The organism is Streptomyces sp. IBSBF 2435 (assembly GCF_036815005.1).
GTDB lineage: Bacteria > Actinomycetota > Actinomycetes > Streptomycetales > Streptomycetaceae > Actinacidiphila.
Map to the genome: position 1 here is coordinate 4233 of NZ_JAJSYW010000017.1, position 45125 is coordinate 49357.

At 74.0% G+C, this 45125-nt stretch carries 30 protein-coding genes; 8 read left to right on the forward strand and 22 right to left on the reverse strand.

What is annotated here, in order from left to right:
- Positions 1-62: 62 nt before the first annotated feature.
- The gene (gene glgX / locus V7E46_RS05470; RefSeq protein WP_333767342.1) at positions 63-2231 is read right to left on the reverse strand and encodes a glycogen debranching protein GlgX; all 2169 of its coding nucleotides are present in this window, start codon (positions 2229-2231) and stop codon (positions 63-65) included.
- Positions 2232-2376: 145 nt separating this feature from the next.
- Between glgX and V7E46_RS05475 the strand changes: the two genes are divergently transcribed.
- Positions 2377-3300 carry a hypothetical protein gene (locus V7E46_RS05475; protein WP_333767343.1) on the forward strand — a complete coding sequence of 308 codons (924 nt, stop codon included), beginning with the start codon at positions 2377-2379 and terminating at the stop codon, positions 3298-3300.
- A 127-nt stretch (positions 3301-3427) separates the two neighbouring features.
- Positions 3428-4432, forward strand: a complete 1005-nt coding sequence (locus tag V7E46_RS05480) for an ABC transporter ATP-binding protein (RefSeq protein WP_443053997.1) — start codon at positions 3428-3430, stop codon at positions 4430-4432.
- A 14-nt stretch (positions 4433-4446) separates the two neighbouring features.
- On the opposite strand, the gene V7E46_RS05485 is transcribed toward V7E46_RS05480, so the two are convergent.
- The 8 genes from V7E46_RS05485 to V7E46_RS05520 all read right to left on the reverse strand — a co-directional run bounded on the left by V7E46_RS05485 (position 4447) and on the right by V7E46_RS05520 (position 16656).
- Complete coding sequence (locus tag V7E46_RS05485; protein ID WP_333767344.1) at positions 4447-7287, reverse strand: hypothetical protein; 2841 nt, start codon at positions 7285-7287, stop codon at positions 4447-4449.
- A 268-nt stretch (positions 7288-7555) separates the two neighbouring features.
- Entirely contained in the window at positions 7556-10945 is a 3390-nt protein-coding gene (locus V7E46_RS05490; RefSeq protein ID WP_333767345.1) for an ABC transporter permease, read from the reverse strand.
- 120 nt (positions 10946-11065) lie between these two features.
- Positions 11066-11506: a PPOX class F420-dependent oxidoreductase gene (locus V7E46_RS05495; protein WP_333767346.1), complete on the reverse strand. Its 441-nt coding sequence runs from the start codon at positions 11504-11506 to the stop codon at positions 11066-11068.
- Positions 11507-11609: 103 nt separating this feature from the next.
- Positions 11610-12962 (reverse strand): condensation domain-containing protein, encoded by a 1353-nt coding sequence (locus tag V7E46_RS05500; RefSeq protein WP_333767347.1) that lies wholly within the window; start codon positions 12960-12962, stop codon positions 11610-11612.
- 99 nt (positions 12963-13061) lie between these two features.
- Positions 13062-14375, reverse strand: a complete 1314-nt coding sequence (locus V7E46_RS05505; RefSeq protein WP_333767348.1) for an NtaA/DmoA family FMN-dependent monooxygenase — start codon at positions 14373-14375, stop codon at positions 13062-13064.
- A complete protein-coding gene (locus tag V7E46_RS05510) occupies positions 14372-15187 on the reverse strand; it encodes a creatininase family protein (protein WP_333767349.1) in 816 nt (271 codons plus the stop codon). Before V7E46_RS05510 ends, V7E46_RS05505 begins: the two co-directional genes overlap by 4 nt.
- On the reverse strand, positions 15187-16071 hold the full coding sequence (locus tag V7E46_RS05515) for a dihydroorotate dehydrogenase (RefSeq protein WP_333767350.1): 885 nt from the start codon (positions 16069-16071) through the stop codon (positions 15187-15189). Before V7E46_RS05515 ends, V7E46_RS05510 begins: the two co-directional genes overlap by 1 nt.
- A gap of 51 nt (positions 16072-16122) precedes the next feature.
- Entirely contained in the window at positions 16123-16656 is a 534-nt protein-coding gene (locus V7E46_RS05520; RefSeq protein ID WP_333767351.1) for a nucleoside 2-deoxyribosyltransferase, read from the reverse strand.
- Positions 16657-17318: 662 nt separating this feature from the next.
- Here V7E46_RS05520 and V7E46_RS05525 point away from each other — a divergent pair.
- Positions 17319-18260, forward strand: coding sequence for a LysR family transcriptional regulator (locus tag V7E46_RS05525; RefSeq protein ID WP_333767352.1), 942 nt, complete (start codon positions 17319-17321; stop codon positions 18258-18260).
- 85 nt (positions 18261-18345) lie between these two features.
- Here V7E46_RS05525 and V7E46_RS05530 read toward each other — a convergent pair whose 3' ends face one another.
- Complete coding sequence (locus V7E46_RS05530) at positions 18346-19104, reverse strand: DeoR/GlpR family DNA-binding transcription regulator (RefSeq protein WP_333767353.1); 759 nt, start codon at positions 19102-19104, stop codon at positions 18346-18348.
- Positions 19105-19153: 49 nt separating this feature from the next.
- Here V7E46_RS05530 and V7E46_RS05535 point away from each other — a divergent pair, with 49 nt between their 5' ends.
- Positions 19154-19864 (forward strand): NUDIX domain-containing protein, encoded by a 711-nt coding sequence (locus V7E46_RS05535; protein WP_333767354.1) that lies wholly within the window; start codon positions 19154-19156, stop codon positions 19862-19864.
- A 43-nt stretch (positions 19865-19907) separates the two neighbouring features.
- Here V7E46_RS05535 and V7E46_RS05540 read toward each other — a convergent pair whose 3' ends face one another.
- The 9 genes from V7E46_RS05540 to V7E46_RS05580 form a co-directional block, all read right to left on the reverse strand.
- Positions 19908-21038 carry an AfsR/SARP family transcriptional regulator gene (locus tag V7E46_RS05540; RefSeq protein ID WP_333767355.1) on the reverse strand — a complete coding sequence of 377 codons (1131 nt, stop codon included), beginning with the start codon at positions 21036-21038 and terminating at the stop codon, positions 19908-19910.
- A 47-nt stretch (positions 21039-21085) separates the two neighbouring features.
- On the reverse strand, positions 21086-23203 hold the full coding sequence (locus tag V7E46_RS05545) for an MMPL family transporter (RefSeq protein ID WP_333767356.1): 2118 nt from the start codon (positions 23201-23203) through the stop codon (positions 21086-21088).
- A gap of 101 nt (positions 23204-23304) precedes the next feature.
- Complete coding sequence (locus V7E46_RS05550; RefSeq protein ID WP_333767357.1) at positions 23305-24942, reverse strand: prenyltransferase/squalene oxidase repeat-containing protein; 1638 nt, start codon at positions 24940-24942, stop codon at positions 23305-23307.
- A 106-nt stretch (positions 24943-25048) separates the two neighbouring features.
- Entirely contained in the window at positions 25049-26566 is a 1518-nt protein-coding gene (locus V7E46_RS05555) for an FAD-binding oxidoreductase (protein ID WP_333767358.1), read from the reverse strand.
- An 82-nt stretch (positions 26567-26648) separates the two neighbouring features.
- The gene (locus V7E46_RS05560) at positions 26649-28421 is read right to left on the reverse strand and encodes an FAD-dependent monooxygenase (protein WP_333767359.1); all 1773 of its coding nucleotides are present in this window, start codon (positions 28419-28421) and stop codon (positions 26649-26651) included.
- A 118-nt stretch (positions 28422-28539) separates the two neighbouring features.
- Positions 28540-29472 (reverse strand): aromatic prenyltransferase, encoded by a 933-nt coding sequence (locus tag V7E46_RS05565; protein WP_333767360.1) that lies wholly within the window; start codon positions 29470-29472, stop codon positions 28540-28542.
- Between the two features lie 114 nt (positions 29473-29586).
- Positions 29587-31359 carry an AfsR/SARP family transcriptional regulator gene (locus tag V7E46_RS05570; RefSeq protein ID WP_333767361.1) on the reverse strand — a complete coding sequence of 591 codons (1773 nt, stop codon included), beginning with the start codon at positions 31357-31359 and terminating at the stop codon, positions 29587-29589.
- Positions 31360-31770: 411 nt separating this feature from the next.
- Positions 31771-34728, reverse strand: coding sequence for an AfsR/SARP family transcriptional regulator (locus tag V7E46_RS05575; protein WP_333767362.1), 2958 nt, complete (start codon positions 34726-34728; stop codon positions 31771-31773).
- A 222-nt stretch (positions 34729-34950) separates the two neighbouring features.
- A complete protein-coding gene (locus V7E46_RS05580) occupies positions 34951-37602 on the reverse strand; it encodes an AMP-binding protein (RefSeq protein ID WP_333767363.1) in 2652 nt (883 codons plus the stop codon).
- 530 nt (positions 37603-38132) lie between these two features.
- Here V7E46_RS05580 and V7E46_RS05585 point away from each other — a divergent pair.
- Together V7E46_RS05585 and V7E46_RS05590 are read left to right on the forward strand one after the other, a co-directional pair.
- Positions 38133-38489, forward strand: a complete 357-nt coding sequence (locus tag V7E46_RS05585) for a DoxX family protein (RefSeq protein ID WP_329172706.1) — start codon at positions 38133-38135, stop codon at positions 38487-38489.
- Positions 38490-38698: 209 nt separating this feature from the next.
- Positions 38699-39106 (forward strand): acyl-CoA dehydrogenase family protein, encoded by a 408-nt coding sequence (locus tag V7E46_RS05590; RefSeq protein ID WP_333767364.1) that lies wholly within the window; start codon positions 38699-38701, stop codon positions 39104-39106.
- A gap of 9 nt (positions 39107-39115) precedes the next feature.
- Here V7E46_RS05590 and V7E46_RS05595 read toward each other — a convergent pair whose 3' ends face one another.
- The 3 genes from V7E46_RS05595 to V7E46_RS05600 form a co-directional block, all read right to left on the reverse strand.
- Complete coding sequence (locus tag V7E46_RS05595) at positions 39116-39958, reverse strand: undecaprenyl-diphosphate phosphatase (protein WP_333767365.1); 843 nt, start codon at positions 39956-39958, stop codon at positions 39116-39118.
- Positions 39958-40242: a PAS domain-containing protein gene (locus tag V7E46_RS33825; RefSeq protein ID WP_443054000.1), complete on the reverse strand. Its 285-nt coding sequence runs from the start codon at positions 40240-40242 to the stop codon at positions 39958-39960. Before V7E46_RS33825 ends, V7E46_RS05595 begins: the two co-directional genes overlap by 1 nt.
- Before the next feature lie 322 nt (positions 40243-40564).
- On the reverse strand, positions 40565-42268 hold the full coding sequence (locus V7E46_RS05600; protein WP_333767366.1) for an nSTAND1 domain-containing NTPase: 1704 nt from the start codon (positions 42266-42268) through the stop codon (positions 40565-40567).
- 372 nt (positions 42269-42640) lie between these two features.
- On the opposite strand from V7E46_RS05600, the gene V7E46_RS05605 reads away from it, so the two are divergent.
- Positions 42641-43474, forward strand: a complete 834-nt coding sequence (locus V7E46_RS05605) for an HpcH/HpaI aldolase/citrate lyase family protein (RefSeq protein WP_329172744.1) — start codon at positions 42641-42643, stop codon at positions 43472-43474.
- 264 nt (positions 43475-43738) lie between these two features.
- Complete coding sequence (locus tag V7E46_RS05610; RefSeq protein ID WP_333767367.1) at positions 43739-44974, forward strand: aminotransferase class I/II-fold pyridoxal phosphate-dependent enzyme; 1236 nt, start codon at positions 43739-43741, stop codon at positions 44972-44974.
- Positions 44975-45125 lie beyond the last annotated feature (151 nt).

Genomic DNA, 45125 nt, shown 5'->3' on the forward strand with positions numbered 1-45125 from the left:
GGGGGGGGGGGGGCCGGGCGCGGGGGGGGGGGGGGGGGGGGGGGCGCCCCCCGGGCGGGTGGTCAGCGGGGCGTGCGCGGGCGGCGGGCCGCGTCCAGGGCGCGGCGGACCCGGCCGCGGGCCTGGCGGCGCGGGCTGATGAGGATCAGGGTGGCGCGGGGCGCGACGGCCAGGGTGCCGCCCGCCTTGACCTCGGTCTCGTCGGCGGTCTCGGCACCTGCGGCGGTGTCCACGGCGACCTGCCACGCTTCCCCGAAGGCCCGGTCGGGGAGGGTGAACTCGACCGGCTCGTGGTGGCTGTTGAGCAGGACGAGGAAGGAGTCGTCCACGATCCGGCCGCCGCGCGGGTCGGGTTCGCTGATGGCCTCGCCGTTGAGGAAGAGGGCGACCGCGTGGGCGTCGTCGCGGTGCCAGTCGACCTCCGCCATGGTGCGGCCGCCCGGCGTGAACCACACCGCGTCCCCGAGCCCGGGTCCCGGGGTGTCGCCGCGCAGGAAGCGGCGGCGCCGGAAGACCGGGTGGTCGCGCCGCAGGGTGATCAGCCGCCTGGTGAAGTCCAGCAGTTCGCTCTGCGCGGCGTCGAAGTCCCAGTGGGTCCAGGACAGTTCGTTGTCCTGGCAGTAGGCGTTGTTGTTGCCGTGCTGCGTACGGCCGAATTCGTCGCCGTGGCTGATCATCGGGACGCCCTGCGATATCAGCAGGGTGGTGAGCAGATTGCGCTGCTGGCGGGCCCGCAGGTCCAGCACGTCCTGGTCGTCGGTCTCGCCCTCGGCGCCGCAGTTCCAGGACCGGTTGTGGCTCTCCCCGTCGCGGTTGTCCTCGCCGTTGGCCTCGTTGTGCTTGTCGTTGTACGACACCAGGTCGCGCAGGGTGAAACCGTCGTGGCAGGTCACGAAGTTGACGCCGGCCCGGGGCCGGCGGCTGTCGTCCTGGTAGAGGTCGGAGGAACCGGTCAGCCGGGAGGCCAGGTCGGGCAGCGTGGAATTCTCGCCGCGCCAGAAGTCGCGCACGGTGTCCCGGTAGCGGCCGTTCCACTCGCTCCACAGCGGCGGGAAGTTGCCCACCTGGTAGCCGCCCTCGCCGACGTCCCACGGCTCGGCGATCAGCTTGACCCGGCTGACCACCGGGTCCTGCTGGACCAGGTCGAAGAACGCCGACAGCCGGTCCACCTCGTGGAACTGCCGGGCCAGCGTGGCCGCCAGGTCGAAGCGGAAGCCGTCCACGTGCATCTCGGTGACCCAGTAGCGCAGGCTGTCCATGATCAGCTGCAGCGCGTGCGGGCTGCGCATCAGCAGCGAGTTGCCGGTGCCCGTGGTGTCGAAGTAGTGCGCCGGGTCGTCGTCCACCAGCCGGTAGTAGGAGGCGTTGTCGATGCCGCGCATCGACAGGGTCGGACCGAGGTGGTTGCCCTCCGCGGTGTGGTTGTAGACCACGTCGAGGATCACTTCGACGCCGGCCGCGTGCAGGGCCTTGACCATCGACTTGAACTCGGTGACCTGCCCGCCCCGGCCGCCGGCCGAGGAGTAGCCGTTGTGCGGGGCGAAGAAGCCGATGGTGTTGTAGCCCCAGTAGTTGCGCAGCCCGCGGTCCAGCAGGTGGCCGTCCTGGACGAACTGGTGCACCGGCATCAGCTCGACCGTGGTCACGCCGAGCCCGGTCAGGTGGTCGAGCACCGCCGGGTGTGCCAGGCCCGCGTAGCTGCCGCGCAGGTGCCGCGGCAACAGCGGGTGCAGCTGGGTCAGGCCTTTGACGTGCGCCTCGTAGATCACCGACTCGTGGTAGGAGTGGCCCGGCGGCCGGTCGTCACCCCAGTCGAAGGCCGGGTCGGTCACCACGGACAGCATCGTGTGGCGCAGGCTGTCCGCGGTGTTCTGGCCCTCCGGGTCGCCGAAGGGGTAGCCGAACAGCGACTCGTGGCCGTCGGCCTGGCCGTCGATGGCCTTCGCGTACGGGTCGAGCAGCAGCTTGGCCGGGTTGCAGCGGTGCCCGTGCCACGGCTCGTAGGGGCCGTGCACCCGGTAGCCGTACCGCTGCCCGGGGCCGACCCCGGGCAGGTAGGCGTGCCAGATGAAGCCGTCGACCTCCGTCAGCTGCACGCGCCGCTCGCGCCGGCCGTGGTCGATCAGGCACAGCTCGACCTTGTCCGCTGCTTCCGAGAACAGCGCGAAATTCGTTCCCGAGCCGTCATACGTCGCCCCCAGCGGATACGCGCGACCGGTCCACTTCTGCATTCCTGCCCCCCTTCACCGGCCACCCACCGCGGCCCCAGCGCCGTCTACCCCGTGCCCCGCCGGCTAGCCCCGCCGGCGGCCATGCGCTGCGCCCGGCTCCGGAATCCGCGTGGCAGGCGGCGGGCGCGCCATAGACTTCGCTGCCATGCGCATAGCACGTACATCTCCTGGCGGCTCCGTTCCTGTCCGCGTCACCGCGATGGGCGCCGCCACGGCCGCCGCGCTCCTCGTCGCGGGCTGCTCGTCGGGCTCCGGGGGCGGCGGGTCGACGTCGTTGAAGGCACTGGGGCATCTGCGGGCCGACGCCAACGCCTCGAAGACGGTGACGTACCTCGACAGCGCCCGGGTACGGAAGCTGGGCGCGGCCGACCCGAAGCGCTTCAGCAGCGTCGGGCAGCCGGGCAGCGGGCTGCTGGGCGGCTACGAGCCCGCGCCGTGGGGGCCGAGCGTGACGGCGGCCCGGATCGACACCGCGGTCGATTCCAACGTCTCGGGCCACTGGGACGGTTCGTTCGACACGGCGGCCATCACCGCGTCGCTGAAGAAGAACGGCTACACCTCGCTCGACCAGGACGGCGAGCAGGTCTGGAAGCCGGCGGACGGCGATTCGGGGCCGAGGTTCGTGTTCTCCAGGAGCGAGATCCGGTACGCCACGGGGTCCACGCCGTTCTCCGCGGTCGACCCCGGCCACGACGACTCGCTGGCCGGCCAGCAGGACTACCGCGTCGTCGCGGACTGCCTCGGCGACGTGTACCGCGCCGACTTCAACGCCCTGACCGCCGCCAAGCCGGTCCGGCTGTCCGCCCTGGGCCAGCAGGCGGACGACGCGGGCAAGAACACCGAGGTGCTGTGCGTGGCGGTCAAGGACCGGGCGACCGCCGACCGCCTGGCGGACACGCTCCGCACGGTCGTCAAGGACCAGGCACCGAGGTTCGCCGGCACGGCGGTGACCGTGGACAAGGGCGACCACCCCGTGGTGCGCGCGAGCGTCCCCGACACCTCGGCCCAGCGCCCTGGCCGGCTGTTCCTGACCGACATGCAGCTGTGGCTGGCCGTCGGCAGGATGTGACACCGCCGACGCGGAGCGGACTGTCCGCACGGGTCCCCCGGCGCCCGCGCTTCGGGCCGGCTTTCGCATTACCCTGGCGGCTGTCCGACGATGTTATCCGCAGACCTTCACACCGCCAGGGGACCGCGTGGCCGTTCACGGACAGACAGCCGGGGCACCGGACCTGGACGAGCTGCGCCGGCGGGCCGCCGCGGCCGGCGTACCGCAGCGCGACGAGGGGCTGGTCGTCTGCGAGAACCTGGTGCGGATCTTCCAGACCGGGGGCGTCGAGGTACAGGCCCTGCAAGGGCTTGACCTGGCCGTCTCCCAGGGCGAGATGATCGCGGTGATCGGCGCCTCGGGCTCCGGGAAATCCACCCTGCTGGGCATACTCTCCGGGCAGGACGTGCCCACCGCGGGATCCGCCGAGGTCGCGGGACACGACCTGCTGGCGATGAAGCGCCGCGACCGGCTGGACTACCGGCGCTCCACCGTGGGCTTCGTCTGGCAGCAGACCGCCCGCAACCTGCTGCCCTACCTCACCGCGGCCGAGAACGTGATGCTGCCGATGACCTACACCGGGATCAGGCGCTCCCGGCGCCGCGCCCGCGCCGGGGAACTGCTCGACCTGCTCGGCGTCGGCCACTGCGCGGACCGCGACCCCGACCAGCTCTCCGGCGGCGAGCAGCAGCGGGTCGCGATCGCCGTGGCCAACGCCAACGAGCCCAAGGTGCTGTTCGCCGACGAGCCCACCGGCGAACTCGACACCGCCACCAGCGACGAGATCTTCGCCGCGCTGCGCCAGGCCAACGGGGAGCTGGGCGTCACCGTGATCGTGGTCACCCACGACGCGCTGGTCTCCGAGCAGGTCCAGCGCACCGTGCGGATCCGCAACGGCCGCACTTCGACCGAGGTGCTGCGCCGGGTCGCCACCGACGAGGACGGCGTCGAGGCCCTCACGGCCGAGGAGTACGCGGTGCTGGACCGCAACGGGCGGCTTCAGCTGCCGGGCGAGTTCACCGCGCAGCTGCACATGCGCAAGCGGGTGCGGCTGGCCCTGGAGGCCGACCACATCGGCGTATGGCCCGACGCCGCCGCGCGGCAGGCGAAGTCCGACGCGGAGGGCGCCGCAGCGGACAGCGACGACACGTAGCCGTACCGGCGCCTTCACCCGAGGCGCAGGACGGCTCCCAGGCGGCGCCTGCGGGCGAGGACGGTTTCCGTTGCCGCGGCGGCGAGCACCAGCAGGACCACGCCGATGACGAGGGCGAGCGTGAGGCCGTAGTCGGTCCGCAGCGCCGGCTGGGCCGGGCCGCCGGTGAACTGGCGCAGATTCAGCGTCCCGGCCATGAGCCGCGGTTCGAGCAGGCCGAGCAGGGTGCCGCCGACCGCTGCGGCCCCGGCGAGCGGGAGCAGTTGCAGGAAGTGCACCGCCCCGGCCTCTGTGCCGCCCAGTCCCAGCGTGCGCAGGAACGAGGTCGTACGGCTGCGTTCGTGAGAGGTGAGGACGAGTTCCAGGGCGACGGCCAGCAGGCCCGACAGGGCGGCCAGCAGCGAACAGACGGCGTAGACGGTGTCGATGCCCCGGGTCAGGCCGTCCTCGCGCAGGGCGCTCAGCGTCTGGGAGCGGGTCCGGACCTGCGCCAGCGGCCCGAGCGCCCTGGCCGCCGCCGACCGGAGCGCCGCGGCCCTGCTGGTGGCGGGGCCTTCGCCCCGGAGCAGCAGGACGGTGCTTCCCGCGGACTGCCGCGGCATCAGGTGCTCTGCGGCGGCGGCGGTGATCAGGATCGGCGTCCCTGCGGGGATCCGCGCCGTGACCGGCCCGAGCAGCGGGTCCCGCAGCTCCGCCGCGGTGAGGGTGCCGACAGGTTTGAGGGTCAGGTGCACGAGGGGACCGCCGCGGTCCTGAACGGTGGAGGTGAAGCCGCCGGTGTGCTCGCGGGCGCGCAGGCCGGGCGATATGACGGACGGGAGGGGGGCGTCCGCGGCGGCCGGTGCCGGCGGCGGGGTGCCCAGTGCGGACAGCAGTGCGCCGGCCAGCGGCGACGCCGGGGCGATGGCGGCCAGTTGCCGGGGGTCCACGGTGATCACCGCGACCGGGGAGATCACCGCGCCGTCGGACTGTCCCACCAGGTCCAGCGTGTGCAGCTGCTGGAGGGCGGTGCGGATCCCGGTCGTGCCGGTCAGCGCGCCCGGTGCCGGCGTCGTGGTCTCGGCGGTGGTCGCGCCCGCGTCGGCGCCGGTGCTCCAGGCCGCGCCCGCGGCCAGGCCGTCATCGATCGTACGCTGCACGAGGCCGCCGAAGACGGCCGTGCCCAGTGTCAGGACCAGGACGAACAGGGCCAGTCCGGTCGCCGGGGCGTCGTGCGCGGCCCGGGCCGCTCCGATGAAGCCCACCGCCCCCCTGCCGCGACGGGCCCGGCGCAGCAGGAGCCGCAGGAGCAGCGGGTAGATCCGCAGCGCGAGCAGCACGACGGCCAGCGCCACCACGGCCGGCACCGTGCCCAGTATCCAGTCGGGTCCCTGCGAGCGCAGCGCGGCCACACCCGCGACCGCCGCCAGCAGCACCGTCGCCTCCAGGACCACCCGCCGGCCGACGAGGGTCCGGCGCGAGCGCCGGAGCCGTCCTGGCCTGGCCGGCTCGCGGACCGCGAGCCAGGTCATCAGCGGCACCGTCAGCGCCACCGTCGCGGCGGCGAGGACGGCGACCAGCGGCTGCGGCGACCCGGAGGTCCCGGTGGGAGCGAGGTGCAGGCCGCCCGCCCAGCCCAGCTGGGCTGCGACCAGCACTACCGGCCATGCCATGGCGCTGCGCAGCAGGACCAGCCGCACCGTGGACGCGCCCCGCGCGCGCTGCAGCCGCAGGTGCCTCCTTCTGCGGCGCAGCAGCAGCCGCACCGCGACCGCGGTGGTGGCCAGCGCCACGGCGGCCAGCGAGTCGACGGCGAAGGCCGCGAGCCCGCGGGCCTGCCGGTCCTGCGCGGTGAAGGTGTCGAGGAGCGGCGTCAGCGAGTCGGTCACCACGAGGGGGCCGGTGGCCTGGCTGCCGACCCGGCAGCTGACGTCGCCGGTATAGACGTCGGCTCCTTGGCACAGGTCCGCGTTCAGGTCCGCGCCGAAGTGGGACAGGGACCCGGTCAGCGCGCGGGCCTCGTCCAGCGCCGCCTGGCGCAGGTCGGCCCGCAGCTGCCAGGTCACCAGCGGACCCGGCACCCCGGCGTGGGCCAGCAGGTCGGCGGCGTCGGTGCCGACCAGGCCGCGTGCGGCGAGAACGGTGCCGGCGGATCGCTGCTCCGGATAGCGCGACGGCTGGGCCAGCGTCGGCTGGCCGCTCCAGAAGTCGTCGGTCCCGGTCACCTCGCTGAACACCCCGCTCACCACGAGCACCGCCCGGGGAGGCGCCTGCTGCATGCCGGGCACCGGGTCGAATTCGAGGGTGAGCCGGCTGCCGTCCCGCACTCCCAGCGCCTGCGCGGTGGTCTGCGACAGCCCGATCTGCGGCGCCGTGCCCGGCGGCGTACGGTCGGCCGGCGCGTGGCCGCTGGCGTAGCGCAGATGGGCCTGCGCGCTCGGCAGGTGGCTGAGCGACAGCTTGGTGCTGGTGATCCCGCGCCCCGGCGGGAGCGGCGAGGCCAGTGACGCCTTGTTGTAGTCGTAGCCGCCGCTGCCGGCGAAGGTGAGGTGCCGCGCCGCGGAGCCGCCGAGCCGGTCGTCGAGACCGCGGCCGTCGCTGAGCAGGGTGGCCATGGCCACGCTGGGCGATTCGGTGTCGAAGACCTCGGGCACGGTACTCAGGGTGACCAGGGGGACCTGGCTCTGCGCGGCGGCGACCCGTTGCCGCAGCGCCCGGTCCTCCTGGCGGCCCGCGACCGCGGGGGCCCAGGCGCACAGTCCCGCCAGTATCAGGGCCAGCGCCGCCAGGCAGACGAGCAGCGGCAGATCGCCCCGGGCCTCTTTGCGTATCAGACGCAGCGTCATCGCCGCGCCCGTCCCGGAAGGTCGTGTCACCGTCCGCCCCTTCCGGTCGTGTGCGGATGCGCGGCCGTCTCCGGGTGCCCGGTCCTGTCCGGGTGCCCGGCCGTGTCCGGGTGCCCGGCCGTGTCCGGGTGCCCGGCCGTCTCCGGGTGCCCGGCCGTCTCCGGGTGGGCGGTCGTGTCCGGCTGCCGGTCCTGTCCGAGAGCGCGGTCACGTCCGGGCGCGCGGTCCTGTCCGGGTGCCCGGTCCTGTCCGGGTGCCCGGTCCTGTCCGGGTGCCCGGTCGCGTCCGGGTGTGCGCCTCAACGGTCTTCCCCCGCTCGCAGGACGCGTACGAGGTCCACCCGGGCCAGCAGCCGGGCCAGCGCCAGCACGACCGCGCTGATGGCGAGCGCGGTCGCCACCGCGGTCACCGCCACGGTGCCCCACGGCACGACCACGGGCAGCGGCGGATACGGGGCCTTCCCGCTGTCGTCCACGGTGACCAGTGGCAGCACCGCCGACGCCAGGGCCATGCCCATCAGCGCTCCCGGGACCACCGCGAACAGGGCCAGGCTCAGTTGCTCCGCGCCCAGCAGCGCGGACAGTCGCCGGGAGCGGACGCCGATCGCCCGCAGCAGGGCGAATTCCTTGCGGCGCTGCCGGGTGGAGATCACCGCGTGGACGGTGAAGGCGATGACCGCGAAGCAGGGGGCCAGATACCGGACCAGTTCCAGCACCCGGCGCAGCCCGCTGCGGAACGGGTCGGACTGAAGTGCCTCGGCGGTGCCCGCCGTGCTGGTCACCCGGCCGAGCGCGGGCTGCGCCCGGGCGGCGGCAGCGGTGCGCGCGCTGTCGGCGCTGCTGATCCACCAGAAGTCGGGATCCTGCTGGAGGGCGCCGGCAAGGGTCACCGCGCTGGCGAGCTGGCGCTGGTCGGCGATCAAGTGCCCCTGCCCGTGCCCCAGTCCGCGCAGCGAGTCGACCAGGCCGACGATCCTGGCGGGCACCGGGTCGCCGGGGCCGAGGTCCAAGGTGGTGGTGCTGCCCACGGCGAGGTGGGCGTCGCGCAGCACCTGGGCGTCGGCGCGCACCGGGAGCGGGGCCGGCCCGCCGACCGGGCTCGCCGCGAACCGCACCTGGCCGCCGGGCTGGGTTTCGGCGGCCTCGGTGTCGGCGGGGTCGCCGTCGACCGGCTGGGGGTCCCGCAGGCCGGTGCTGATGGTGGCCCTCAGCACATCGGGGCCGCCGGGGCGAACCGCGCACACGCCCGGGACGCCGAGACCGTAGTTGTATCCGCTGGAGGTGTCGCCCTTGCAGGCCTGCGCGGTGGCGTCCGCGGCGTGGTCGGTGCGGTCGGCCCACACCTGCCCGCCGGGCAGGCCGGCGGCCCAGCTGTCCGCGGTGCCGCGTGAGCCGACCCGGATCAGGTCCAGGTCCAGAAGGGCGGGACGCACGTTCGGCTGCGGCACGACGTTGAGGGCGGTCACCGTCAGCGGGTACGCGCGCGGGTGGCCGCCGCTCAGCGCGACGTCCAGGGGGACCACGACCGTGTGCCTGGCTCCGTCTGCGGCGGGCAGGACGGCGGTCACGGTGCTGTCCAGGCCGGCGGCGTCCTGCACGGTCAGTTGCAGCCGCGGTGCCGCGGTGCTGCCGTCGCTGCGCAGCCTCTCGTCCAGCAGCAGCGCGGTCGGACGTCCGGGGAAGGTGATCCCGAAGGGAGCCGGCGCGGGTGTGCGGGGGGCGGGACCGGCGATGGTGCCGACCAGGTTCTCGGTGGCCCCGCCGGGCAGGTTCGCCGTCGTCCCGGTCACCGGCGCCACGGCCGTCACCGCGGGCAGCGCGCGATAGGCGGCGATCAGCACCGCCGTGGGGTAGCTGTCCTGCTTGCCCGGGTCGATCCTGACGTCCGCGCCGACCGTGAAGGCGGCCTGCACGGAGGCGAGGCCGCCGAGGCAGGCCAGCGCGGTGGTGGCGAAGGCGCTCACGGACACGGCCAGGCACATCAGCACCACCGGGCCGGCGTTGCGCGCGGCACGCCGGCTCAGCTGCCACCCGGCCAGCGCGACGACCAGGCCTCTGCTGCGGCGGCCGACCGCGTCCAGCAGCCGGGAGGTCAGCGGCAGCAGCCGCAGCAGCAGGAGCGCGGCGGCCCCGCTCGCCAGGGCCGGGACGAAGACCAGCACCGGGTCCACGGACACCGCGCCGCCGAGCCCGCCGCCCGCGAGCCGGCCGGCGATCAGCGAGTGGTGCCGCCGCAGCTCCAGATACCCCAGCACCGCGACGGCCAGCAGCGCCAGATCGGCGCCGAGCCGCTGCGCGGCGGCGGCCCGCGCGCCCCGGACCGCCTGTACCCGCGGCGTCGGCAGCACGGGCAGCAGCACCGCCCCGGCGTGCACCAGCAGGGTCAGGCCCACCGCCGCCCAGGCGTCACGGCCGGGGCCGCCGGGATGCAGCAGCCGGGCCACGTACGGTGCGGCGAGGGCGGCGGGCACGCCGGTGAGTGCCCATTCGACCGTCGCGCCGCGCAGCAGCCGCGGGGTGCCGGAGCCCCTGGCCTGCTGCAGGGCGAAGTCACCGCGCCGCCGCTCGGTCATCTGACGGGCGGCCAGTACCAGGGCGGCGAGGGCGAGGGCGGCCAGCATCACGCTCGGCAGGTACAGCGCGGACCGGGCCGCCACGGTCGGCACCGCCAGGGCGTCGATCGCGCCCGGGAGTCCTGAGGTCGCGGCCAGGTCGTCCAGCGACGGCTGCCGCCCGCGGAAGACCGACACGGCGGTCCGGCTGCCGGTGAAGTTGCGGACCCGGTCGCGCAGGCCCGGCAGGCTCCCCGCGTCGAGCCGGTCGAAGTCGGGCAGCACGCTCCAGCGGGCCGTCAGCTGGCCGTTGAGGACAGCGCTTCCGTTCAGGGCCGCGGGTGAGACCACCAGCAGTTCCTGGCTGGCGGTCTCACCGTCGGTCAGGTCCCCGGCCATGGCGGACCAGAAGCCGACGGCGCCGGCCGCGCGGAAGACGCCGGTGATCCGGACGGTCATGCCGCGGCTGAAGGCGTCCTGCACCTGGAGGCGGGACCCGGGCGCGAGCCCGAGGCGCTGGGCCAGTTGCTGCGGTACCGCGGCATCCACCGGGGCGGTGGAACCGGTGGCGACGCGGACAGCGGGCAGGGAGGTGAAGGCACCGGCAGGGGCGTCCGCCGTACGGTCGGGCCAGTGTCCGGCGACCAACTGCCCGAATCCGCCCGCGTCCTGCACGGCGACCGGGTGCAGCCCGCTGCCGCCGGGACCGCGCGGCGCGCCCGCGGCTCCGTCGATGCTCGTCACCGAGACCGGCGAGGTGCCCAGCAGTCCCACGTAGGTGCGCTGCGGCACCCCGGCGAAGACCTCGGCGCCGGCGGCCCGGACGCCCTGATCGGCCGCCGCCATTCCCCCGGCCCGGTAGGAGGCGTTGACCGACACCTGCGTGTCGAGGTCGGCCGCCAGCCGCCGTACGGTCTCGGACTGGACCGAACCGCCCGCCAGCGCGGCCAGGGCGGACAGCGCCGTCGCGCACAGCAGTACGGTCGCCGCGACGGCGGCCAGGACCAGGCCGTGCTGGGTCGAGCGTCTGGCGACGGCGGGAAGGCGCCGCCGGGGCCGGTGCGGAACCCCCGGCCGACGCCGCGCCGAAGACCGAAAAGCCGTGGCGACCACATGAACCCCCGCGATATCGAACATGTGACGGCACGGCGCGTCACAGTCCTACCAGGGGTGGAGCGGGCGGCGCAAGAAACCCGGTCACGCACCGGTCGCAGCCGGCGCCGGCACGGCCAGGACCGGCCGGCAGCCGCGCCGCGCTCAGCCGGTGAGTTCGGCGTACGCGGTGACCTTGTCGATCCGGCCGCGCACCAGCAACTCCCCCTCCACCGCGTTGCGCTCGCCGAACTCCGCCGCCCGGTCCTCACCCATGTAGCGCGCGCCGATCCGGGTCGCCCAGGTCCGCAGTTCCGCCAGGTCCTCGATCAGCTCGGCCGTGCACTCCAGCAGCACGAAGGAGTACGGGGGCTCCTGGTCGTCCACGCACAGCGCGAAATGCGGGTCGCGGCTCAGCGCCCGGCCCTTGACCGAGGTCGCGCCGGTGTTGAGGACCACGTGCACGTCGTCCGGGTCGCTGTCGTCCACCAGGAACCAGACGGGCGTCACATGCGGACGGCCGTCCTTGCGCTGGACGGCGAGCTTGCCGGTGCGGGTGCCGGTCGACGCGAAAGTACGCCACTGGGTGGCGGTCATCTGTTCCATGACCGCCAGATTAGGGGCTTTCCGGGCGCCTGCCGTGGATCGGCGTGCCGCGTCGGACCGGCATGGCGCGCCGGACCGGTGCCGGATCGGACCGGTGCGTCGGTCACGGCGGCACCGCTCCCAGCACGTCGCCCAGGCCCGCCGACGGCCCGGCGCTCACGAACGCGTCGAGGAAGGCGGTGAGGCGGTCCCGGTGGCCGTCGATCTCGTCCCGCGCGTACACCGCGGGGTTCGCGTCGATGTCGACGACGAGGGTCGCCTCCCCGGACTCCCCCGCTTCCCCCGACGCTCCCCGGGCCTCGTAGACCGCCAGGGACAGGTCGTCGATCGGGCCGGTGCTGAGGTTCCTGGCGAAACCGCGCACCCCGGCGAAGTCGAACTCCCGGGCGAACGGCATGAGGTTGACCAGCGGCCCGTACAGAGGGCCGGGCCTCCCGGTCGCACGCAGGTGCCGGCGCATGTCCTCCTGGCGGAAGCGCTGGTGCCGCAGCACCCGGCTCATGGCGTCGCCCACCTGCTCGGCGTAGTTCCCGACGGTCCCGGAAGGGCGGACGTCCAGACGCAGCGGAAGGATGTTGGAGATCATGCCGGGGACGCCGGCCGCGCCGATCCCGGAGCGGCCCGAGGAGAAGAGGCCGAGGACGACCTCCTCGGCCTCGCGGACCGCGCCGAGGTAGGCGGCGGCGCAGGCGGTGACGAGGACCGGCCAGCTCGTCCCCAGGTCCAGCTCCGCCCGGGTGATCCGGCGGAACAGGCCGGGCGGCAGCACCGCGGACGAGCGCAGGAAGGTCTCCGACGCCGGGGCCGGCGGCGCGGCGGACAGCAGGACAGGGCGGGGCTGCGCGGCCAGCTGCCCGGTCCAGAAGGCCCGGTCCGCGCGGAAGCGGTCGGAGCGGCGGTAGGCCGCCTCGTCCGCGACCAGTTCCGCCAGCGGCGGGAAGGCGGGGCCGCGGCCGGCGCCCGCGGTGGTCAGCGCCGTGTAGAGGGCGGCGGTCCTGCGGGTCAGCAGGGCGAGGCTGAAGGCGTCCACGAGGAGCGTGTGCACGCGCTGGTACCAGATGTGGTGCCGGTCCCCCAGCCGCAGGAGCAGGTGGCCGGCCAGCGGGCCGGCGGCGATGTCGACCTTCCGTCCGAGGTCGTCCCGCATCCGGTCCAGGGCCTCGCGCCGCGGATCGGCGTGGGAGCGGAGGTCCGCCGTCCGCAGCGGCGCGCCCGCCTGCGCCCTGACGACCTGGCGCGGCCCGTCCGGCGTTTCCGCGAACCCGGCCCTGAGCGCCTCCGCCTCCTCGGCCACCTGGCGCAGGGCCAGCGAGAACGCGGGGACGTCCAGGTCGCCGAACAGCTCCAGGTACTCCGCGGAGTTGAACGACGGGCTGCCGGGTTCTGCCGCCATGTCCGCCCAGATGCCGCGCTGGGCGCCGGTCAGCCCCAGGGTCTCCGCCGGCCTGCCCCGCACTGCGCCCCCTCGTTGCCGCTCGTCGCCGGTTGTCGCCGCGGGGCCGGACACGACACGTACGTCCCCGGCCCCGCGGAAGGATGGGAGGACCGCCGGGCGTCAGAACTCCAGCAGGTTCTCGCGCAGCGTCGCCCCGGGCGTGTACGCCGACCGGGTCAGGCCGCGGCGCTGCAAGGCCGGGACGAGTCCGTCGGTGACCTCGGCGACGTAGCGGCGGTTCATCCGCAGCAGGGGCGTCGTGAGGATGAACCCGTCGCCGCCGACCTCGTCCATCACCTCGCCCATGCGGTCCGCGACCTGGTCGGGGGTGCCGACCAGCTCCACGGAGGACACCAGCCCGCCGGCGCCGTCCATCACCAGCTCGCGCAGCGTCTTGTCGGTCCCCCACTGCTGGAATTTGTCCAGGGTGCCCTGCTCGCCGTTGGTCTCCAGCCTGTACGGCAGCGGCTTGTCGACGTCGAACTGCGCGAAGTCGATCTCGGTGAGGGCGGACATCTGGGCGAGGATGTCCCTGATGAACTGGGGCGAGGAGACGGTCCTGGCCTGCTTCTGGCGGGCGTCCTCCTCCGTGTCGCCCAGGGTCGGGGTCACGCAGAACAGCACCCTGATTCCGGCGGGGTCGCGGCCCAGCCTCCTGGCCCGGTCGTGGATGTCGTCGCGGAAGGCCTTCATGCTCTCCGGGCCGTTGGCGATGGCGATGATCGAGTCGGCGTTGCGGGCGGCGAAGTCCCGGCCCGCGGGAGAGGCGCCGGCCTGGACGAACGCGGGGCGGTGCTGGGGCGAGGGCACGGTGTTCAGCGGGCCGCGCACCTGGAAGTACTCGCCCTTGAAGTTGATCGGGCGGACCTTGGTGTGGTCGGCGTAGACCCCCTTGTCCCGGTCGAGCACGACCGCGTCCTTGTCCCAGGAGGCGAACAGCTGCTTGACCACCTCGACGTACTCGTCCGCCATCGCGTAGCGGACGTCGCGCGGCGGCAGCTTGTCCATGCCGAAGTTCTGGGCGGCCAGGTCCTCGGCGCTGGTGACGATGTTCCAGCCGTAGCGCCCGCCGAGCATGCTGTCCATGGTGGAGGCCAGGCGCGCGGTCATGAACGGCGGATAGGCCAGCGTGGACAGCGTGGTGACGATGCCGAGGTGCGAGGTGGCCAGCCCCATGGCGACGGCGAGCGGGACGGGGTCGTGCTTGGGCACGATCATCGCCTGCGTGAGCGCCGCCTCCCGCGAACCGCCGTAGCTCTCGGGCACCATGAGCTTGTCCTCGACGATGACGAAGTCGAAACAGGCCCGCTCCAGCGCCTGGGCCACACCGGTGTGGAACGCGCCGTCCCAGGGCGAGCCGCCGGTGCCGAACGGGCCGCGCCACTCGTCCGCGGCGAAGTCGAAGATGAAGGCCAGATGGAATTTACGCGTCACGGCTGCGTCCCTTCTGTAGTGGCGGCCGCCCGGCGGGTCCCGTCCCGTCCGCCGCGCGCCCGCAGGAGCCCGGCGCCTTCGCGCACCATGGCCACCGCCTCGTCGGTCACATGGCGGAAGAGCTTCTCGCCCAGCTCGGCGCTCGATCCCGAGGTCGGCGACAGGACGCCGTCGGTGCTGATCAGGTCCACGTCGACGGGGTGGAGGTACACCCCGGCGCGCGGCGGGGTGTCGTGGTCCGGCCGCAGGTCGGTGACCAGGTCCGGCCGCAGATGGAGCATCAGGCTCGTCTCGGTCACCCCCGCGTGCTCCGCGTGCCAGCCGGGGAAGGCGTCGGTCTCGGCGGCGATCCAGGACTCCTGCACCAGGCTCCACCAGCTGAAGGCGAAGACCTCCTTGCCGTCGAGCAGGCCCTCCTGGCGCACCTGGTCGAGCGCCTCGAAGATGTACGGCTCGTTCTCGAAGTGCCCGTTCACCACGACCAGCCGGGCCATCGGCAGGCCCAGCAGCGACCGCAGCGCCTCGCGCAGGAACCGGACCAGGGTGTCCCCGCCGACGTACACGGTGCCGGGGAAGGACAGTCCACCGCCGCTCTGCGGCAGCGACCGCGCGGCGATCGACTGCACCGGCAGGGTGAACCCGCCCAGTTCGCCGGCAATCTCGCGGGCGAACTCCTCGGCGAGCACGGCGTCGACGGACAGCGGCAGGTGCGGGCCGTGCTGCTCGGTGGCCCCGATGGGCCAGACGACGGTCCGGCCGGTCACCCGGTCGGTGATCCGGGCACTGGTGAGGTCGGCGAGCGGCCCGGCCATCAGGTCGCCACCTCCATCGTCGGGGTGATGGCGGGGGCCGCCCCCGACAGGACGTCGCCGGTCTCGGCGACGATCCGCTCCAAGGTGCCGTACATGTCGGTGTGCAGCGCCGTGTACACCTGCGCCACGTCCGCGCCGGCGTTCAGGTAGTCCGCCACGTCACGGCCGGAGCCGACGCCGCCGCAGCCCATGACGGGCAGGTCGAACCCGCGCTTGCGCAAGCGCCAGATGGCCGCGAGCACCAGCGGCTTGATGCCGGGACCCGAGTAGCCGTAGGTGCCGCCGAGTTCCAGCTCGCCGGTCAGCGGGGACACCGCCGCGCCGGGGATGGTGTCGCTCATGGTGATGGCGTCCGCGCCGCCGGCGACCGCGGCCCGCACCCGCTCCTCCAGGGCGTCGCCGACGGCCACCTTGACCGAGAAGGGCAGCGCGACCCTGCTGCGGGTCTCTGCGGTGTACGCGAACACCCGCTCGGGGTCGTCGTCCCCGAAGCCGGTCTCGTCGTTGAGGCACGAGATGCCCAGTTCCAGCGCCCGGCAGCCGGTGCGCTCGACCTCCCGCGCCAGCTCGCCCAGCTCCACCGGCGTGTCGGCGTGGAGGGAGGCGATGACCGGCAGCCCCTCCTGCGCACAGGAGCGCAGGACCCGCAGCCAGTGGTCGACGGGGCGTTTGGAGTACGTGGTGCTGTTCAGCATGCCGATGGGCAGCCGCAGGATCCGCTCGTCCAGCCCCTGCGGAGGGCTGGGGTGGATGGTCTTGGTGACCACGGCTCCCGCGCCCGAGGCCAGCAGTCTGCGGATGTTGCGCTCCTGGTCGGTCAGGAGTCCGGATCCGACGACCACCGGATTCTTGATGCGCAGGCCCAGGATGGGAAAGTCGGGCACGTGGCTCTCCCTCGAAAGAGGACGGGGTGCGAGTGGGGGGCGGCCGGGCGGCTAGGCGGACCTGACGGCGTCCTCCTGCTGGTCCAGGGCCGCGAGGACGGTTTCGATCAGCAGCCCGGGCTTCTCGTTGAACTCGTCGAAGCCGATGGCCCGTACCGAGCCGACGCGGCTGAGCCCCTTGAGGAGGTGACTCGCCGAGTCCACGAAGGGCTGCGGGGTGATGAGCACGATGGGCCGCCCCAGGGCCGTGGCCCAGCCGAGTTCGATGTGGGTGCCGTCCGTCCGGTGCAGGGTCCGATCGGGCAGGACCGGGAGAATCGGCACGAAGATGTCGCATTTCTTCATCCACTGGAAATCCCGCACCGACACCTGTTCGGGCGTGAAAGCCGCCGTCTCCGCGCCGAACTTCTCGGCCACATGCGCCGAGAAGACATTTCCGCCGTGCTCGCGGACCGCGTTGATCGCCCGGAGGAACGTGTCCCGCAGGGGGCCGGGGAAGCCCTGGACAATGGCGTGCTGTATCGGCCCTCCGATGAAGACATCGAACCCCGCGAGCAGGCCCCGATGGTTCGCGGCAGAGTCCATTTCGTCGACACTCTCCTCTGTGAAGGGGGATCGGTGTTCTCCGCCCGGGCGGAATCTCCGGAATACCGGGAATCCCGTCCCCGGCCGTCGGCCGATTCAGCCGGCGGCGCCGCAGCCCGCCTGTGCTCGACGGCCCCTGCCGGGCGGCAGCGGCGGCCGGGCGGCAGCGGCGCCGGGCGATCGGTCGTCGCCCGCGACGCGGAATCGCGCGGGACCGAGGTGTCCCCGGGCGGCCCCACGGGCGGCCGGGCCTGCCCGACCGCCCGGCGTGTCGTGCCGCGAGCTGCCCGTTCGGGCATCCGGGCCCGGGACCCCGTGCCCGCCGCGCGGCTGCGCGGGGGGATCGGGCAGGGCGCGCCGCCCCGCTCGTCCGGACGCGGCCGGCGTACGGTCGGGCGCGCACGCGAAGACGGCGGGCACGGTTGCCCGTTGGGACAGCGGTGGGTGCCCGCTCCGGGAGGACGACCACCGAGCGGCTTCGTCTACGGCCATACCCCTCAGTCGACACGGTCTCGTCCTGCGGAGTCCAACACCGGTAGGCTGTGGGACGACAGTGGTCCGCTGTGACAGCAGGTGGGGATGGTGACGGAGACTGTGGCGCTGTATGGCTTTGCTTACTGCGGGCTCATGCTCGACGCGTGCAATTCCGTGGACTAGCGCATATGGAACTTGATTTACGCCTCATACGCTATGCGGTGATCCTGGCAGATGAGTTGCACTTCGGGCGTGCCGCTCAAAGGTTACTGATTGCCCAGCAGACATTGTCCTCGCAGATCGTCCAGCTCGAAGCCGGGCTGGGGGTCGTGCTGTTCATCCGGGACCGCCGTCATGTCGAGCTGACACCGGCCGGGAAGTTGTTCGTCGACCGCGGCCGGCGGCTGCTCGCCGAGGCCCGGAACATGGTCGTGGAGTTCAGCAGGACCGCGCCGCTGCTGCGGGTCGACGTGATCACCGAGGGCCTGCCCACCACCGACCTCATCGCGCGGCAACTGCGCTCGCGCTTGCCCGAGGTGACACTGGAGGTCGTGCAGGGGCAGGGTTTCACCGTCGCCGTGACCAGTCTCGTCCAGGGCAGGACCGACCTCGCCTTCGGCCGGGTGAACGGCCTCGACGGCCCCCTGCCCAAGGCGCTCCAGCACCGGTTGGTGCGGCTGGAGCCGATGGGCGTGGTCCTGCCCGCGGACCACGGGCTGGCCGGGCGCGACGCCGTCCGGATGGCGGAGCTGGCCGATCACCCGCTGCTGCTGCACATCGCGGAGGAGGCGGCCGACTGGCAGGACTGGAACGAGCAGGTCGTCGCCGAATTCGGCCTGGAGGTCGGGTACCGCATGCGCGGGCACGGCCGCAGCGCGGCCAACGCGGCGGTGGCCGCCTACCGCGCCCCGTCGCTGGGGCCGCTGCTCGCACCGGCCGCCGACGGCGTGGTGGTGCGGCCGGTGGTCGACCCGGTACCGGTCTATCCCTTCTCGGCGGTCTGGCGGTCGGGGCGGCCGAGCAGGCCGCTGGACGGCGCCATCACCGCCGTCCGCGGCATCGCCGACGAGAGCGGCTGGCTGGAGCCGCCGCCCCGGGAGTGGTGGATGCCCGCCGCCGACCGCGCCTGACCCGGCACGTTCACGGCGACGCGACGGCGCCCGGACGCAGCTGGCGCCCCGGCCCCGGTGCGGTCCGGCCTGCGGCCCGCCGCCATCAGCCGGCCGCCAGGATCTGCACGCCGTGCGCCATGAGCCGCTCGACCACCGGATGGCCGGGGCCGGCGTCGGTGATCAGGCCGCTGACCTCCGCCCAGGGCAGGACCCGGAAGCGGGAGGCGGTGCCGATCTTCTCGGACGAGGCGAGGATCCAGGTGTCCGCGGACCGGGCGGCCAGGGCCCGCTTCATCGCGGCCTCCTCGGCGTCGCCGGTGGTCAGTCCGGCCTCCGGGTGGACGCCGCTGACGCCGAGCAGGCACAGGTCGGCGGAGACGTTCTGGGCGGCCTCGACCGCGGCCGCGCCGCAGGCGACCGCCGAGTGCTTGAAGACCCGGCCGCCGAGCAGGAAGACCTCGGCCAGCGGATGGCCGAGCAGCGCGGCCGCGATCGTCGGGCTGTGGGTGATGACGGTGCAGGCCAGGTCCTGCGGGAGCGCGCGGACCACGGCCAGCGCGGTGGTGCCGCCGTCGAGGATCAGCGCGCCGCCGGGCCGCACGAGGGCGACGGCCGCCGCGGCGACCTTCCGCTTTCCACCGGGGGCGACGGCCTGCCGGGAGGCGTAGTCCGCGGCGGCCGGGGAGACGGGCAGCGCCCCGCCGTAGACGCGCTGGCAGAGTCCCCCGGCGGCGAGGTCGCGCAGATCGCGGCGCACGCTGTCCTCGGAGATGCCCAGGCCGGCGGCGACGTCCTTGGCGACGATCTTGCCCTCGCGAGCGAGCAGGCCCAGCAGGTGGTCGCGCCGTTCAGCAGCCAGCATGCACACTCTCTCCCGTTCTTGCACGTTTCTGCGTGTATCGTAGCGCGCCATGACCGACAAGCCGATACCCGTCCCCGCCGCCGGCCCGTACCGCCCCGGCGTCGACACCCCCGACCACCGCGGGCGTACCGGACTCGACCGCGCCGGGCGCGATCTGGACCGGAACCCCGATGTGGTGGTCCGCGACGTGGAGCTGACGTCGCAGGGCTGGCACGTGCTGCGCCGCACCACCTTCGACTACCGGCGGCGGGACGGGCGCTGGGTCACCCAGCAGCGCGAGACGTACGACCGCGGCAACGGCGCGGTCGTCCTGCCGTACGACGCCGAGCGCGGCCGCGTGCTGCTCACCCGTCAGTTCCGCTACCCGGCCTACGTCAACGGCCACCCCGACGGCATGCTGATCGAGGCCGCGGCCGGGCTGCTCGACGGTGACGCCCCGCTCGCCGCCGTCCGGCGCGAGGCCGCCGAGGAACTCGGGGTGACGCTCGGCCCGCTCACCCACGTCCTCGACGCCTACATGAGCCCCGGCTCCGTCACCGAACGCCTGCACTTCTACGCCGCGCCCTACACCCCGGCCGACCGGACCGGAGAGGGCGGCGGGCTGGAGGAGGACGGCGAGGACATCGACGTCGTCGACGTGCCCTTCGCCGACGCCCTCGCCATGGTCCGCGACGGGCGCATCGCCGACGGCAAGACCGTGCTGCTCCTGCAATGGGCCGCCCTGGACGGACCCTTCGCCGCCGCGGCGGCCACCCGCTGACCGACCCCGGCCGGACCCGCTCCGGGGACGGGCGGTCGTCCGGCTACTGCACCCTGCCAGGGCCCCTCAACTCCGGTGCCTGGCGCAGGATCTCCAGTTCCAGGTGCTGGAGCGCGGGGCTGGGCGAGATGCCCAGGTCCTCCACCATGGTCTTCTGGTGGTCCCGCAGCACCGACAGCGCGTTGGCCTGCCGGCCCGCCCGGTACAGCGCGAGGCTCAGCAGTTCGCAGCCGTACTCGCGCAGCGGGTGGGCCTGGGTGAAGGCCACCAGTTCGGGCACCGCCAGTTCGTGGTTGCCCACCGCGATCAGCGTCGCACAGCGGCCCTCGATCATCGACAGGCGCAGCTCCTCCAGGCGTACGGCCGCCGGTGTGACGTGCCGGGCCGCCACCTCCGCGTACGCCTCACCGCGCCACAGCGCGAGGCCGGCCTCGAACGCGTACAGCGCCCGCTGCGGATCGCCCCGGTCCAGCGCCCGCCACCCGGCGGTGGCGCACTCCCCGAAGCGGTGCGCGTCGACCTCGACGGCCCGGCTGTCCAGCAGATAGCTCCGGCCGCGCGTGCACAGCACCGTCGACGGGGCGCGCGGCGCCCGGTGCGGTTCCAGCGCGCGCCGCAGATTGGCGATGTAGGCGTGCAGCGAGGTGGTCGCCGACTGCGGCGGCCGGCCGTCCCACAGCGCTTCCGCCAGGACGTCGATCGAGACCGGCTGGCCCACCTGGCTCACCAGCAGGGCGAGCGCCGCACGCTGCTTGGGCGTGCCCAGGTCCACCCACCGGCCGCCGACGGCCACCTCGATCGGGCCGAGGACCCGGATCTCGACCTCGGCGGCGGTGGGGTGCGGGGCGCGGGCGGGTCCGTCCCCGGCGCCCGGCGCGGGGCGGCGCGCCGGATCGGCCGGGTCCTGGCCGTATCCGGCGGCGCCCTCGAAGCGGCCGTCCCGCTCCGAGGGGCTGACGTCGAGCTCCAGCGCCTTGCTGGCGTACTGCTTGAGCGTCTCGTTGGCCCGCCGCAACTCCCTGACCTCGCGTTCGAGTTCCGCTATGCGTTGCGCGCTGCCGGCGCTCCCCCCGCTCTCCCGCGTCCCCGGCGGTTCCGCGACGGCCTGTGGTACGCGTCCCCCGACGGCCACCGGGGCGGCGGTCAGGGTGCCGCGGCGGTCTTCTCTGTCCATCGTTGTCGCACGCATGGATACTGCCCCCGTAAGTTGTGTGCGGTCGCTCACCGGCCGCTGAGCGTGGACACCCGGTCGTCGTGGTCGCCCGCCGCCGGCAGGGCGTCGTCCGGGTGCAGGAAGAGCTTGCCGGGCCACCACATCCAGCGGCCCACGTCCAGGGTGAGCGCGGTGACCAGCACCGAGCGGACCACGAGGGTGTCCAGCAGCACCCCGAAGGCCACCGCGAAGCCCAGTTCCGCCGCGAAGACCAGCGGCAGTGACGCCATCGCCCCGAAGGTGCCGGCGAGCACCACGCCCGCCGAGGTGATCACCCCGCCGGTGGAGGACAGGCCGGTCAGCGCGGCGCGCCGGGTGCCCTGCCGCAGCGCGTCCTCGCGGATCCGGGTGACCAGGAAGATGTTGTAGTCGATGCCCAGGGCGACCAGGAAGACGAAGGCGAGCAGCGGGAAGGACGCGTCGGCCCCGGCGAAGCCGAAGACGTGCTCGAACATCAGGCTGCTCACCCCGAGGGCCGCGCCGAACGACAGCAGCACCGTCGCCATCAGCAGCAGCGGCGCGACCACCGCCCGCAGCAGCGCCGCCAGGATGAGCAGCACCACCACCAGCACGAGCGGGATGACCACCATGTTGTCGCGGGCCGCCGCGTCCTCGGTGTCCACCATGACTGCGGTGCTGCCGCCGACCTGCGCGTCCGCGCCGTCGATCCGGTGGACCGCGCCGCGGGCCCGGTCGACGGTACGCATCGCCGCCTCGCTGCTGGGCTCGTCCTTCAACTGGGCGAGCAGGACCGCCCCGTCGCCCTTGACCAGCGGGTCCGCGACGCCGGCGATCCCGGGCACCCCGGCCAGCGCCGCCTTGACCCGGTCGGCCGCGCCGGCCCTGGCCACCACGTAGACGGGGTCGCCGGATCCGGCGGGGAAGTGCTCGGCGCGAATGTCCTCGCCGACCGCCATCTGCGGTGTGTTCGTGAACTGGTCCTTGTTGGCCAGGCCGGAGGCGTCGAGCCCGAGGGTGCCCAGCGCCAGGGCCCCGAGCACGAGCACGGTGCCCGCCCACACCAGGCGCGGGCGGCCGGAGACGGCCTTCCCGACCCGGCTCCAGACGCTCTCCTTGCGCGTCGCCCCTGCGTTGCCGTACACCGGTTTCACCGGCCAGAAGACCCACCGCCCGCAGACGACCAGCAGGGCGGGCATCAGGGTGACCATGGTGAGCAGGCCGACCAGGATGCCGATGGCGCAGGCCGGGCCCATGCCCTTGGTGGAGTTCAGGTCGGCGAGCATCAGCAGCATCAGGCTGACGGCGACGGTCGCCGCGCTGGCCACGATCGCCGGGCCCGAGCGGTGGAGGGCCTCCGCCATCGCCTCGTGCCGGTCCTCGTGGCGCAGCAGTTCCTCCCGGTAGCGGGAGATCAGCAGCAGGGCGTAGTCGGTGGCGGCGCCGAAGACGAGCACGGTCAGGATGAAGCTGCTCTGCTTGTTGACGACCAGCCCGGCGTGCTCGGCCAGCAGGTAGATCAGCGCCTCCGCCACGACCAGGGCCACGCCGACGGTGAGCAGCGGCAGCAGGGGCAGCAGCGGGCTGCGGTAGGTGGACAGCAGGATCACGATGACGACCAGCGCGGTGATCGTGGTCAGGGTGCCGCCGCCGCCGAACGCCTTGATCGAGTCGGCGCCGTAGCCTGCCGGTCCCGCGACGTGGAAGCCGAGGCCGTCAGGTCCCTGCCGGCCGACCTCGGTCATCCGGTCGACCACCGTGCCGAGCCCTTCCCAGCCGGAGTTGTCCTTGTGAACCTGGACGACGGTCTGGATGGCCTTGCCGTCCTGGGACTCGACCGGGCCCTGCGGGGCGCCCACGACGTTGTCGATGCCCTGGAACGCCTTGGCGTCCGCCCGCGCCTTGGACAGGTCGGCGGCGGTGACCCCGCCGGCCCGGTCGTAGACCACGATCGCGGGCACGGTGTCGGCGGGCATCAGCTTCTCGGCCCGCTCGACGACCGCGGTGGACTCCGCGTTGCCGGGCAGCCAGGCCGAGTTGTCGTTCTGCTCCGCGCCGGAGAGCTTCCCGGCCAGCATCAGTGCGGGAACCAGCAGGACGGCCCAGATCGCGAGGACGACCCACTTGCCCACGCTTCCACTGGGCAAGGCGGCCAGTTTTCGCATCATGCCGGTTCCTCCGTGTGGTGTGGGGGTGAGAGGTGGTGCGCAGCGGGATTCCAGGGCGCCCGACGAGGTGTCAGGAGGTCCGGACACAGGTCGGACGCCGGTCACCGCGCTGCGGGGAGCACGGCCTGCGGGTCGGCGAGCCGGGCGCGGACGTGCCCGAGGGCGAGCAGCACCGGGATGTCGGTGAGCAGCGGGAAGTGGTAGGCGAAGGGGCGGGGGCCGACCATGTCGGGCGGGCCGCCGTAGCTGCCGTCGGCCTTCTGCCGGGCGAGCAGCCACGTCAGTGCGCGGCCGAGGGGCCGCGGGTCGTCGGCGTAGCAGAGCGCGATCAGGCCGTAGGCGGTGCTGACGTCGTCGCTGGGGTCGCCGGGCTGCATGCCCCAGCCGCCGTCGGTGTTCTGCGTCTCGCGCACCGTCTGCTCGATCCGCGCGGCCATGGCGGCGGCGCGCGTGTCGTCCTGGCCCGCCGTGCAGGCGGCGAGCCGGACCCGGAAGAGGCTGTGCAGGCGGCTGCGGCTCCAGCCCGGCTCGAAGCTGCCGTCGGCGTGCTGGCTGTCGGCGAGGAAGGCCAGCGCCTTGTCCCGGACCGGCGCGGTGGCGGGGTGCGGGGCGAGCGCGCAGACCGCGGCGGCCGTCATGCACGGCTCGGAGGAGGCGCCCGCGACGTAGGTCGGGAAGCCGCCGTCCGCGCCCTGCACGGCGAGCAGCGCGTCCACCCCGCGCCGCACGGCCCCGGCGTGCGTGACCGGGTCGACGGCCTGGAGGAGTTCCAGGGCGCAGGAGGTGTCGTCGACGTCGTTCTGCGCGACGAGCGGCGACATCGACCAGCCGCCGGTCAGCGGCGCGCCGCGGGAGAGCGAGCGCAGCCGGGCGCCGCCCTGGTGGGCGCCGAGCATCGCCGTCATGCGGCGCAGCAGCGCCGGGTCCGCGCCCGCCGCGTGCAGGGCGAGACCGCCGGTGGCCGTGCACCAGTTGTCCATCGCCAGCACGAACGGGAAGCCGCCGTCGGGGCGCTGATGGCGCAGCAGTGTCTCCAGGCCGCGCCGCACGGTCTCCTCCTGGCCGGGCACCCCGGCGAGCGCGTGCAGCGCCAGCAGGTGCATCAGCGCGTAGCCCTCCCAGACCGTGGTGGCGGGGTCGGTGGCCAGCAGGGTGCCGAGCGCGGCCTCGGTGGAGCGGTTCCTGACGCCCATGGCGCCGGCCAGGATCAGCGTGATGGACGCCTGCTGCACGGCGGCCCAGGAGTGCAGCGGGTCGGTGGGGGCCTGCCCGCCCCCCGGGAGTTCGGCGTCGGCCGGCAGCGGGCAGCCGAGCACGCAGAGCACCGCGTAGACCATCAGGCGGCGGCGGACGGAGATGAAGCCCGGCGCGGCGGCCAGGACGCCGGACGCCAGGGTGCCGACGAGCGCGCTGTCGCCGCCGGTCTCCCGGCCCGCTGCCCCCCCGACGGCCAGCGAGGCGAGCACCGCGTCAAGCCGGTCCGCGGACTGCCGGTGGGGACGCAGGTAGGCCAGGAGGCGGTCCCGGGCCGGGGAGTGGGCGCCGGTCCGCGTCATCAGCGAGAGCGCGAGCGCGGACTCCAGCACCCTGCTCTCGCAGTGCCCGCGCAGGGCACCGTCGGGATCGGCTCTGCCGCTGACGTACGCGACCAGCCGGGACGTGGCCCGGTGCACCACGTCGGGGTGGATCTCCTCGGGCAGTTGCAGCGCGGCCGGCCGCGCAGGGGTGGCGATCTTCATGGAGTGCTCCTGTCTGGGCCGGACCGAACCGGCCGGAATGGCCTCATGGCACGACGACCGGCCCGGCCCCGCGGGAGGGGGATCCCCGCGCGGGGCCGGGCGCCGGTCAGCGGACGCTCTGCGCGAACCGGAAGAACCGGTACGGGTCGTACTTCTCCTTGACCCGGGCCAGCCGCGCGTAGTTCTCGGCGTAGTAGGAGCGCCGCCACCCGGTCAGGCGCGGGTCGATGAAGTTCTGGTAGGTCTCGCCGTTGGAGTACGGGTCGATCACCGCGAAGCCGCCGTCGACGTAGCTCCAGGCGGCGGCCTCGGCCTCCTGGGAGATCGGCGCGACGGCGTCCGAGGTGAGGTAGCTGACCGAGAAGAGGCTGTCGCGGTGGACGTAGGCGGTGGCGTCGCGGGCCGGGGTGTTGGCCTGGCCGCCGAGGGCGGAGATCTGCAACTGGCGCATCTGCCCGGCGAAGCGGTGCGCGTCGAAGGCCTCCAGTGCCTTGGCCCAGCCGTCGCGCGGCATCGACCGCTCGAACAGGCGGCTGCGCCAGGCGCCGAACGCCGGGCGCTGGATCCGCCCGCCGGGTGAGGTGTCGACGCGGTGGCACTGCTGCACCGACAGTTCGGTGCACTGGTAGAGCTGCATCAGGACCGACCGGTAGGGGGCGGTGAACTTCTGCTGGAACACCGGGGGCCGGCCGACCAGCGAGGTCAGGCGGGCGATCTCGGTGTCGAACCCGGGGCCTGTGTCCACCGAGGCGAGGAAGACCGAGGCGGTCGGCACGGTGCCGGGGCCCGCGTCGGTGAGCGTGACGTTGACGCCGCTGCCGATCGTCCAGGGCGCGTCGGGCAGCCAGCGGGCCCAGCCGTCCAGCATGTCCAGGGCGTGGTCGAAGGTCCACACCAGGTTGACGGCGGCCACGTTGGTCAGCGGCGAGGGGGTGACGTCGTAGGAGGTCACGATGCCGAAGTTGCCGCCACCGCCGCCGCGCAGGGCCCAGAACAGGTCCCTGTGGCTGTTCGGCGAGGCGGTGACGGTCCGCCCGTCGGCCAGGACCACCTGCGCCGAGGTCACCTTGTCGGAGGCGATGCCGATGCTGCGGGTGAACAGGCCCATGCCGCCGCCCTGGAAGAACCCGCCGGCCGCGACGGTGGGGCAGTAGCCGCCGGAGATGCCGAGGCCGGCCGGCGCGAGGGTGTCCATGATGTCGATGAGCTGGGCGCCGGGCCCGATCTTCACCGAACCATTGCCGGGCACCACGGAGTTGAGCCGGGAGACGTCGATGACCAGGCCGCGGGTAGTGGAGTAGCCGCCCGCGCTGTGGCCGCCGCTGCGCGCGGCGACGGGGATGCCCTGGGCCTCGGCGAAGCGGACGCACGCGGCGGCGTCGGCGGCCGAGGCGCAGTAGGCGACCGCCTTGGGGCTGGTGGCGTCGAACTGGACCTGGTAGAGCTGCTTGGCCTTCTGGTAGTCCGCGTCGGACGGGAGCACCAGGTGTCCCTGGAGCCGGTCGGCGAGCCGGCTCCACTTGGTGCCCGAGGCATTGGCCTTGGCCTGGGTGGCGCCGGCCAGCGCCGTCGCGGCCAGCGCCGCACCACCGGTGCCGGCGAGGAATGACCTTCTGTTGATCATGCTGTTCCTACCGTGTTCTTCAGGGCGTTCCTCAGGGAGGACGCCTGATGGGGCGGCTTGATGGGCGGGGCGGTGCGCGGGGTCACGGGACCTGGTGGCCCAGGACGAGGGAGAGCGCCTCGGTCAGGGCGCCCGCCGGGTCCGCCTCGGTACCGGTGGCGCGCCAGGCCACGTGCTGGTCGGGCCGGACCAGGACGGCGCCCGCCCCGCCGGTCTCGCGCAGCCGCTGCCAGGCGCCGTCGGCGTCGGCGTACTCGGCCCCCTCGCCGATCAGGACCGCGGTCACCGGGACGGAGAGCTTCCCGGCCGCCAGCGCGGCGGCCTCGGCCCATGCCGCGCCGTCCGCCCCGGCGATCAGGACGAAGCCGGTGCCGGACCCGACCAGGTCGTGGGTGGACACCCGCCGGCCGTCCCGCTCGATCCACGCGTGCGGCAGCAGATGACCCGGGCGGGTGGTGGGCCGGTACACGTCGCCCAGCGGCGACCGGGCGGGCGGGCGGCTGCCGTCCGGGACGACCGCGCCCTGCTCGTAGCCGAATCCGGCCTCCACGCCGAGCGCCTGGCACTCGCCGCGGTGGGTGGCGAAGATCTCCGCCGCGCGGGCGCGCTGCGCGGCGCCGGCCGGGGTCGCCGCGAAGTAGCCGAAGAACATCTGGGTACGGCGCTCCGGCGGCACGTGCGGGCCGAGGCCGAGGGCGGCGTCGATGACCACCTGGTGGTGCGCCGCGGCGGACATCGCCCAGCCCAGGTTGTGCCGGCCGACGGGCAGGCGCTCGGCCTCGTACGCGTCGAGCAGGCTGTCGCCTGCACTGCCGGACAGGACCGCGGCGAGCTTCCAGGCGAGGTTGTGCGCGTCCTGGATGCCGGTGTTCAGGCCGAGGCCGACGGCGGGAGGCTGGCGGTGGGCGGCGTCGCCGGCCAGGAACACCCTGCCGTACCGGTAGCGCTCGGCGAGCACCGCCTCCACGGTCCAGCTGGTCACCTCGTGCAGGGTCAGCTCCAGCTCGGGCAGGCCGAGCACCTCGCGGATACGGGCGGTGACCGCCTGCTCGTCGGTGCGGTCGATGCCGGTGAGGGGCAGGTGCAGGCCCCACTCCTCGCAGTGCCTGCCCCAGGTCGGGCCCATCTCGATGAGGGCGCTCGACAGGTCCGGGCGGTAGGGGTTGAGGAACCAGGTGATGATCGAGCCCTCGTTCCACCACGGCGACAGATCGGCGGAGAAGTACGCCGTGGTGGCGTCGAACAGGGCGGGCAGGCCCTCCATGCGCACACCGAGAGCGGAGCCGACCGTACGGCCGCCGTCCGCCGCGATCACGTAGCGCGCCCTGACCGTCGTGGTCTCGCCGGTCCCGGTGGCGCGGATCTCGGCGGTGACGCTCCCGGCGTCCTCGTCCTCGGCCAGCGACACCAGCTCGTGGCCGAACAGGATCCCGCCGGGGTTGCGCTGCTCGGCGTGCCGGTGCAGCACCGGTTCGAGGCGCAGCTGCGGCAGCTTGACCGGAAGCACGGGACCGGCCGCCTCGTACGCCTCGCGCAGCGCGCCGCCGCCGAAGCCGTCCATCTCGTGGATGACCCGCCCGTCCAGCGGTCCCTGGCCGGTGAGTGTGGTCTGCCAGCGGACCGTGCCGAACTGCTCGGGCCCGGCTCCCGGTCCTGACACGTCGTCCGCCAGTCCGTGCTGGCGGAAGACCTCCATGGTGCGCTGGTTGAGGTAGTGCGCCTTCGGCAGGCGCGAGGTGTCCGCGCGGCGCTCCACCAGCAGATGGCCGACGCCGTGGTCGGACAGGAAGACGGAGGCGGACAGGCCGGTGCCGCCGCCGCCCACGATCAGTACCGGGACTTCTACGGTGCCCAAGGTTTCGTCCTTCCGGAAGTGGGGCCCGAGGGGCAGGCAGCATCCAACTTCCGCCGTGCCGTGGAGAGGTGAGGAAGACGAGCGACGAGAAGGGAGCCGAGGAGAAGGGCGGGCGGGGCTAGACCGGGTCCGCGAGGGCGCCCTCGGGCAGCTGCATGATCTCCGGCACTCCGGAACCCCACCGGTAGTAGGCCTGGAGCTTGTAATATTCGCCGTCGGGCTGGGAGGCGACGGCGTAGACGAACTTCGTGTGCGGGTCGGCGCGCCGCACGTGCCGCACGAACAGCTCGATCCGGTCGTCGAGTTCGACGGGGAGACCGGACGGGTCGGTCGTCGCCACGGCGAAGCTGATCCGCTCGATCGCCGGGTTGTCCCAGCTGAGGGTCACGTAGAGGCCGAAGATCTCGCGGCCGAGCCGGAGCATCTGCCCGGTGGGCTCTGCCTGGCCGATCTCGCGGAGCATCGACCGCAGCGACTCGGGGGCGAAGCCGTCGGCGGGCGGCTCGCCCATGTAGATGTTGACGGTGCGGTGGCGGTAGTCGATGCCGATCAGGCCCACGGTGTCGCCCAGGCCGTGCCGGGCGATGAAGTCGAGGCTCCGGCCCAGGCCCGGCGGCATCGACGGGATGCCGGCCAGCTCGGCGACCCCCTGGAGGGCGGTCCTGGGCAGCACCACCCAGATCTTCTTGAACCCCCCGACGACACCGAAGTCGATGCCGTAGCCGTCGACGGGGCAGTGCTCGCGGATGTCCGCGAGCAGCCGGGAGACAGGGTGGTCCGTCCTCTCCAGCAGCCCGCTGCCCACAGCGAGTTCGTACGGGTCGACGTCCTGCGGCACCGTGAACCGGCAGTCCAGCTCGCCCGCGCGCTCGGCGCCGGTCGAGACCCGGAACGCGACCACCGCCTGGGCGAGGTCCCCCCCGTACAGGTTCAGGATGCGCAGCACCGTGTCGCGCGGGTACTCCACCTCCAGCAGGCCGGCCGCTTCCTCGATGGCCGAGTGGAGGGCCTTCACCGCGTCTTCCTGAGTGATCAGCGCCGCCTCACTCATGGCGGTCACCATCCATAGGCTTCATGGCGGGCAGCCTCAGCCACCGATCTTGAACAGACCTCTCACATGGCTTGTCGCCGGCTTGGCGCGGGGTCGCCAGCGACGGTCGCCGGGTCACCGGGGGAGTTCCGTTCGGGGCAGCTCGCCCGCGTACAGCAGGACCAGCGGGTGGAAGCGGTAGCGGTCCTCGCCGAGGGCGCCGCCGGGCTCGGAGGAGAGCAGGCAGGCGTCGACGAGTTCTTCCAGGGCGCCTTCCGCCTCGGCCAGGCCGGTCACCTCGCCCGCGAGCCGGGCGGTGAAGGGGCCGGGGCCCAGCGCCGCGAGCCAGGGCAGGACGCCCGCGGTGGCCGGGCTCAGCCGGGACAGGGCGCGGTCGAGGGTGCGGGCCAGCGCCAGGCCGCCGTAGGAGAAGGCGGCGAGCCGGGAGCGCGGGTCGGCCAGCTGGGCGGCGAGCCGGGCCACCGGCCAGTGCGGGCGGGCGGCGAGCCGGGCGCCCACGATCCGCACCGCCAGCGGCAGCCCGGCGCAGTAGCGCACCAGGTCGCGTGCCGCCGGGAGTTCGGCCCGGACACGGTCGGCGCCCACGGTCTCGGCGAGCAGCGCCACCGCGTCCTCGTCGCCCAGCGGTTCCAGCGGGACGGTGGAGGAGGCGGGCACGGTCACCAGCCGGGTCCTGCTGGTGATGAGCAGTGCGGTGTCCGGGCTCGCGGGCAGCAGCGGGGCCAACTGCGCGTCGCTCGTCGCGTCGTCCAGCACGACGAGCAGCCGGGAGGCGGCGGTCCTGGCACGGTAGCGGCGCACCAGGTCGCCCAGTTCGTGCCCGGCCGCCCGCCCGGCGTCCGCGGTGTCCCCCAGCGCCGAGAGGATCTCCGCGAGCACGGCCGCGGGAGGGCGGGCGGCTCCGTCGGCGTCCTGGAGGTCGGCGTGCACCACCCCGTCGGGGAAGGCCTGGGCGCAGCCGTGGGCCACTTCGGCGGCCAGGGCCGTCTTGCCGCTGCCGGGCATCCCGGTGACCAGCGCCGCCCTGAGCCGGGAGCCCTGGCCTGAGGGGCGGCGCAGCAGCAGCGACCTGAGCCGGGCCGCCTCGGCGGTGCGCCCGGTGACCACCGCTGCCCGCACGGGCAGCAGGACGAGCGGCTTGCGCCGGGCGGCGGCGCCCTCGCCGCGCAGCATCCGCAGATAGGCCTTGCTGAGCTGCGGTCCCGGCACCACGCCGAGCTGCTCGTCGAGGATCCGGCGGCCCTCGCCGTACACCTGGACGGCCTCCGCCTGCCGGTCGCAGCGGTGCAGCGCCGTGATGAGGTGGGCGCGCAGATTCTCCTCCATGGGGAAGCGGGCCACCAGGGAGAGGAGTTCGGGTACCAGGGAGCGGTGCCGGCCGAGTGCCAGATCCGCCTGGATCCGGCGTTCCAGTGCCTCGGCCCGCAGGAATTCCAGGCGTGGCCGCTCGAACTGCAGGAGGTGCTCGCTCACATTGTCCAGGGCGTGGCCGCTCCAACAGCCGAGCGCGCTGCCGAGCAGCCGGCCCGCCTCCTCGTGGCGGTTCTCCTTCAAGGCCTGGCGGCCCAGCCGGTCGAGCCGCTCGAAGCAGAACAGGTCGACCTCGGCGTCCTTGACGTCGAGGGCGTATCCCGGCCCTTTCCGGGATATTTGCGCCGCTTTCCCGAGGACTTTTCTGAGCCGGGAGACATAAGTGTAGATCTGGGAGTTCGAGGTGTGCGGCGGCGCGTCCCCCCACAGCGCCGCGCTCAGCCGCCCGTCGGCGACCAAGGCGCCCCGCGCCAGCAGCAGTACGGCGAGCACAGTGTGGATCTTCGTCCCGGGCAGCGGGACCGCCGTACCCGCACGGGTCACGGAGACCGGTCCCAGCAAACGGAATTCAAGCATCCCGGGCGCTTCCGGGCCCGGATCGTTCGGTTCCGCGGTCCCATCGGCGGGCCGTACGGCCACACCACCAGAGTTCAGCACAGCGCAATCCCCATCCCCCGGACATCCCCCGGCAAAGTTCTCCTCATAACCTTATCCGCCAGGACTTTCCCTGCATTATCGAGTCGATTTCCGACAGTCGAAATCGCCGGGAAATCACACCAAAAGCGACCACCCTTAGGCTGCCCTCAGAGAAAGCCGTCAGGGCGTTTTCTGAGAACACTACGGGGAGTCATTCATGCGTAAGTTCACTACGGGTGCGGTAGCGTTCACCACCGCCGCGCTGGTTTTTCTTCCACTGCTTCTCGCCGTGGGCGCCGGCCTGCGGACCGGTGATCTGCCCTGGACGTGACGACGCCCGCGGGGGCCTGATCAGCAGCCGTGGAGCAGGCGGGCCAGGACCAGCCCCTCGATCGGGCTGTCCGCGTCGTGCGACCCCAGGACCTCGCGCAGCCGGCCGGCCCGCCGTACCCACACCGGCGCGTTGAGCGTGCGGAATTCCTGCTGGGCCCACTCCAGGGGCGCGTCGGCGCCGGTACCGCCGCAGATCGCCTCGGCGCAGGCGAGGTTGGTGGTGATCCTGGCCTGGAGGAACCGGTCGTTGACCTCCTCGGCGGCGCGCAGCGCCCGCAGCAGGCTGGCCCGCGCCTTGTGCGGCTCGTTCTGCCGCCACTGCGCCTCGCCGAGGACGCACAGCCCGTGGGCCTCACCCAGCCGGTCGCCCTGACCGCGGGTGAGGCCCACCACGTCGTGGCAGACCCGCTCCGCCCGCGCCGACTGCCCGGCGCCGAGCAGCGCCTCGGCCAGGCGGTAGAGGTTCTGGGTGCGGCTGCGCAGTGATCCGGCCTTGTAGCTGACCTCGATCGCCTGGTTGCTCAGCTCCACACCCCGCTCGGGATTGCCCTGCTCGATCTCGATCTGGGCGAGCAGCCCCAGCGCGTGCGAGAGGCCGGAGGAGTCGCCGGCCCGCCGGAACAGCACCAGGGACTCCTCGCAGCAGCGGGCCGCCTCGGCGAGGTCGCCGGAGAAGCGGGCGCACACCGCGAGATTGCGCCGCACGATGGCCCGGCCCTGGGTGTCGTCGCTCTGCTCCAGGTGGGTCAGCGCGGTCAGCAGCCGCTCCCGCGCCTCCTCGTAGCGGCGCTGGTAGATGGCGAGCGTCCCCAGGGAGCGGAGCATGGTGCCGGCGCCGCGGGTGTCGCCCGCGCGCTGCGCGCCCTCCAGGGCGCACTCGGCCGTCCGCCGCCAGTCCTCCAGGTAGTTGCGCGTCTCGAAGAAGGGGACGGAGCCCACCGCGAGGATCCAGGCGCGGCCCGCCTGACCGCCGCGCGCGGCCTGCGCCACCAGCGCGCCGAGCAGTTCCCGCTCGCCCTCGAACCACTCGATGGGGTCGGCGACCAGCTCGCTCACCGTCTCGCCGGGCACCTCCGCGGTGTGCGCCGGGACGTGGGGGGCGCCCTCGCTCCTGCCGTACAGCTGCTCCCCGGCCGCGTACACCAGCGTGAGCACGGCGGAGAAGACCCGGTCCAGGGTCTGCTCGCGCTCCTGCGCGCTGTCCTCGGCCAGGCAGCGCTCCTGGGCGAACAGCCGCATCAGGTCCTGGATACGGAAGCGGGTCCCGCCGCCCCGCGCGGGGCAGCTCTCCAGGAGCTGCGCGCCGGCGAGCTGGTGGAGCAGCTCCTGCGACACACCGGGGGTGACACCGAGGACGGGGGCGCCGATCCAGGCCGGGACGTCGGGCACGTCCAGCATGCTCAGCTGCCGGTAGAGCCGCGCCGCCTGCACGGAAAGCGCCCGGTAGCTGAGCCACAGGCTGGAGCGCACCCCGCTCTCGCCGGGGCTGACCACGTCCAGGCGCTCGCGGCGGTCCTCCATCCGCGCCGCCATCCGGCGCAGCGACCAGCGGTGGTCGGACAGCAGCCGGGTCGCGACGATCCGCAGCGCCAGCGGCAGCCGGTCGCACAGGTCCACCAGGCGCCGCGCCGCCTCCGGTTCCGCCGCCACCCGGCGGTCGCCGATCGTGGCGGCGAGCAGGTTCAGGGACTCGGCCGGGCTCATCGCGTGCAGTTCGACCCGGACCGCGGCGAAGGCGCCGGCCAGCCCGCTCAGCGGGTCCCGGCTGGTGAGGACGGCCCGGGCAGGGCCGCGGCCGGGCAGCAGCGGGCGGATCTGGTCCAGGGAGCGGGCGTTGTCCAGGACGACGAGCAGCCGTCTGCCGTCGAGGGCGGCGCGGTAGAGCGCGGCCCGGTCCTCCAGGCCCGCGGGGATCGAGGCGCCGGGCACACCGAGCGCGCGCAGCGCCCCGTCCAGCGCCGCCCCGGGTGTGACGGGGCCGCCGTGCCAGTGCGGGCCCTGGAGGTCCAGGTAGATCTGGCCGTCGGGGAAGCGCTCCGCGACGCGGTCGGCCCAGTGCAGGGCGAGGGTGCTCTTGCCGACCCCTGCGGCGCCGCAGACCGCCGCGATCCGCACCGGCAGGCCGCCGCCGTGCACCGGCACCGGCTGCACGAGCCGTTCGAGCAGGTCGAGTTCGGCCTCCCGGCCGACGAACGGCTCCGGCGGCAGCGGGAGTTGCCGGGGCACGGCGTCAGGAGCGGCAGCGGGGACCGCGGCCCGCACCGGGGCGGGACCGTCGCCCTCCAGCACCGTGCGGTGCAATTCCTGCAACTCGGCGCCCGGTTCGACGCCCAGTTCCGCGATGAGGATCCGGCGCCCTTCGCGGTAGCAGTCCAGCGCCTCGGACCGGCGGCCCGACAGGTGGTAGGCCCGCATGAGGACGGCGCGGGCGTGCTCGCGCAGCGGGTGCTCGGCGACGACAGGTGCCAGGTTCGCCACCACCGACCGGTAGCGGCCCTGCTGGAGCTGGACGGCGGCGTACTCCTCGGCCAGGTCGATCCTCAGCTCGGTGAGCCGGCTCACCACGCCGGTCAGGGCGCCGCCGTCCAGGCCGTCGAGCACCGGCCCCGACCACAGGGCGAGGGCGTCCTCGAAGCGGGCCGCCGCCGCGCCCGGGTCGCCGGCCTCGGCGGCGGCTCCGGCAGCCGCGGCCGACTCGTACAGGTCGGCCACATCGACGTAGTGGCCCTCGGTGTGCAGCACATAGCCGGGCAGCACCGTCTCGATGAGGCCGTCGACGCCCGCCTCGTCGCGGAAGGTCTTGCGCAGTGCCGAGACGCAGATGGCGATCTGGTTGCGCGCGGTGACGGGCGGGTCACCGTGCCAGACGGCGTCCGCCAGGGATTCCACGGAGACGACGCGTCCCGGGGTGAGCAGCAGAACGGCCAGAATTGTGCGCTGCCGCGCGCTGCGCAGCGGCAGTGAGCGACCGTCCACGCTCACTTTCAGCGGGCCCAGCACCTGAAATGACAGCCAGGGCGACACACCGTCCCCTTCCCGGCGGAGCATACGCCCCGCCCCCCCGCGGGAGACATTGCAGAGACATTGTGTGTACAAGTTCTGGTCACGACAACACAGTTACGCCACCCCTCACGCTACGTGCCGGTCACCTGGTCGGCTCCCTGCGCGTCTTCGCGGGCATCACCACGTTCCGTCACATCACGGCCAGTGCTTGTCCACCGTTTGGCGTACGCCGCTCAGGCGGGCGGCGATCTCCTTCCGCAGCCGCTCGCCGCCCCCGCCGTTGGCGAGCACGACGAGGCCGCGGCCGGTACGCAGCCGGAGCGCCGACGCGGCGTAATGGCCGGCCGAAGCCGCCTCCTGCCCGAACTCCGTGTCGGAGCCGAGGATGTCGGCCCTCGTGTCCAGCCCGTAGCGGCTGTCCGGGCTCGGGGTCAGCATGCGGGCCGCGGTGTCCCGGCCGAGCAGGGCGAGCGGGGCGCCGAGCGCGGAACGCCGGATCTCCAGCGCCGCCCTGGCCAGGTCGGCGGCGGTGGTCCACAGCCCGGCCGGGTCCGCGGCCGCGGCGGCGCCGCCGAGGGGGCGCCCGGCGGTGTCGTGGCCGACGCGGGCCGCAGGGGCGCCGGTCCTGCCGTTTCCGCGCGGCGGCGGTCCGCCGAAGCAGCTGTCGTCCAGGCCGAGCGGCCCGAGCACCAGCCGCCGCATCAGCGGGCCGAACGGCTCGCCCGTGGCGTCCTCCAGCAGCGCGGGGAGGCGGTCGGCGCCTTCCGCGCGGCGGTGCCCGAGCAGGTCCGCCAGGGTGACCGGGGTGTCCCCCGGGCGGCCGGTCCCGGCGTCCAGGGCGATCAGCCCCTCGTCCACCAGGCGCAGGGCGCCCAGGGCCGTGAGGTGCCGGCTCAGCCCGCCCGCGGGGAAGGCGGTGCGCGGGGTGACCGGCCTGCCCTCCCCGTCGGTTCCCGCGGCCTCGACCGCCACCAGGCCGCCGCTCTCCAGTACGGCGACGGACGCGCCCGGCACCCGGCACGCCGCGAGCAGTTCCGCGAAGGCGCGCCCGCCGAAGGGGGCCGGCCGGCCGGCGGGTGCGGGCCGGCGGGGGACGGCCGGCCCGCACCGCCCGTGCGGTCCGGGGCCGGGCAGCGCCGCCAGGTCCACCCGCCCATCGGCGGCGCGCGGCACCTCGTCGAGCAGGGCGAGGGTCGCGGGCACCAGGTGTCCCGGCAGCCGCCGCCGGCAGTGGGCCGCCAGCGCCGCCGCGTCCAGGCCCTGCGCACCGGGGCGCGGCACCACGTAGGCGGCCAGGTGGACATCGCCCGCCGCGGCCCGCACACCGATGACGACGGCCTCGCCGACGCACGGGTGGTCGTGCAGCGCCTCCTCGGCCTCGGCCGGGTCGGCCCGGTGGCCGCGGACCCACACCTGCCGGTCGGCGCGGCCGAGGAGTTCCACCTCCCCCGCCGCTGTCCGGCGCGCCAGCTCCCCGGTGCGGTACATCCGCGTCCCGGCCGGGCCGTACGGGTCGGGGACGAACCGCTCCGCCGTCAGCGCGGCCCGGCCGTCGTAGCCGCGGGCCACCCCGGGACCGGCCACGTAGAGTTCGCCCACCGCGCCGGCCGGGACCCGCCGGCTGGCCCCGTCCAGCACCCTCACCTGCGCGTCCGCGCCGGGGGGCACAGGGTGCAGGCAGCCGCCGTACGACGTCTCGGCCGTCCCGTACGCGCTGAGCAGCCGTCCTGGGCCGAGGAATCCGGCGAGCCGCGCCGCCGCCGGCCCCGGCGCCCCGCCCGCGACCACGAACGTCCGGGCCAGCGCGGCGACCCGCGCCTCGCCGCATTCCCGTACGAGCAGGTCGAGATGGCCCGGCGTCAGCTCCAGGAAGCCGAACGGCCCGCTCGCCGCGAGCCACTCCCCCACGTGCGCCAGGTCCAGGGCCTGCGGTGCGAGCAGCACCCGCTGCCCGGCCCACAGCGGTGCCCACAGGGCCGTCGCCGTCAGCTCGGAGGCGACCGACGCGAACACCGCCGTCCCGCCGCGGCCCGTACCGGTCAACTCCCGCTCCGCCCAGGCCACATGGTGCGCCAGGCCGCGGTGCGTGACGGCCACGGCGTGCGGGCGCCCGGCCGCCGAGGGCACATGGGCCACGCACGCCACGTCGTCCGGATCCGGCGCCCCGGCGAGCGGCCCGCCCGGGTGCAGGGCCAGCGCGCCGCAGACCTCGGGATCGTCCACGTGCACGACCTGCCCCTCGAACCCGTCGGGCCGGTACGCCGCCTCGGTGACCAGCACCCGCGCCCCGGCGTCGGCGAGCAGCCAGCGCAGCCGGGCCGCCGGGAATTCCGGGTCGAGCGGCACGCATCCGGCGCCCGCCTTCCACACGCCCAGCGTCACCGCGTGCAGGTCGGCGCCCCGGCCGAGGAGGACCCCCACCAGCACGCCGCGTCCCACGCCCCGTAAGCGCAGGTGGCGGGCCCAGCGGTTCGACGCCGCGTCGAGTGCGCCGAAGGACAGGGCGAAGCCGTCGCCCTCCACGGCGACGGCATCCGGATTCCGCCGCGCCTGCCGCCCGATGAGCCCGGGGACGCAGGCGCCGCCGGTGTCCCCGCCCTCCGGCTCCGCTTCCCGCGTCGCCGCCCCTTCCGCTTCCGCCGCTTCCGCGCGGCGGCGCAGACTCGCCGGGCGCAGGTCGGCCCACAGTTCCTGGACGCGGGCGAGACAGCGCTCCCGCGATCCGGTGGTCCCCTCGGCGTGCCAGCCGGCGGGCAGGTCGCGGTCGATCCACCAGATCGAGTGCTGCCCCTCGCTGTTGAGCACGACGCACCGGTCCGCGGGGGCGGCGGTCTGCGGTTCTGACAAGGTCGCTCCTGTCGGGTCCACGGGCGCTGCCTGGTTCGGCCGAACCGAGCCACCCTGCCCGGGCGGGCCATACACGACCTATACGGGTACTTCTGGCGGGCTGGTCTTTCCGGCAGCCGGCTTCCGGCCGGTCCCCGGCGGCACGGGCGCCCGGCCGCACGGCGGCGGTCGGTGCGGACTCCGCAAGGGCCGCGGCGTCCGGTTCCGCAAGCGCGACCGCCCCTCCAGGCAGCGGACTTTCCCGCCGAACCCGATTGCCGCTCCAGGAAAGCGAGTTGTCCACCCTGGGGTGGCGCCGAGGGGGCAACCCGGTACGATCATCGGCGCGCGGGGCATCCAAGCCCCCGGCAGCGCCATCGCATGGTGCTGCGCAACGGCTATCAGGCGTTCGAGATCATCGGCAGACCGGGCTGCCGATCGATGTCACCCACCGCGCCGCTGACTTGTCCTTCGCTGACTCCTCGTACCAGGAGAACGGTGTCCCGCAGCGGGGTGCCCAGCGACACTGTTCCCACGGAAGCGGAGAAATCGTGCACGCCGCCTATGTCACGGTCATCATCCTCGGCGCGGTCTTCAACGGCGCCGCCGCCGTCACCTACCTGATCGGCCATGAGTACCCCAAGACCCAGGCGGACATGAAGGGCCTGCCCCGCAAGTGGGTGCCGGTGCTCGGCTCGTTGCTGGCCGCGGGCACGCTGGGGCTGCTGGCCGGGTTCGCCGTGCCGGTCCTGGGCACCCTCGCCGCGATCGGCCTGGTGCTGTACTTCATCGGCGCGATCATCGCCCACCTGCGGGTGGGCTCGCGCGACATCGTGGGCGGCATCGTGTTCCTCGCCACCGCGGTGGCCGCCCTGGTCCTGGGCCTGATCGAGCACGGCGCCTGGTAGACCGCGGCGGCCCTGCCGCCCGCCTTGCTGGACCGCCGCCCAGCGGCTCGTGGGCGGCGGGCGGTCAGGGGACGAGTTCTGACAGGCACGAAGGAAGCCGGGTGCGGCGGCGGATGCCGAGTTTTCGGTAGGCGCGGGCCGCGTCGGCGCGCCAGGGCACGGCGGACGGGCAGTCGGCCTCCCAGAGCCTCGTCAGGTGTCCAGCCGGAATGTCCCGTCGGCAGTCCGACGAACTGCTCGCGGCCGTCCGTGCTGATCCGGACGGCGCGGCAGGCCCGTCCGGATCGGACAAGCGGGCGAAGCTGAGCGCCATGGCCGTCCTGGTGCAGGCGGTGGGCCTGCTGCTCACCGCGGCGGCCGGGAAAGCCGAGTCCGGCGCCGCGCACACCGCACGCCTGGCCTCCGCGATGGCCGGTGTGCCGGCCGCGGAGATGGCCGAGCAGCTCAGCCGCGACGCCCTGGAGATCCTCGGCCCCGCGGCGGCCCCGTCCGCACCGGACGCCCCCGGCGCGGGCGTCTTCGAGCAGGGCCTGCGGCTGCCGGTCCTCGCCTTCCTCGGCGGCGGAACCGACGACGTGCAACGCGGACTGGTCACCCGCGGCCTCGGCCCGAGCTGAGGACGCCCGCTATCCCGCGGGGCCGGCCGAAGGGCCGAGTGCTCCGGCCGCGACCAGGGCGATGATGGCCGCGCCCACCAGGACCCGGTAGACGACGAACGGTGTGAAGCTGTTGTGCGAGATGTACTTGAGGAACCAGGCGATGGCGGCGTAACCCACCGCGAAGGCGATGACCGTGGCCAGCAGCGTCGGACCCCAGGCCGGTGAGGGTCCTTCACCGATCTTGGCCAGCTCCAGGCCGCCGGAGGCCAGCACCGCCGGGACGGCGAGCAGGAAGGAGTAGCGCGCTGCGGCTTCCCTGCTGTAGCCGAGGAAGAGCCCGGCGCTCACGGTGCCGCCCGAGCGCGAGACGCCCGGGACCAGCGCGAGCGACTGGGCGAAGCCGTAGATCACGGCGTGCGGAAGACTCAGCTCGCTGATGGGCTTGGCGTACCGCACGGCCCGCGAACGGTCCGCGACACCGAGGACCAGGCCGAAGAGGATCAGGACGGTCCCGGTGATCCGCAGGTCGCGCAGGCTGGTCTCGATGGGGTGCTGGAACGCGGCCCCCAGCACGGCGATGGGGACGGTGCCGACGATGACGAACCAGCCCATCCGCGCGTCGGGGTCCTTCCGCCGCTCCGGTACGAACAGCGACGCCGTCCAGGCGCTGACGATCGAGGCGATGTCCCGCCGGAAGTAGATCAGCACGGCCGTCTCCGTGCCCAGCTGGGTGACCGCCGTGAACGCCGATCCGGGATCGCTCCACCCGGCCAGCGCGGAAACCACCCGCAAGTGGGCGCTGGAGGAGATCGGCAAGAACTCGGTGAGCCCCTGCACCAAGCCCAGCAGAGCGGCTTCGAACCAGGACATCAAGGGCGCGCTCCACAGGCGGTCGGCTCTCCCCGGCCGAGCTGTGGCCGAACATGATCAAGGCTAACGCACCCGCGACCAACGGCTCTCCGCCCCCAGCCGCCGCCGGACCGCGGTACGACGCGGAGCGCGGCGTCCGCCCCGCCGACCGCCTCCGCCGCGGGACCCCCCACCACGTCGTCCGCCGAGCGGCCGAACAACGACGCGGCGGCCTGGCTCCACGAGCTGACACGGCCGGCGTCGTCGGCGGTGAACAGCGGCTCCGGCACCTGTCCCGTCTCCACGTACCGATCATCGGCGCAAGAGCGCCACGGCGCAGAACCCGGGATCCCCGTGACGACCGCCGCCCGTGGGGATTCTCCTGTCGCCCACCGCCGTCCGAACCGCGCCCCGCTCCGAGGGGCCGGCTATCGGTCGAGGAGCGGTGAGGTGGCGGCGGTCGCGGCGGCCGACTCGCGGGTCCGGCGGTCTGCGGCCGGTGAGCGGTCCGGCGGCCGGACCGCGGGTCCGGGGACCGGTGACCGGTACGGCCGGTCCCCGGACCCGGCGCGGTGCGCACGACCGGGACGGCGGCCTCGCGGTCGTACGACCGGGAAGGCGCCCTCCTCAGCGCAGGGCCACCAGCGGCGCCGCCGACATCACCGCCACGAGAGCCGCCGCCAGCGCGATGATGATCCGGCGCTGTCCGCGCAGCCGGGCCCGGTCGGCCGCCGCCGCGCGCCGCCGCTTGCGCCGCGCCTGTGCGGCGGCGTCGAGGAACTCCCTCTCCCGCACCGTCGGTTCGTGGCCGTCCCGGCCGCACAGGTCATGGGCCTCGGCGAGGTCCACGCCCCGGTACAGGCGCTCGGGCGGGCGCCCGTGCGCGTGCCAGGCGCGGGCGGCCTCCGTCAGGCGGCGGTGCACGCGCAGGTTCTGGGCCTCCGTCTCCGCCCATCGCGCGAGGCGGGTCCACGTCCGGGCCACGGCCGCGTGCGCCCACATGGCGCGGTCGCGGTCGAGGGTCAGCGCACGGGCGCGGGCGAAACGTTCCAGCACGGTCCTGGTCGCCGGGTCGTCGTCCAGATCCGACAGCGCGACCGCCGCGGGTCCCGGCCCGGCGGGCGCCTCGGCGGCGGCCAGCCGCAGCAGGACCGAGCGGGCCCGGCGGTGCAGCGCCTCGGGCAGGTCCGCCCAGGCGGCCTCGGCGCAGCGCGCGGCCACCCCGTCGATCCCGCCGACGGCACGCAGCACGGACAGGCTCAGCACTCCCCCGTCGCGGCGCAGCCACACCTCGCGCAGCGCGGCCGACACCAGCGGGAGGGCGCCCGGCTGGCCCGCCGCCGCCGCGACCAGGACGGCGACCAGGTCCTCCTGGGCCGGGCAGCCGGCCCGGGCCGCGGGCTCGGTGACCGCCCGGCGCAGGTCCTCGGGCGCCATCGGCCCGACGACGAGGGGGTCGTCGAAGAGGGCGGAGGACAGCAGCGGCCTGCCGAGCCAGCGGTCGTAGGCGTCCGCGCGGGTGCAGATGACGATCCGCCGGCGGCCGGCCGCCGCGGAGCCGAGCAGGTCCAGGAAGCGGAGGCGTTCGGCGGACGAGCGGCACAGCGTGAACAGCTCCTCGAACTGGTCGATGACCACGACCGACTCGCTGTGCCCCGGGGACGGCCCGGCGCCCGGCCGGGCGAGCCACCGGCCGGCCTTCCGCAGCGGGTCGGGACCCGGGGTGAGGACGACGACGGGACCCGGGTGGCCCTCGGCCCGCAGCAGGGCGATCAGCCCGGCGTTCAGCAGGGAGGTCTTGCCCGCGCCGGACGGCCCCGTCACGGTGACGACCCGGCGGTGGCGCAGCCGCTCCCGCAGATCGGCGGTCAGCGCCTCGCGGCCGAAGAACCACTCCGCGTCGTCGGGCCGGAAGGGCGCCGCCCCGAGATAGGGCACGGCGTCCCCGATCCCGGCCCCGACCCCGTCCGCCGGCAGCCCCGCCCGGGAGCCGGGGGCCGGGATCGCGCCGCCGCAGGCCTCCCCTTCCGCCGGGGCCGCGCCGCCGCCTGCCTCCGCTGCCGCTCCGAGCGCGTCGGCCACGTCGTGCCAGCGCAGCCGCCACGCCTCCACGTCGCCGCCGCAGCCCTCCACGTAGGCGATGGTCACCGCGAGCGTGGGCAGCCGGCGACCGCCCGCGGCGACCGAGAGGCTGGCGGCGGAGGCGTGGGCGCGTACGGCCAGCTGCCGGTAGCTGGGCGCGCCCGCCTTCGATCGCAGCTGCCGCAGATCGGCGGCGAACCTCAGCACAGGGGTGTCCCCGTCTTCCAGCGGCCGTTCCTGACGTGGCACCGGAACCCCTTTCCCGGCCGCCGTCCCGGGGGGCGGCGGCGCTGGGGACGTCCGACGGATCTGCGGTGGCGTTTCGTGCGGCATCCGAGCGGCTCCGCCGCGTACGAGAGCGTCCCCACACGGTACGCACAACGCTGTGAACGGCGGCATCGTGGATTTCGCCAATTCTGCGAGCGCATGACTTGACCCGTGATCACATGGAATATACCCATCCGGGTGTTCACCGTTGTTCGAGGTTGATGTTCAGCGCGTCCGGCGGGCACCTGAACAACGCGATATCCGGTAGTCATGAGACGGCGGAGCGCCGAACACCATTGCCGGCCGCCGCCTGTTCGCCCTCCAAGAGCGCGTCGCCTTCGTCGGGAGATCCCCATGAAGTTTTCCCGGTACTGCCGCTCACTCCTGTCCACACCCGGCACCGCGGTGCACCGGTATGCGAAGTGCCATGACTCCGGTGCCGACATCGCCATGGTGGACCTGGAGGACTCCGTGCCGCCGCAGCGCAAGGAGGAGGCCCGGCGGCTGGCCGCGGACTTCTTCGCGGACCCCGGCGGCCCGGCGCGCCGGGCGATCCGGATCAACGCCGTGAGCGAACCGGACGGCCTGCGCGACCTGCTCGCGCTGCGGCACTACCCGGTCAAGCCGGCCCTCGTCCTGATCCCCAAGGCCGAGTCGGCGCGCGACATCGAGATCGTCGAGCACGCGCTGGCGCCGACCTGCCCGGACACCGAGTTCTTCGCCGTGGTCGAGACACCGCGCGGGCTGCTGAACACCGCCGCCATCGCCGCCGCCTCACCTCGGCTGCGGGCGGTGGTCTTCGGCTCGGCCGACTACGCCTTCGCGGTGGGCGCGCGGCTGACGTGGGAGGCGCTGGCCTACGCCCGGGCCACCGTGGTCAACAGCGCCCGGGCGGCCGGGATCGAGGTCATGGACGCCCCCTACTTCGAGGCCCTCGACGTCGAGGGGCTGCGCCACGAGGCCGCCGCGGCACGCGACTTCGGCTTCAGCGGCAAGGTCGCCGTCCACCCCCGGCAGATTCCCGTCATCAACGAGTCCTTCTCCCCCGGTCCCGGACTGCTGGACCACGCGCGCAGAGTCGTGGCCGCGGGGCGGGAGAACGGCAGGGACGCGACCATGGTCGACGGCGCGATGGTCGGAGCGCCCTTCTTCGAGGCGTCCCAGCAGCTGATCGAGGAGTTCGGCTAGCTCCGGACGGGCGCCGGCCGGACGAGCGGAAAGCCTCCGCGACCGCCCTGCACCCTCCCCCGGCCGTACCCGTACCCGCAGCGGTGTCCGCGTCCGTACGCGCCAGGGCCGTACGAGGAGCCCGCGGCGTCCGCGCGCCGACGCCCGCCACGCCCGCCAACCGTGCCGCCGCAAGACCACGTGCCGCCGCGCACCGCACGGCAGCACCACGCCATGAAAGCCCACCGGTGCATCCGCACACCCCTCGCCAGGGAGTTGTCCGACATGACGCAAAGCCCCCCGCTCGACATCACCGGCCCCCACCGGCACCGCAACAACGCCACGATGCTGGAGGTCGCCGACCCCGCGTGGCGCAAGGCAGCGGACGCCGGGCTCATCGGCATCCATGTCGACACCCCCGACGCCAACAACCGGCTCGTGGTCAAGGAGACCGGGCACGAGTTCGTCAACATGTGCTCGGTCGGCTACCTGGGGCTCAACCACCACCCGGCGGTCATCCAGGGTGCCATCGACGCCCTCCAGGAGGCGCAGGCCACCTGGCTGGTGGTCTCGACCACCCGGATCCGCCACAACCTCATGGTGCAGATGGAGGAGGAGCTGGGCGAGTTGTTCGGCGCGCACGTCCTGCCGGGCACCTCCTGCACCGCGCTGACCGCGGGCATCCTGCCGCTGATCGGCTCGGGCCACCTGGGCGGCGACGGGCAGCCGCGTGTCATGGTCTTCGACCGCTTCTGCCACTTCTGCATGTCGTACGTGAAGCCCGTGTGCGCCGAGGAGACCCTGGTCCTGACCTGCGACCACAACGATCTCGACCAGCTGGAGAAGATCTGCCGGCAGTACCCGCGGGTCGCGTACGTGGCCGACGGGGCGTACTCGATGGGCGGGGCGACGGCGCTGGCCGGCCTGAAGGAACTCCAGGACAGGTACGGGCTGTTCCTCTACATCGACGACTCGCACTCGCTGTCCCTGGTGGGCGAGCACGGCGAGGGATTCGTCCGCTCGCAGCTGGAGATGAACGACCTGACGGTGATCGTCGCCAGCCTGGGCAAGGGCTTCGGCACCGGCGGCGGCATCGCGATGCTCGGCAGCCGCGCGATGTTCGAGTTCCTGCACCGGCACGCGGGACCGGTGGGATGGTCGCAGAACATGTCGCTGCCGCTGGTGGGCGCCTCGCTGGCCAGCGCCGCGATCCACCGCTCGCCCGAACTGGGCGAACTCCAGCGCCGGCTGCACGCGAACATCGACCACTTCGACCGCGTCTATCCCACGCCCTTCGCGGGCAACGGACTTCCGGTGCGGCGGATCACCGTCGGCGAGGCGGACGACGCCGTCCGGCTGTCCGCCGAGCTGTACCAGCGGGGCTTCTACAGCTCCGCGGTCTTCTTCCCCATCGTCCCGCGCGGCGAAGCGGGGCTGCGCATCATGCTCCGCTCGGATCTGAGCACGGAGAAGATCGACGAGTTCGCGGGCAGCGTCCGGGATGTGATGGCCGCCCTCTGAGCGGCCGGCCCGGTCCGCCACACCCCATCCGACCCGCCGGCGCGATCCGCCGGCCCCTCCCGCGGCGGACGCCCGAACCCCGATCCGCCGAGCCGACTCCCCGTGAGAGGACGCGCACATGGACGACGTACGCACCACGGACGCCCCCGCC

Bases quoted from the DNA above. Each gene is read 5' to 3' on its own strand.
- V7E46_RS05610 (WP_333767367.1), top strand. From the start codon at position 43,739: ATGACGCAAAGCCCCCCGCTCGACATCACCGGCCCCCACCGGCACCGC.
- V7E46_RS05525 (WP_333767352.1), top strand. From the start codon at position 17,319: ATGGAACTTGATTTACGCCTCATACGCTATGCGGTGATCCTGGCAGAT.
- V7E46_RS05550 (WP_333767357.1), bottom strand. From the start codon at position 24,942: ATGAAGATCGCCACCCCTGCGCGGCCGGCCGCGCTGCAACTGCCCGAG.
- V7E46_RS05475 (WP_333767343.1), top strand. From the start codon at position 2,377: ATGCGCATAGCACGTACATCTCCTGGCGGCTCCGTTCCTGTCCGCGTC.
- V7E46_RS05495 (WP_333767346.1), bottom strand. From the start codon at position 11,506: ATGGAACAGATGACCGCCACCCAGTGGCGTACTTTCGCGTCGACCGGC.
- V7E46_RS05530 (WP_333767353.1), bottom strand. From the start codon at position 19,104: ATGCTGGCTGCTGAACGGCGCGACCACCTGCTGGGCCTGCTCGCTCGC.
- V7E46_RS05570 (WP_333767361.1), bottom strand. From the start codon at position 31,359: ATGCTTGAATTCCGTTTGCTGGGACCGGTCTCCGTGACCCGTGCGGGT.
- V7E46_RS05545 (WP_333767356.1), bottom strand. From the start codon at position 23,203: ATGATGCGAAAACTGGCCGCCTTGCCCAGTGGAAGCGTGGGCAAGTGG.
- V7E46_RS05510 (WP_333767349.1), bottom strand. From the start codon at position 15,187: ATGGCCGGGCCGCTCGCCGACCTCACCAGTGCCCGGATCACCGACCGG.
- glgX (WP_333767342.1), bottom strand. From the start codon at position 2,231: ATGCAGAAGTGGACCGGTCGCGCGTATCCGCTGGGGGCGACGTATGAC.
- V7E46_RS05540 (WP_333767355.1), bottom strand. From the start codon at position 21,038: ATGGACAGAGAAGACCGCCGCGGCACCCTGACCGCCGCCCCGGTGGCC.
- V7E46_RS05555 (WP_333767358.1), bottom strand. From the start codon at position 26,566: ATGATCAACAGAAGGTCATTCCTCGCCGGCACCGGTGGTGCGGCGCTG.
- V7E46_RS05565 (WP_333767360.1), bottom strand. From the start codon at position 29,472: ATGAGTGAGGCGGCGCTGATCACTCAGGAAGACGCGGTGAAGGCCCTC.
- V7E46_RS05590 (WP_333767364.1), top strand. From the start codon at position 38,699: ATGTCCCGTCGGCAGTCCGACGAACTGCTCGCGGCCGTCCGTGCTGAT.
- V7E46_RS05490 (WP_333767345.1), bottom strand. From the start codon at position 10,945: ATGTTCGATATCGCGGGGGTTCATGTGGTCGCCACGGCTTTTCGGTCT.
- V7E46_RS05535 (WP_333767354.1), top strand. From the start codon at position 19,154: ATGACCGACAAGCCGATACCCGTCCCCGCCGCCGGCCCGTACCGCCCC.
- V7E46_RS05520 (WP_333767351.1), bottom strand. From the start codon at position 16,656: ATGGACTCTGCCGCGAACCATCGGGGCCTGCTCGCGGGGTTCGATGTC.
- V7E46_RS05605 (WP_329172744.1), top strand. From the start codon at position 42,641: ATGAAGTTTTCCCGGTACTGCCGCTCACTCCTGTCCACACCCGGCACC.
- V7E46_RS05595 (WP_333767365.1), bottom strand. From the start codon at position 39,958: ATGTCCTGGTTCGAAGCCGCTCTGCTGGGCTTGGTGCAGGGGCTCACC.